Origin of the sequence: Sphingomonas sp. 37zxx (genome assembly GCF_000786205.1) — a bacterium.
Classification (GTDB): Bacteria; Pseudomonadota; Alphaproteobacteria; order Sphingomonadales; family Sphingomonadaceae; genus Sphingomonas.
In genome coordinates this window covers 114,799-162,179 of the sequence record NZ_JROH01000003.1, presented here as the reverse complement: position 1 = coordinate 162,179, position 47,381 = coordinate 114,799, and the positions used below count along the sequence as shown (strand labels likewise).

Annotated in this window: 46 protein-coding genes and 1 tRNA gene (1 of these 47 running past the window's edge); 32 read left to right on the top strand and 15 right to left on the bottom strand. The window is 64.2% G+C overall.

Annotated features, from left to right (window positions below; genetic code table 11):
• The coding region (locus QU44_RS02075) for an efflux RND transporter permease subunit (RefSeq protein WP_156140873.1) at nt 1–2,886 on the top strand (2,886 nt) is incomplete at its 5' end.
• Between the two features lie 39 nt (nt 2,887–2,925).
• On the opposite strand, the gene bla is transcribed toward QU44_RS02075, so the two are convergent.
• The gene (gene bla, locus QU44_RS02070; protein WP_033919797.1) at nt 2,926–3,855 is read right to left on the bottom strand and encodes a subclass B3 metallo-beta-lactamase; all 930 of its coding nucleotides are present in this window, start codon (nt 3,853–3,855) and stop codon (nt 2,926–2,928) included.
• 94 nt (nt 3,856–3,949) lie between these two features.
• Between bla and QU44_RS02065 the strand changes: the two genes are divergently transcribed.
• Complete coding sequence (locus QU44_RS02065) at nt 3,950–4,831, top strand: LysR family transcriptional regulator (protein WP_033919750.1); 882 nt, start codon at nt 3,950–3,952, stop codon at nt 4,829–4,831.
• Nucleotides 4,832–4,976: 145 nt separating this feature from the next.
• Here QU44_RS02065 and QU44_RS18455 read toward each other — a convergent pair whose 3' ends face one another.
• Nucleotides 4,977–5,132, bottom strand: a complete 156-nt coding sequence (locus QU44_RS18455) for a hypothetical protein (RefSeq protein ID WP_197054223.1) — start codon at nt 5,130–5,132, stop codon at nt 4,977–4,979.
• Between the two features lie 3 nt (nt 5,133–5,135).
• On the bottom strand, nt 5,136–6,173 hold the full coding sequence (rsgA, locus tag QU44_RS02060; RefSeq protein WP_197054222.1) for a ribosome small subunit-dependent GTPase A: 1,038 nt from the start codon (nt 6,171–6,173) through the stop codon (nt 5,136–5,138).
• Nucleotides 6,174–6,577: 404 nt separating this feature from the next.
• Between rsgA and QU44_RS02055 the strand changes: the two genes are divergently transcribed.
• The 3 genes from QU44_RS02055 (at nt 6,578) to QU44_RS17660 (ending at nt 11,641) form a co-directional block, all read left to right on the top strand.
• On the top strand, nt 6,578–7,474 hold the full coding sequence (locus QU44_RS02055) for an ABC transporter ATP-binding protein (protein WP_033919749.1): 897 nt from the start codon (nt 6,578–6,580) through the stop codon (nt 7,472–7,474).
• Between the two features lie 17 nt (nt 7,475–7,491).
• Nucleotides 7,492–11,079: an ABC transporter permease/M1 family aminopeptidase gene (locus tag QU44_RS02050; protein ID WP_033919748.1), complete on the top strand. Its 3,588-nt coding sequence runs from the start codon at nt 7,492–7,494 to the stop codon at nt 11,077–11,079.
• Between the two features lie 385 nt (nt 11,080–11,464).
• Entirely contained in the window at nt 11,465–11,641 is a 177-nt protein-coding gene (locus tag QU44_RS17660) for a hypothetical protein (RefSeq protein ID WP_331377412.1), read from the top strand.
• Nucleotides 11,642–11,814: 173 nt separating this feature from the next.
• Here the strand turns inward: QU44_RS17660 and era are convergent, their stop codons facing one another.
• The 3 genes from era to lepB all read right to left on the bottom strand — a co-directional run bounded on the left by era (nt 11,815) and on the right by lepB (nt 14,519).
• The gene (gene era, locus QU44_RS02045) at nt 11,815–12,720 is read right to left on the bottom strand and encodes a GTPase Era (protein ID WP_033919747.1); all 906 of its coding nucleotides are present in this window, start codon (nt 12,718–12,720) and stop codon (nt 11,815–11,817) included.
• Nucleotides 12,721–13,035: 315 nt separating this feature from the next.
• A complete protein-coding gene (rnc, locus tag QU44_RS02040) occupies nt 13,036–13,743 on the bottom strand; it encodes a ribonuclease III (RefSeq protein WP_052134251.1) in 708 nt (235 codons plus the stop codon).
• Nucleotides 13,716–14,519, bottom strand: a complete 804-nt coding sequence (gene lepB / locus QU44_RS02035; protein WP_033919746.1) for a signal peptidase I — start codon at nt 14,517–14,519, stop codon at nt 13,716–13,718. Before lepB ends, rnc begins: the two co-directional genes overlap by 28 nt.
• Nucleotides 14,520–14,677: 158 nt before the next feature.
• On the opposite strand from lepB, the gene pgi reads away from it, so the two are divergent.
• Both pgi and gorA read left to right on the top strand, forming a co-directional pair.
• On the top strand, nt 14,678–16,171 hold the full coding sequence (gene pgi / locus QU44_RS02030; RefSeq protein WP_033919745.1) for a glucose-6-phosphate isomerase: 1,494 nt from the start codon (nt 14,678–14,680) through the stop codon (nt 16,169–16,171).
• Between the two features lie 124 nt (nt 16,172–16,295).
• Nucleotides 16,296–17,642 (top strand): glutathione-disulfide reductase, encoded by a 1,347-nt coding sequence (gene gorA, locus QU44_RS02025; RefSeq protein WP_033919744.1) that lies wholly within the window; start codon nt 16,296–16,298, stop codon nt 17,640–17,642.
• Nucleotides 17,643–17,647: 5 nt separating this feature from the next.
• Here gorA and QU44_RS17655 read toward each other — a convergent pair whose 3' ends face one another.
• Nucleotides 17,648–17,983 carry an endonuclease domain-containing protein gene (locus QU44_RS17655; protein ID WP_331377411.1) on the bottom strand — a complete coding sequence of 112 codons (336 nt, stop codon included), beginning with the start codon at nt 17,981–17,983 and terminating at the stop codon, nt 17,648–17,650.
• 158 nt (nt 17,984–18,141) lie between these two features.
• On the bottom strand, nt 18,142–19,404 hold the full coding sequence (locus QU44_RS02015; RefSeq protein WP_033919742.1) for a dicarboxylate/amino acid:cation symporter: 1,263 nt from the start codon (nt 19,402–19,404) through the stop codon (nt 18,142–18,144).
• 71 nt (nt 19,405–19,475) lie between these two features.
• Between QU44_RS02015 and glmM the strand changes: the two genes are divergently transcribed.
• On the top strand, nt 19,476–20,813 hold the full coding sequence (glmM, locus tag QU44_RS02010) for a phosphoglucosamine mutase (protein WP_033919741.1): 1,338 nt from the start codon (nt 19,476–19,478) through the stop codon (nt 20,811–20,813).
• Between the two features lie 52 nt (nt 20,814–20,865).
• On the opposite strand, the gene QU44_RS02005 is transcribed toward glmM, so the two are convergent.
• On the bottom strand, nt 20,866–21,291 hold the full coding sequence (locus tag QU44_RS02005; protein WP_033919740.1) for a fasciclin domain-containing protein: 426 nt from the start codon (nt 21,289–21,291) through the stop codon (nt 20,866–20,868).
• Between the two features lie 281 nt (nt 21,292–21,572).
• Here QU44_RS02005 and QU44_RS02000 point away from each other — a divergent pair, with 281 nt between their 5' ends.
• The 5 genes from QU44_RS02000 to folP all read left to right on the top strand — a co-directional run bounded on the left by QU44_RS02000 (nt 21,573) and on the right by folP (nt 26,407).
• Nucleotides 21,573–21,797 carry a DUF1272 domain-containing protein gene (locus tag QU44_RS02000; RefSeq protein WP_033919739.1) on the top strand — a complete coding sequence of 75 codons (225 nt, stop codon included), beginning with the start codon at nt 21,573–21,575 and terminating at the stop codon, nt 21,795–21,797.
• 284 nt (nt 21,798–22,081) lie between these two features.
• On the top strand, nt 22,082–23,290 hold the full coding sequence (gene thiD / locus QU44_RS01995) for a bifunctional hydroxymethylpyrimidine kinase/phosphomethylpyrimidine kinase (protein ID WP_033919738.1): 1,209 nt from the start codon (nt 22,082–22,084) through the stop codon (nt 23,288–23,290).
• A complete protein-coding gene (locus QU44_RS01990) occupies nt 23,283–23,894 on the top strand; it encodes a ribonuclease HII (RefSeq protein ID WP_033919737.1) in 612 nt (203 codons plus the stop codon). The genes thiD and QU44_RS01990 overlap by 8 nt, the downstream gene beginning before the upstream one ends.
• 219 nt (nt 23,895–24,113) lie before the next feature.
• Nucleotides 24,114–25,250: a site-specific DNA-methyltransferase gene (locus QU44_RS01985; protein ID WP_033919736.1), complete on the top strand. Its 1,137-nt coding sequence runs from the start codon at nt 24,114–24,116 to the stop codon at nt 25,248–25,250.
• Between the two features lie 41 nt (nt 25,251–25,291).
• On the top strand, nt 25,292–26,407 hold the full coding sequence (gene folP / locus QU44_RS01980) for a dihydropteroate synthase (RefSeq protein WP_033919735.1): 1,116 nt from the start codon (nt 25,292–25,294) through the stop codon (nt 26,405–26,407).
• A 153-nt stretch (nt 26,408–26,560) separates the two neighbouring features.
• Here folP and QU44_RS01975 read toward each other — a convergent pair whose 3' ends face one another.
• Nucleotides 26,561–27,988: a sigma-54-dependent transcriptional regulator gene (locus QU44_RS01975; RefSeq protein WP_033919734.1), complete on the bottom strand. Its 1,428-nt coding sequence runs from the start codon at nt 27,986–27,988 to the stop codon at nt 26,561–26,563.
• 143 nt (nt 27,989–28,131) lie between these two features.
• On the opposite strand from QU44_RS01975, the gene QU44_RS18095 reads away from it, so the two are divergent.
• The 8 genes from QU44_RS18095 (at nt 28,132) to QU44_RS01945 (ending at nt 33,111) form a co-directional block, all read left to right on the top strand.
• The gene (locus tag QU44_RS18095) at nt 28,132–28,272 is read left to right on the top strand and encodes an aa3-type cytochrome c oxidase subunit IV (RefSeq protein WP_131600648.1); all 141 of its coding nucleotides are present in this window, start codon (nt 28,132–28,134) and stop codon (nt 28,270–28,272) included.
• Nucleotides 28,273–28,274: 2 nt separating this feature from the next.
• Nucleotides 28,275–29,399 (top strand): NAD(P) transhydrogenase subunit alpha, encoded by a 1,125-nt coding sequence (locus QU44_RS01970; protein WP_033919733.1) that lies wholly within the window; start codon nt 28,275–28,277, stop codon nt 29,397–29,399.
• Complete coding sequence (locus QU44_RS01965; RefSeq protein WP_033919732.1) at nt 29,399–29,770, top strand: PH domain-containing protein; 372 nt, start codon at nt 29,399–29,401, stop codon at nt 29,768–29,770. The genes QU44_RS01970 and QU44_RS01965 overlap by 1 nt, the downstream gene beginning before the upstream one ends.
• Before the next feature lie 23 nt (nt 29,771–29,793).
• The gene (locus QU44_RS17650) at nt 29,794–30,012 is read left to right on the top strand and encodes a type II toxin-antitoxin system HicA family toxin (RefSeq protein ID WP_081987809.1); all 219 of its coding nucleotides are present in this window, start codon (nt 29,794–29,796) and stop codon (nt 30,010–30,012) included.
• Entirely contained in the window at nt 30,009–30,227 is a 219-nt protein-coding gene (locus QU44_RS01960) for a type II toxin-antitoxin system HicB family antitoxin (RefSeq protein WP_033919731.1), read from the top strand. The genes QU44_RS17650 and QU44_RS01960 overlap by 4 nt, the downstream gene beginning before the upstream one ends.
• A gap of 19 nt (nt 30,228–30,246) precedes the next feature.
• Nucleotides 30,247–30,540 (top strand): NAD(P) transhydrogenase subunit alpha, encoded by a 294-nt coding sequence (locus tag QU44_RS01955; RefSeq protein WP_033919730.1) that lies wholly within the window; start codon nt 30,247–30,249, stop codon nt 30,538–30,540.
• Between the two features lie 48 nt (nt 30,541–30,588).
• Complete coding sequence (locus QU44_RS01950) at nt 30,589–32,025, top strand: NAD(P)(+) transhydrogenase (Re/Si-specific) subunit beta (protein ID WP_033919729.1); 1,437 nt, start codon at nt 30,589–30,591, stop codon at nt 32,023–32,025.
• Nucleotides 32,026–32,154: 129 nt separating this feature from the next.
• On the top strand, nt 32,155–33,111 hold the full coding sequence (locus QU44_RS01945; RefSeq protein ID WP_033919728.1) for a hypothetical protein: 957 nt from the start codon (nt 32,155–32,157) through the stop codon (nt 33,109–33,111).
• Nucleotides 33,112–33,161: 50 nt separating this feature from the next.
• Here the strand turns inward: QU44_RS01945 and QU44_RS01940 are convergent.
• A tRNA-Val gene (locus tag QU44_RS01940) sits at nt 33,162–33,237 on the bottom strand.
• A 165-nt stretch (nt 33,238–33,402) separates the two neighbouring features.
• Between QU44_RS01940 and QU44_RS17340 the strand changes: the two genes are divergently transcribed.
• The 9 genes from QU44_RS17340 to QU44_RS01895 all read left to right on the top strand — a co-directional run bounded on the left by QU44_RS17340 (nt 33,403) and on the right by QU44_RS01895 (nt 41,425).
• Nucleotides 33,403–34,329, top strand: a complete 927-nt coding sequence (locus QU44_RS17340; RefSeq protein ID WP_052134246.1) for a hypothetical protein — start codon at nt 33,403–33,405, stop codon at nt 34,327–34,329.
• A complete protein-coding gene (locus tag QU44_RS01930) occupies nt 34,326–35,225 on the top strand; it encodes a sulfotransferase domain-containing protein (protein WP_033919727.1) in 900 nt (299 codons plus the stop codon). The genes QU44_RS17340 and QU44_RS01930 overlap by 4 nt, the downstream gene beginning before the upstream one ends.
• The gene (locus tag QU44_RS17335) at nt 35,222–35,719 is read left to right on the top strand and encodes a lasso peptide biosynthesis B2 protein (RefSeq protein WP_156140871.1); all 498 of its coding nucleotides are present in this window, start codon (nt 35,222–35,224) and stop codon (nt 35,717–35,719) included. Before QU44_RS01930 ends, QU44_RS17335 begins: the two co-directional genes overlap by 4 nt.
• 59 nt (nt 35,720–35,778) lie before the next feature.
• The gene (locus tag QU44_RS01920; protein WP_033919726.1) at nt 35,779–36,048 is read left to right on the top strand and encodes a PqqD family protein; all 270 of its coding nucleotides are present in this window, start codon (nt 35,779–35,781) and stop codon (nt 36,046–36,048) included.
• 15 nt (nt 36,049–36,063) lie between these two features.
• Nucleotides 36,064–37,974 carry an asparagine synthetase B family protein gene (locus QU44_RS01915; RefSeq protein ID WP_033919725.1) on the top strand — a complete coding sequence of 637 codons (1,911 nt, stop codon included), beginning with the start codon at nt 36,064–36,066 and terminating at the stop codon, nt 37,972–37,974.
• A gap of 1,185 nt (nt 37,975–39,159) precedes the next feature.
• Nucleotides 39,160–39,669 carry a phage tail protein gene (locus QU44_RS01910; RefSeq protein WP_033919724.1) on the top strand — a complete coding sequence of 170 codons (510 nt, stop codon included), beginning with the start codon at nt 39,160–39,162 and terminating at the stop codon, nt 39,667–39,669.
• Between the two features lie 30 nt (nt 39,670–39,699).
• Entirely contained in the window at nt 39,700–40,245 is a 546-nt protein-coding gene (locus tag QU44_RS01905; protein ID WP_033919723.1) for a phage tail protein, read from the top strand.
• 16 nt (nt 40,246–40,261) lie between these two features.
• Nucleotides 40,262–40,801, top strand: coding sequence for a phage tail protein (locus QU44_RS01900; RefSeq protein ID WP_033919722.1), 540 nt, complete (start codon nt 40,262–40,264; stop codon nt 40,799–40,801).
• Nucleotides 40,802–40,879: 78 nt separating this feature from the next.
• On the top strand, nt 40,880–41,425 hold the full coding sequence (locus tag QU44_RS01895) for a GNAT family N-acetyltransferase (protein ID WP_052134244.1): 546 nt from the start codon (nt 40,880–40,882) through the stop codon (nt 41,423–41,425).
• Here QU44_RS01895 and QU44_RS01890 read toward each other — a convergent pair.
• A complete protein-coding gene (locus QU44_RS01890) occupies nt 41,418–41,711 on the bottom strand; it encodes a DUF6916 family protein (RefSeq protein ID WP_033919721.1) in 294 nt (97 codons plus the stop codon). The two genes, QU44_RS01895 and QU44_RS01890, sit on opposite strands and share 8 nt — an antisense overlap.
• Nucleotides 41,712–41,803: 92 nt before the next feature.
• Here QU44_RS01890 and QU44_RS01885 point away from each other — a divergent pair, with 92 nt between their 5' ends.
• Nucleotides 41,804–42,991, top strand: a complete 1,188-nt coding sequence (locus QU44_RS01885; RefSeq protein ID WP_033919720.1) for a nucleotidyltransferase family protein — start codon at nt 41,804–41,806, stop codon at nt 42,989–42,991.
• A gap of 36 nt (nt 42,992–43,027) precedes the next feature.
• Here the strand turns inward: QU44_RS01885 and QU44_RS01880 are convergent, their stop codons facing one another.
• From QU44_RS01880 to asnB, 3 genes are read right to left on the bottom strand one after another with little or no spacing between them, the layout of a single operon-like run.
• Entirely contained in the window at nt 43,028–44,140 is a 1,113-nt protein-coding gene (locus QU44_RS01880; RefSeq protein ID WP_033919790.1) for a glycosyltransferase family 4 protein, read from the bottom strand.
• Between the two features lie 13 nt (nt 44,141–44,153).
• Nucleotides 44,154–45,227 (bottom strand): EpsG family protein, encoded by a 1,074-nt coding sequence (locus tag QU44_RS01875; RefSeq protein WP_033919719.1) that lies wholly within the window; start codon nt 45,225–45,227, stop codon nt 44,154–44,156.
• Entirely contained in the window at nt 45,221–47,185 is a 1,965-nt protein-coding gene (asnB, locus tag QU44_RS01870; protein ID WP_033919718.1) for an asparagine synthase (glutamine-hydrolyzing), read from the bottom strand. Before asnB ends, QU44_RS01875 begins: the two co-directional genes overlap by 7 nt.
• Before the next feature lie 83 nt (nt 47,186–47,268).
• Here asnB and QU44_RS17330 point away from each other — a divergent pair, with 83 nt between their 5' ends.
• A protein-coding gene (locus tag QU44_RS17330) for an FkbM family methyltransferase (protein ID WP_052134242.1) crosses the window boundary here: on the top strand, nt 47,269–47,381 show its 5' end (the start). 682 nt of this gene lie beyond the right edge of the window; the window shows 113 of its 795 coding nt (coding positions 1–113); it begins with the start codon at nt 47,269–47,271; the stop codon falls past the right edge of the window.

Here is a 47,381-nt window from a genome sequence, read left to right as displayed (position 1 = left end):
GTAGCAAATGTCAGAATCGGACCACTAGTGCAAAACCGGGTGGCGATCGCGATCCCGCAATTGCCCGCCGCCGTGCAGCAACAGGGCGTGGTCACGCGGCAGAAATCGACCGCGATCCTCCAGATGATCACGCTGACGTCGCGCGACGGACGCCATGGCAGCCTGGCGCTGGCCAATTACGCGACGGCGCGGTTGCGCGATCAGCTTGCCCGCTTGCCCGGCGTTGGCGACGTCACGGTGTTCGGCGCTGGCCCCTACAGCATGCGCGTCTGGCTCGATCCGGCGCTGATGCGCGCGCGCGGGCTGCAACCCAATGATGTGCTCGCGGCCATCGCCAAGCAAAGCCAGAAGGTGACGGCGGGCCAGCTCGGCTCGCCGCCCGCCGCCACTGGGCAGCCGCTACAGCTTACCGTCAATGTCGACGGCAGCTTCGAGCGACCCGAGGATTTCGGCGCGATCATCGTCAAGGCGGGCAACACCCATGGTGAGCCGCTCACCCGGCTGCGCGACGTTGCCCGGATCGAACTGGGCAGCATCGGCTATGGCCAGTTCTTCCGCTATGACGGCAGCCCTGCCGCCGGCATCGCGATCTATCAGTCGAGCGACGCCAACGCGCTTCAGACCGCAGCGGCGGTGCGCGACACGATGGCGCGGCTGTCGAAGCAATTTCCCGAAAGCCTGGGATACACCATCCCGCTCGACACCACCGAATTTGTCCGCGCCTCGATCAACGAGGTGTACAAAACGCTGGTCGAAGCGGGCGTGCTGGTGCTGCTGGTGATCCTGTTGTTCCTGCAGGATTGGCGCGCGACCTTGGTGCCGGCGACCACGGTGCCCGTGACGATCATCGGTGCCTTTGCGGCGATGGCTGCGCTGGGCTTTTCGATCAACCTGCTCACCTTGTTCGCGATCGTGCTGTCGATCGGCATCGTCGTCGATGATGCGATCGTCGTCGTCGAAGGCGTGACCCAGCGGCTGGAGGAAGGGATGGCCCCGCGCGAAGCCGCCGATCAGGCGATGCGCCAGTTGCTCGGCCCGATCCTGGGGATCACGCTGGTGCTGATGGCGGTGTTTCTGCCGGCGGCGTTTCTGCCCGGCGTTACCGGGGAGATGTATCGCCAGTTCGCGCTCGTCATCGCCGCCACCGCCTTTCTCAGCGCGGTCAACGCGCTGACGCTGAAGCCGACCCAAAGCGCGCAGTGGCTGCGCGCGCGGCACCACACACCTGAAAGCGAGGGGCTCCAAAACGATGGGCGCGGGCCGGTCGCGCGGTTTCGGCGGGGATTCAACCGGGGCTATGCCGCGATCGAGAATCGCTATGTCGCGTTGATCGAACGGATATTGCGCCGCAGCGGGCTGGCAGTGCTGGTCGCGCTGGCGCTGTTCGGGGTGGCGGTTTTCGGGCTGAGCCGGATTCCCACCGGGTTCATCCCCAATGAGGATCAGGGCTATCTGCTGGCGATCGCGCAGTTGCCCAGCGGGGCGACGCTCGAACGGACCGAACAGGCGATGAATCGACTGACCCGGATCGCGCAGGCAAATCCCGCCGTCGATCATGCCATCCTGATCGGCGGGGTGTCGGCGCTCGACAATAATGCGTCGCTCGCCAATGCCGGCATCCTCTATATCGTGCTCAAGCCATGGGATGTGCGGGCGAACATGCGATCGGCGGATCTGGCGTCGGTCTATGCCGATTTGCGCGAGCGTTTCCGCGCGGTGCAGCAGGCGAATACTCTGCTGACGGTGCCCCCGGCGATACCCGGCCTTGGCCTCTCGGGTGGTTTCCAGATGCAGGTCGAGCTGGTCGATGGCAGCCAGGATTTCGCGCGGCTGGCGCAGGTGACCAACGCCATGCTCGAAAAGGCTGCACAGCGCCCCGAGATCGGCCAGGCGTTCACGCCCTTCCGCGCCGATGCACCGCAGCTTGCCGTCCGGGTCGATCGTGCGCGCGCGGAGGCGCTGGGCGTGTCGCCGGGCGACGTGTTCGATGTGCTCGCTGGCTATCTGGGTTCTTCCTATGCCAACCAGTTCGCTCGGTTCGGCCAGACCTATACGGTGTTCGTCCAGGCCGATGTGCCGTTCCGGATGCGCCCGGACGACATCACCCGGCTGGCGGTGCGCAGCCGATCGGGCGCGATGGTGCCGCTATCGGCGCTGGTCAGCGTCGATCGCACCACCGGGCCGGCGCTGATCGGGTTGTACAACCTGTTCCCCACCGCATCGATCAACGGCGCGGCGGCACCGGGCTATAGTTCGGGTCAGGCGCTGGCGGCGCTCGACCAGATCGCCAGGGAAACGCTGCCCAGCGGCATGGACTATGCCTGGACCGGCCTGTCCTATCAGGAAAAGCTCGCGGGGTCGGCGGCGCTGCTGGTGTTCGCGCTGTCGATCCTGCTCGTCTATTTCATGCTGGCCGGGCAATATGAGAGCTGGTTGTTGCCGCTAGCGGTGCTGGGCGCGGTGCCGCTGGCGCTGCTCGGCACGGTGGGAGTGCTGGGCGCGGTCGGGCTGGCGAACAATATCTATGTCCAGATCGGGCTGGTGCTGCTGATCGCGCTCTCAGCCAAAAACGCGATCCTGATCGTCGAAGTCGCCCGAGAACGGCACGATCAAGGCGACACCCCCGAAGCCGCCGTGATCAAGGCATGCCGTGAACGTTTCCGCCCGATCGTGATGACATCGCTGGCGTTCCTGCTCGGAGTGGTGCCGCTGATCACCTCCAGCGGAGCCGGCGCGGCGGCGCGCAAGTCGATCGGCATTTCGGTCTTTGCGGGGATGCTCAGTTCGACCTGCCTCGCCTTGCTGTTTGTGCCGGCCTTGTATGTTGCCCTCACTGGGCTCGGTGCGCGCTGGAGCAATGCGGGGAAGGTTGTGCCCGACGCCTGAGCCTGCCCCCCCGCCCGCTGCCATTAACGCCCGCGCATCCTATTTCGCCGCGTCGTCGCGTTCGCTCGCAAGCCGTTTTGTCAGCAAGCGGCGGGACCGCTCGGCATAGGCGCGGCATGCGCCCGGCTTGTCGTTGTAGCGCCCATTGCCTGCATTGTCGGGATGCGCGGCGATCAGGATGTCGCATGGCAGCCGGTCAAGCCGCTGGTAGCTTGCCCTGAATCCCCTCAAAATCGGGGCGCTGGATGGCGCGGTATAGCGGTAATCATCGGCGGATACGGGGTTCAGGCTCGATGCAAAGACGACTGCCTTGCACGCATTCGCCTCACACGCTTGCCAGCTCCAGCTCATGCTTCCCATCGTGTGGCCGGGGGTGGCGTGCGCGGTGATCGCCGTGCGGCCGAGCCTGATCACCTCGCCATGCTTCACCACGCGAATCCTCGTCACGCGCGGCCAGTTGCCGCCATAGCTGAACTGCGGGTCGTCCTTTGTGTTCGCGCCTGCCCGCAAACCATCGGCGCCTCGATCGCTGGCGACCACGGTGGCACCAGTGTCGCGGGCTAGCGCCGCAAGGCCGCCGCCATGGTCGTAATGCGGCTCGGTGCTAAGAATTAATCTGATGTCTTTGGGGTCGAATCCCAGCGTGCGAACATTGGCCAATATTGCCGACGCCGCCTGGGGCAGCGCGCCATCGATCAGGATCAATCCCGCACCGGTATCGATCAGCGCAACGCTGAGGCCGCCGAACCCGACAAGATAGCTGGTGCCGAAGATTTTCTCCGGCGGCACAGGCACAAGCCATTTCCTGGCGTTTTCCAGAGCCATCGGCTTCGTCAGCGGATCGTCTGGGCTGGGCGGTGCCTGGCGGGCGGTGGCCGCCCCCCTTGGGGACTGCGCCTGCGCCACCGCACCGACGGGCGTGCCGCTGATGCCCGCAAGCCAGGCGGCACCGATGATGAATTCGATCATTTCATTTCCCTTCGCCCCCGAATTGCCGACCGATCGCGTCCACGACAAAGCATGATTTCTCGACAAAGCCATGAGAATAAATGAGGGTTTGGGCATGGACCGCGCCCAATTGCCGCTGAACGCCCTGCGTGCCTTCGAAGCAGCGGCGCGCCACCTGAATTTCACCCGTGCGGCGATCGAACTTTGCGTAAGCCAGGGCGCGGTCAGCCACCAGGTGGCGCAGCTTGAGCGCCGGCTCGACACGCGGCTGTTCCATCGCTTGCCGCGGGGGCTCGCGCTGACCGACGAGGGGCGTACATTGGTGCCGGTACTCGCCGAAATGTTCGATCGCGTCGCTGCGGCGCTCGACCAATATGGCGAGGGTCATGTTCGCGAACCGCTGAAGATTGGCGTCGTCGGCACGTTCGCCAGCGGCTGGCTGCTCCCACGCCTGGATGCGTTCGCTCGCGCCCATCCATCGATCGACTTGCGGATTTCGACCAACAATAATCGCGTCGATCTGGCCGCCGAAGCGCTTGATTTCGCGATCCGATTTGGCGACGGCGCGTGGCACGGCACTCATTCGGAACCATTATTGGCAGCACCGATGGCACCGGCATGCACCCCGGCAATCGCGGCGCAGCTCACCGCTCCGCTCGACCTGGTGCATCAACGGCTGTTGCGTTCGTACCGCCCGGATGAATGGTCGCGCTGGTTCGATGCCGCCGGCGTGCCCGGCCCGATCCTTCGTGGCCCGGTGTTCGACAGTTCCGCACTCATGGCATCTGCGGCGGCCGCCGGCCTGGGCGTTGCGCTTTTGCCGCCGGTGATGTTTGCGCGCGAGCTTGCGGCAGGATTGCTCGTCCAGCCCTTTTCGGTCGAGGTCGATGTCGGCCGCTATTGGCTGACCCGCCTGATCTCGCGGCCCGAATTCAACGCGATGCGGCGTTTTCGCGAATGGCTGATGGAGGAGATGGCGGGTTTCAACGCGGCGTGAGTGGTCGTTTCCCACGCACCCCATCGGCAAGATGGCGATATAATCTAAAGCATCCTGACGCGATGCTACCGCATTTCCATCGTCATTCCCGCCTTCGCGGGAATGACGATGATAAAAGGGATCGGCCAGCGTGAAATCCCCTGGCTTAGCCGGCGGGTTTTGCCCGGTGATCGGCCAGCAACATGTCGATCTCATCGATCCTGAGCCGTTCGGGCGTGCCCCTGGGCAGGCCCTTGAGGCGGCATTCGGCCCATAATCGCCGGCGCTCGGATTCGAGCGCCCGAAGGTCGAGGTCAGCCAATCATCATCTCCTTTTCCTGGCTTTTCCCAGGCGAGCGCGGCGAACCGCCGCAGCGCCGGTATTCACCGCATTTTCCTGGGTAAGCTTGCGCCAGCGTTCGACGCGAGCGGGATCGAGCGTCCCCGCCGCGATCGCAGGCTGGATGGCACATCCCGGCTCGTCGATATGGGTGCAGTTGGCGAACCGGCAGTCGAGCGTCACGGCGATCACATCGTCGAAGACGTCGATAACGCCCGAGGCCACTTCGGACATCTGGAGCTCGCGCATGCCGGGGGTGTCGACGAGCCAGCCGCCACCGCCCACGCCACTGGCCAATCGATGCATCTGGCGGACGGTGGTCGTGTGCCGACCTTTGCCGTCATCCTCGCGAACCGCTTGTGTCGCGATGGTGTTTGAACCCATCAGCGTGTTGATCAGGGTCGATTTGCCGACGCCCGACGATCCGACCAGCGCGACGGTCTTGCCCAGCCCGCAATAGCGAGCAAGGCCAGCGACGCTCGCGCGATCGCGCCCGTCGATCAGCGCCACCTGCAACCCCGACTGGAGCGCGCGTGCCGCATCGACGAAGCGTTCGGGCGTCGCTGCCTGGTCGGCCTTCGTCAGAATGACCACCGGATCGACGCCCACCTCGCGCGTGAGCACCAGATAGCGTTCGAGGCGGGCGACGCTGAAATCCTGATTGCAGGAGGTGACGATGAACAGCGTATCGATGTTGGCGGCGATGAGCTGGACCCGGCGCTCGTCCCCCGGGGCGGGCCGTTTGAACAGGCTCGCCCGGTTGAGAATGCGGACGGGGCTTTGGGTATTCCGGTCGATCAGCAGCCAGTCGCCGACGGTGGGCCGGTCATCCGCTTGTCCTTGATCGGGCAAGCTGGACGAGATCGAATCCGAAAACCCTTCGCCCAACACCGTCACCCTGCCGCGATGCACCGACATGACGCGAACGGGCTGGCAATGCTGGTGCTGCTCGGCGGAGACTTGCTCATGGAAGAAGGGCCGCCAGCCAAGTTCCATCAGCGTGGGATCGGACGTTTCCAGCATGGCTTCAGCCGATAGTCGATCCGTCTGATGGATCGGAATCGGGGGCTGCTTGTTCAGCGGCGCGCTTGTCCAGCTTGGCTTGCGCCTTCTTGGCGGACTCGGCTGCCTTGGTCTTTTCGCGCTCGCGGCGCTCAAAGTCGTAATTGGGTTTGCGTGGTATGTCGGTCGCTCCGGTATTCGAGGTTCAGCTTGAGCAACATGCTCGGCCAATGGCCCCTCATGCCCTGGCTACACTGATCCTGGCCTCGCGACTAGGCGCGCTTGTATTCCATCCGGGCCGAAGGGGGAGGCGTTGCGGCGAAAACGACCGGTATGCGCGAGATAGGATGCCCCCAAAGACCGTTTAATAGTGCTTTGCCACGGCAATACACCGTGTTAGCTTTGCTGCCTGACCGGGGGGTAAGATGCTCGAACTCAACAACATCAGCCATGTCTATGCCAATGGCACGCGCGCACTCGACGGCGTCAGCCTGTCGATCCCCAAGGGGATGTACGGGCTGCTAGGCCCCAATGGCGCCGGCAAATCGACGCTGATGCGCACGATCGCCACGCTCCAGACGCCCAGCGAGGGTGCGATCACCTTCGGCGACATCGACGTGATCGGCCAACCCGAACGGCTTCGCCGCACACTCGGCTATCTGCCGCAGGATTTCGGGGTGTACCCGCGCGTATCGGCCTATGACATGCTCGATCACATGGCGGTGCTCAAGGGCGTCGCCTCGGCCGCCGATCGCAAGGCGACGGTCGAGACATTGCTCAACCAGACCAATTTATGGTCGGTGCGCAAGAAGGCGATTGCGGGCTTTTCGGGCGGGATGCGGCAGCGCTTCGGGATCGCGCAGGCGCTGATCGGCAATCCCGAACTGATCATCGTCGATGAGCCGACCGCTGGGCTCGACCCCGAGGAGCGCAATCGCTTCCTCAACCTGCTTGCCGAGATCGGCGAGAATGTCGTCATCATCCTGTCGACGCACATCGTCGAGGACGTCGCCGATCTGTGCCCGCGCATGGCGATCCTGGCGGGCGGGCGGATCCAGCGCGAAGGCGCGCCGCACGATCTGATCGCGCAGACGCGCGGCAGCATCTGGGCCAAGACGATCGCGCGCGACCAGCTCGACGCCTATCGCGAGCGGCATGAGGTGATCTCGACCCGGCTGTTCGCAGGCCGGACGGTGATCCACGTCCTGGCATCTGGCGATCCGGGCGACGGGTTCACCAGCGTCGATGGCGGGCTGGAGGACGTCTACTTCTCGACGCTCGCGCACAGCCGCCGCACGCCCGCGCCCGCGCAAGCCGCCTGAGCGGGGGAGAGCAGCGCATGTTCGCCCGCATCGCCGCCTTCGAGCTTCGCTATCAACTCGGCAGCCCCGTCTTCTGGGTCGTCGCGATCCTGTTCTTCCTGCTCACCTTCGGCGCGACGACGATCGATCAGATCCAGATCGGGAGCGGCGGCAATGTCCACGTCAATTCGCCCTTTGCGATCGCGCAGACGCATCTGATCCTGTCGATCTTTTTCATGTTCGTGACCACCGCGTTCGTTGCCAACGTCATCGTGCGTGACGACGAAAGCGGCTTCGGGCCGATGGTGCGATCGACGCGGGTGGTGAAGTTCGACTATCTGATCGGTCGCTTCGCCGGCGCGCTCGGGGCTGCTGTTATCGCCTTTGCCGCGGTGCCGCTGGCGATCTGGCTCGGTTCGCTGATGCCTTGGCTCGATGCCGAAACGCTGGGGCCGAACCGACTGCGGGACTATGCCTTCGCCTATTTCGTGCTGGCGCTGCCCAATGTGGTGCTGACTGCGGCGATCTTCTTTGCGGTAGCGACGCTGACGCGGTCGATGGTGTACAGCTATCTGGGGGTGATCGTCTTCCTCGTCGGCTATTTCGTGCTGATCGGCGTCATCCAGTCGCGTCCCGAATGGCGCGACAGCGTCGCCTATTTCGAACCGTTCGGCATTGGCGCATTCGCAGTGACCGCGCGATATTGGACCGCGGCCGAATCCAATACGATGATTCCCCCGCTCGAGGGTGCATTGCTCGTCAATCGCTCGCTGGCGTTCGTCGTTGCAGCGCTCGCACTTCTGCTGGCCTATGCGCGGTTCAGCTTTGCCGAACGCGGCATGTCGAAGCGCCGGATGCGGCGTGCGGCCAAGCGCGAGGCGAAGCTCGCTGCGCTGCCGCCGGTAATGGTCGCCAAGCTGCCCGCGACGAACCCCGAGGCGGCACGCAGCACCCAGTTACTGAAGCGATGCCGGTTCGAGATCGGACAGGTGCTCAAGAGCCCTGCCTTTTTCGTGCTGCTGGCGATCGGTCTTGCCAATGCGGTCGGCGGCCTGCTGGGGGCGAACCAGGCCTATGGCACGCCCGGGCGACCGCTGACCTTCGCAATCCTCGAAGTGCTGTTCGGCAGTTTCGGCATTATCCCGATCGTCATCGCGATCTATTATGCGGGCGAAGTCGTGTGGCGCGACCGCGATCGGCGGATGCACGAGATCGTCGACGCGACCGCCTTGCCCAATTGGGCGTATATGGTGCCCAAGACGCTCGCGGTGGCGATCGTGTTGTTCGCGACGCTGGCGGTATCGGTTGTCGCCGCGATGCTGGTCCAGGTGATCCGCGGCGGTGCCAGCATCGAGCTTGGCCAATATCTCGGCTGGTATCTGGTCCCGCTGTCGGTCGACATGCTGCTGATCGCGGTGCTGGCGGTATTCCTGCAGGCGCTCAGCCCCAACAAATATGTCGGCTGGGCGCTGATGGTCGTCTATCTCGTCGCGACGATCACCTTGGCGAACATCGGCTTCGAACATCCGCTGTATCTGTACGGCAGCACCGGCACGCCGCAGCTTTCGGATATGAACGGCGATCAGGTCGGCGGGCCGGCGGGGTGGTGGCTGCGGCTATACTGGGGTGCTTTCGCGGTCATCCTGGCGGTGCTGGCGCATCTGCTGTGGCGGCGCGGCACCGAAACGCGGCTGAAGGCACGGCTGGCGCGACTGCCCGCCCGGCTCAAGGGGGCGCCCGGCGCGATCATCGCCGCCGCGCTGCTGGTCTTCGTTTCGACCGGCGGGTTCTTGTACTGGAACATGAACATCCTGAATGAATACCGCACCCGCGACGACAACAACGCGCAATTGGCGCGGTATGAAAAGCGCTACCTGCGCTACGAAACCGTGCGCCAGCCATCGGCGACGGCAATGCGGATCAAGGTCGATCTATACCCTGAGCGTCGGCGAATGGAGGCGCGCGGCCGTTTCTGGCTGATCAACGATACCGGCGCGCCGCTCGAGACACTGCATGTCCGTGCCGCCGATCCCTCGATGCGGATTACCGGGCTTCGCGTGCCCGGTGCGCGGCTGGCGATGGACGATTCGGTGCTGCAATATCGCATCTATCGTTTCGATACCCCGCTGGCACCAGGGGCACGCACCGTGCTCGATTTCACCACGATGCGCCAACAGCGCGGGCTTCGCGCCAATGGCGACGACACCCGGTTGGTCGCCAATGGCAGCTTCCTCAACAACAGCGAATTTGCGCCGCAGATCGGGATGCAGCGCTTCGGCTTGCTCACCGACCGCGCCGAGCGGCGCAAATACGGCCTGCCCGCCGAGCAGCGCATGGCCAAGCTCGAAGATATGTCGGCAACGCGGCGCAACTATATCGGCAATGCCAGCTGGGTAATGAGCGACATCACGCTGTCGACCAGCGCCGATCAGGTGCCGATCGCGCCCGGCCGCCGCGTGTCGGACACCACCGCCGATGGCCGCCGCACCGCGCGTTTCGTATCGACCGCGCCGATCCTTGCCTTTTTCTCGGTCCAATCGGCGGGCTATGCCGAGGCGACGGCGCGCGCGGGCGACGTCGCGCTCAGCGTGTATCACCACCCCGGCCATGCCTATAACGTCCCACGGATGCTGGCGGCGATGCAGCGGTCGCTCGGCTATTTCGAACGGGCGTTCGGCCCCTATCAATTCGACTATGCCCGGATCGTCGAGTTTCCGGGCTATGCCGCCTTCGCCCAGGCGTTTGCCGGCACCATTCCCTATTCGGAAAAGATCGGCTTCATCGCCGATACCCGCGATCCCAAGGCGATCGATTATGTAACCTATGTCACCGCGCACGAGCTGGCGCACCAATATTGGGCGCATCAGCTGATCAGCGCCGACATGCAGGGCGGCACGATGCTGGTCGAGACGCTGGCGCAATATGGCGCGCTGATGGTGATGAAGGATATGTATGGCGACGATCGCATCCGCCGTTTCCTGAAATACGAACTCGACAGTTATCTTCGCGCGCGTGGCAGCGAAGCGATCGAGGAACTGCCGCTCAACCGGGTCGAGAATCAGGGATATATCCATTACCGCAAGGGCGCGGTGGTGATGTATCTGCTGCAGGACCGGCTGGGCGAGGACCGCGTCAACGCGATGCTTGCGGCGCTGGTCGATCGCTATCGCTTCAAGGGTGCGCCCTATGCCCGATCGACCGATCTGGTTGAGGGATTTCGCGGCCTGGCGCGCAACGATGGCGAGCGGCAGCTGGTGTCCGACCTGCTCGAACGGATCACCATCTACGATCTGAAAACCACCGCGGCGACGGTCCGTCCGATCGCCGGCGGACGCTTCGAAACCACCCTGACCGTCACGGCGGGTAAGGCTTATGCCGATGGCAAGGGGATCGAGAAACAAGCACCGCTGAACGACCTGATCGAGATCGGTGTCTTCACCGCGCGCCCCGGCATCGGCGATTTCGCCAGGCCCAACGTGGTTTCGATCGAACGCCGCCCCATCCGCAGCGGGCAGCAGCAGATACGCATCGTGACCTCCCGCCGCCCGACTTTCGCTGGCGTCGATCCCTACAACAAATATGTCGATCGCAACGCCGACGACAATGTCGTGGCAATCGCCGATTGAGCAGCAAGGGAAGGGATGTCACTGCCGCTTGCAATTCGCCGGTCCTGCAAGGGGTGCGATGTTGGGATTTGCCCTCGTACGAGCCGAATGCGGGTGCATCGGATATGTGCATCAGTGCAGCGGCTGGATTTCGGCCTTGGCTGGCGTGATGCAAGACTTGTGCAGACCGTGTGGAAAGTCGTGAACAGCGAGGTGGGCTTTGACGATTTCCGATCCCGGGCGGTTCGGCGAGTCAAATTGCACGAGGTGGTCTTTAGGAGCCTTGAGTGGGTGAGAGGGCGCTGGTGGAGGTCCGGTATGGTCTGAATACGCAAAAAGGGTGCGTATTCACGCCCGTGCCGCCGCGATCAGACCCGGCACGCCGACCAGGTTGATGGCCCGTCGGATGGGCGCGACCGACCTGGCCGACCTGCTCTATGCCCAGCGCCAGGCCAACGACGCCCGCCGCGAGGAAATTCGCGCGCGAGTAGAGGCGCTACGCGCGATCCTGCGGCTGGAAATCGATTCGCACGTCGTCTGGATCGACGCCGACGATCATGCTCCTTTAGGACCAGGCCCCTAGTGGTCCGATTCTGACATTTGCTACCCCCTTCGGCTCAGTCAGGAGCAAATGTCAGAATCTCCAGGACCACTAGCAATTATTTGATTCTAGTGGATTTTATGATTTTGACATTCGCAGCGAGAGCGTGCCGCAGGCGGGATGCGAATGTCAAAATCAATCCACTAGTCCTCGCCTCAATCCACCCAGTCGAGCCCCATGTCGTTGTTCAGCGTCCGGTCGTCGTCCCAGCCGGGCTTGACCTTCACATGCAGATACAAATGCACCGGCACCCCCATCACCCGCGATAGTTCGGCGCGCGCGCGGGCGCCGATTTCCTTGATCCGCGATCCGCCCTTGCCCAGCACGATCGCGCGCTGGGTGTCGCGTTCGACCAGGATTTGCTGGTGGAGTTCGACCGATCCGTCGGGCCGCTCGATATATTGCTCGGTCTCGACCGCGCTGGCGTAGGGCAGTTCGGCGTGGAGCTGGAGGAATATCTGCTCGCGCGTGACTTCGGCGGCGAGCATCCGTTCGCTGGCGTCGCTCACCTGGTCGGCGGGGAAGTGCCACGGCCCCTGCGGCATCCGGCGGGTCAGCGCGGTCTTGAGTTCGGCAATCCCGTCGCCGGTGGTTGCCGAGACGAAGAAGGTTTCGTCGAAGGGCAGCAGCGCGTTCAGCCGCTCGGCATGCGTCAGCAGGCGCGGCTTGTCGGCCAGGTCGACCTTGTTGAGGATCAGCAGCTTGGGCTCCTTGCGCGACGCCAGCCGCTCGGCGATCACCGTCACCTTTTCGGGCAGCCCCGATTTGGCATCGACGACGAACGCGATCGCGTCGGCCCCTTCGGCACCTTCCCAGGCGGCGGTCACCATCGCGCGATCGAAGCGGCGCTTGGGATCGAAGATGCCGGGGGTGTCGACCAGCAGCAACTGCGTCTCGCCCTCGATCGCGATCCCCATCAGCCGGACGCGCGTGGTCTGCGCCTTTGGACTGACGATCGCGACCTTCTGGCCGACCAGCGCGTTGACCAACGTGGACTTGCCGGCATTGGGCGCGCCGACGACGGCGACCAGGCCGCAATGGGGGGAGGGGGTTTGTGTCATCGGGTTTCGTTTCGAAAGGAGAAGTACGGTCCTTCGACGAGCTCAGGACAAACGGATGTTGAGGGAGAGGATCGCCTACCCCTTATCCGTTCGTGCTGAGCTTGTCGAAGCACCGTTCTTTTTTCTGGCGAGCGTGACGATTTCGTCCCAGTCGCCCCGGATCAGCGCCATTTTTTTGGGCCGGCCCCAGCCCTTGATTTGGCGCTCTGCCACAAGTGCTTCGACAAGCTCAGCACGAACGGGGTGAGGGCTGGGGCGGTCCCGCTAAGATTTCGCTTGTCTTGTGCTGGTTGAAAGATCGTCCCTCCATTGCGCCTACCCCCCAAGCTTTGCCAGCAACCCCTCTGCCGCCGCAGTTTCGGCCTCTTGCTTCGAACTTCCCTCAGCCTCGGCCTCCGCCAATTTCCCCACCGTTACGCGCACCCGGAATCGTGGTGCGTGGTGTGGGCCTGAGCGTTCGACGATCGCATATTCGGGCGGGCGGCGGTTGTTGGCGGCGGCCCATTCCTGCAACGCCGATTTGGGATGGCGGGGGGCCTTTGCCTGCGCGTCGATGCGTCCGCCCCAGGCGCGGCGGACGAAGGCGCGCGCACCCTCGATCCCGGTATCGAGATACAGCGCGCCGATCAGCGCCTCCATCACGTCGCCTAGCACATTGTCGCTGTTCGCCGCGCCATCGTCGCGCGCTTGCTTGCCAAGCTTGAGATGCGGCACCACCCCGGCCTCACGCGCGATGTCGGCACAGATCGCGCCGGTCACCAGCGCATTCAGCCGCCGCGACAATTTGCCCTCGGGCTCGTCGGGAAAGCGTTCGAACAGCCATTCGGCCATGCACAGCCCCAGCACCCGATCGCCCAGGAATTCGAGCCGCTCGTAATTCAGCGCCGCCTGGCTGCCATGCGTCAGCGCGCGGGCATAGGGCGTGATGTCGGCAGGGGCGTGGCCCAGCGTTCTCGCGACCCAGTCGGCCAGCGTTTCGCCAGTCAATTCGGTGGTCAAAAAGCTTCCCCGATCCGCTCCCATCGCGTCGCGCCGGGCCAGGTCCAGGGCATCAGCCACGCCGCGCTGCCATCAGTCGACCAGAAATTAACCACCGCCTTGCCCTCAAGATTCACCATCGGCACGAAGCTGATCGAATCGGCGAAGCGGCTGTCGCGCGAATCGTCGCGATTATCGCCCATCATGAACAGGTGATCGGCGGGCACGGTATAGACTTCGGTATCGTCGGCAGGGCTGAACCCCAGATCGAGCACGTCATAGCTGACGCCGTTTGGCAGCGTCTCGCGATATTGCGGATAGCGGCATATTTGCGTGCCATCGGGCAGCGCGTCGCGGAAATATTCCTGGCAGGTGGAATTGGGGGTTACCGGCAGGACGAAATCGGCGATCCGCACCTTTGGCACCGCGGTGCCGTTCAGGAATAATTGCCCGCCGCGCATCTGCACCCGATCGCCGGGCAGACCGATCACCCGCTTGATCCAGTCTTCCTTGTTTTCGGGCGGTGCCTTGAACACCGCGACGTCGCCGCGCTCGGGCGTCGAGGCAAGGATGCGGCCCGGAATCAGCGGCACGCTCCACGGCAGCGAATGCCGCGAATAGCCGTAATTCCATTTGGTCACGAACAGATAGTCGCCGATCAGCGTGCGCGGCAGCATCGATCCCGAGGGGATGACGAAAGGCGAAAACAGAAAGCTGCGGATCACGAAGACGAACAGCGCGAGCTTCACCAGGAAGATCAGCGTTTCCTGCCATTCGGGGCGGGTCGGTTTGCCAGAGGCGGGGCGGGGGGACTTGGCCATGCCCTGCGATGTGCTGTGGTGTGTGAGGCAGGTCAAGCGGTAAGGCGGCGGCGGCGCGGACACGCACCCCGAACCGCAATCGCGACCGCGCAAGGTGTTCCGCTACGGCGCGCGATGTTCTACGACGCCGCCGACGATATCCCCCTGGAGACCGAAACATGGCAGCCACCGACTGGACCCCGATCGAATCCGCACCGCGCGCGACCCTAGCCGAGCTGTTCGCCGCCGATGCGGGCCGGCTTGATTCGTTGACTATCGACCTGGCCGGCATCCATTTCGATTTCGCCAAGACGCATCTGACGCCCGAGCTGGTCGCCGCCTTCACCACACTGGCCGACCAGGCGGGGCTTGCCGCCAAGCGCGATGCGCTGTTCGGCGGCGAGATCGTCAACGTCACCGAAGGCCGCGCGGTCGAGCATACCGCCGAGCGCGGCGAAGGGGCCGCCGCCAGCGTCGATCGCGCACGCAAGCAGCATGCGCGGATGCGCGCGCTGATCGACGCGATCGAAGGGGAAGCATTCGGCCCGGTCCAGCACGTCCTGCATATCGGCATCGGCGGATCGGCGCTCGGCCCCGATCTGCTGGTCGATGCGCTTGGCAATGACGGCGTGCATTATGACGTCGCGATCGTTTCCAACGTCGATGGCGTCGCGCTGGAAACCGCGCTGGAGCAATTCGATCCGCATGCGACGATCATCGCGGTCGCGTCGAAGACCTTCACCACCACTGAAACGCTGCTCAACGCCGAAAGCGCGCTGGCATGGATGGCCGAGGCGGGGGTCGATGATCCCTATGGCCGCGTGATCGCGCTCACCGCCGCGCCCGAAAAGGCGATGGAATGGGGTGTCGATGAAACCCGCATCCTGCCCTTTTCGGAAAGCGTCGGCGGTCGCTATTCGCTTTGGTCGTCGATCGGTTTCCCAGCCGCGATGGCGCTTGGTTATGAAGCGTTCGAGGAACTGCTCGAAGGTGCCGCCGAAATGGACCGCCATTTCCGCTTCACCGATCCGGCCAGGAACGCGCCGGTCCTGGCCGCTTTCGCCGACCTTTATTACACCCAGGTGCGCGGCTGTGCGACTCGCGCGGTGTTCGCCTATGACGAGCGGCTGCGGTTGCTGCCCGATTATCTCCAGCAGCTCGAAATGGAATCGAACGGCAAGGGCGTGACCGCGCAAGGCGTGCCGCTCGATCGCCCGAGCGCGCCGATCACCTGGGGCGGGGTCGGCACCGATGCCCAGCATGCGGTGTTCCAGTTGCTGCACCAGGGCACGCATCTGGTGCCGGTCGAATTCGTCGCGGTGACCGAGCCGGGCGACGGCCTGGCCGAAGCGCATCACCGCCAGTTGCTGCTCAACGCCTTCGCGCAAGGCGCGGCACTGATGCAGGGTCGCGCCAATGACGACGCGGCGCGCGCCTATGCGGGCGATCGTCCGTCGGCGACGTTGCTGCTCGAAACGCTCGACCCGCGCACGCTGGGCGCGCTGATCGCGTTCTACGAACATCGCACCTTCGTGAGTGCAGCGCTGCTCGACATCAACCCGTTCGACCAGTTCGGCGTCGAGCTGGGCAAGGAAATGGCCAAGGCCGCCGATGCCGGCGACATGGTGTTCGACGCATCGACCACCGCGCTCATCAAGCGCGCGCTTGGTTGATTGCGGGCGACCCGGCCCCATCTTCCGTTCGTGCTGAGCCTGTCGAAGCACCGTTCTTCTATGCGTGTCGCCGCCCGCCCATGCGGCGGCGGCACGCCAGCCCAAGCACTCCCGGAGATTGATTTTGGCCGATTATGACTATGACCTTTTTGTCATCGGTGCCGGTTCGGGCGGCACCCGCGCGTCGCGCGTCGCTGCCGCTTATGGCGCGCGCGTTGCGGTGGCAGAGGAGCATCGGGTCGGCGGCACCTGCGTCATCCGCGGTTGCGTTCCCAAGAAGCTGCTCGTCTATGGCGCGCATTTCGCCGAGGATCTGAAGGACGCCAGGCAATTCGGCTGGGACGTGCCCGACGAATGCGCGTTCAGCTGGTCACGCCTGCGCGACAATGTGTTTGCCGAGGTCGATCGGATCAACGGCGCCTATACCGCGACGCTCGAAAATCACGGCGTCGAGATCATCCATGAGCGGGCGACGATCGCCGGCCCGCATGAGGTGAAGCTGGCAAGCGGCAGGACGGTCACCGCCGAACGCATCCTGCTGGCGGTCGGCGCGCGCCCGCATGTGCCTAGCTGCCCCGGCCATGAACTGGGCATCACCTCGAACGACGCCTTCCATCTCGACGATGTGCCCAAGCGCGTGCTGATCGCGGGGGCGGGCTATATCGCCAATGAATTTGCGGGTATCTTCAACGAGTTCAAGGCGAAGGTGACGCTGATCAATCGCAGCGACGTGATCCTGCGCGGCTATGACGAATCGATCCGCGACCGCCTGCTGCAAATCTCGATGATGAAGGGGCTGGATTTCCGCTTCAACGCCGAGTTTCGCGGGATCGAGAAGCAGGCCGATGGATCGTTGCTGGTTTCGATGACCAATCACGAGCCGATCGAGGTCGATTGCGTGATGTTCGCCACCGGTCGTGTCCCCAACACCGAAGGTCTGGGGCTGGAGGAAGCCGGCGTCGAACTGAAGCACGGCGCTGTCGTCGTCGATGACGAAAACCGATCGACCTGCGACAGCATCTTCGCGGTCGGCGACGTGACCAACCGCGTCCAGCTCACCCCGGTCGCGATCCGCGAGGGCCAGGCATTTGCCGACACCTTCTATGGCAACAAGCCGACCAAGGTCGATTATGGCTGCATCCCCAGCGCCGTTTTCAGCCATCCGCCGATGGCGGCGGTGGGCATGACCGAAAGCCAAGCCAAGATGAAGCTCGGCTCGGTGAAGGTGTATCTGTCGGACTTCCGCGCGATGAAGAACGTGCTGGCGGGCCGCAACGAACGCGCGCTCTACAAGATGATCTGTGACAGCGACACCGGGCGGATCGTCGGCCTGCACATGATCGGCCCTGATTCGCCCGAGATTTTGCAGGCGGCGGCGATCGCGGTGAAGGCGGGGCTGACGAAAGACGATTTCGATTCGGTGGTGGCGCTGCACCCGACGATGGCAGAGGAATTGGTGCTGATGAAATAGGGGGGCTATTCCTCCCTCGTCGAAACGTTTCGACTCCCCTCCCTGGAAGGGAGGGGTTGGGGGTGGGTAGGCCCGCGATCGTCTATGACCGCTGCCAGGATCGCCTCGACCACCCCATCGGCATTCTCGCGAACGTCGGAATTCCAGAACCGAAGCACGCGCCAACCCAGCGCCGCCAAAAATGCTGTTCGCCTTTCATCACCTGCGGATTCGGCGTGCTGACTGCCATCGATCTCGACCGCAAGTTTTGCACTCCTGCACGCGAAATCGAGGATGTAGGGGCCGACCGGTAATTGGCGCGTGAAGCGGGGGCGATGTCCTCGCAGCCTGAGCCAGATCATGCGTTCTTGGTCAGTGGCATTTCGCCGCAGAGCGCGGGCACGTGCGGTTTGGGCGGGTGCGATTCGCGGCATGGCGCGAGGCTGGCGTTTCGCCTTGCTGAGAGCAACCCACCCCCAGCCCCTCCCTTGTCAGGGAGGGGCGGCGCTGGCGGCGAGCGTTATTCCTCCAGCAACACGTCCGCTTCGCTGCGTTCCACGCCGTCCTGGCCGCGCGCGACGACGCTGGTTACCGCGACGTCCATCGTCACATTGCCCAAAGTCCGCACGATGTCGGGCATCGTTTCGACCGCGACCAGCAGCGCCAGCGGCTCGATCGGCACCCCCATCGCCAGCGCGATCGGTGCGATCGAGGAGACGAAGCTGATCGTGCCGGGCAGGCTGACCGATCCAAGCGCGGTGATCGCCGCCGCCGCGACGCCGATCGCCACTTGCTGTGGTGCCAATTCGATCCCGAACACATGCGCGACATAGACCGCAACGGCGATGTTCATCGCCGGGCCGGTGAAGCGAAAGATCGCCACTGCCAGCGGCAGCACCACGCCCGCGGTCGCGACCGGCAGCCCCAGTGCTTCGGTGCCGCGCAGCATCGCGGGCAGCGAGGCGAGTGACGATTGCGTCGAAATCGCCACCGCCTGTGCCGGCGCAACCGCGCGAACGAAGCGCTTGAACGGCACCCGCCCCAGCAGCATCGCGGTGGGATAGGCGAGCATCCAGATCAGCACCCCGGTGCCAGCGACGATCGCGACATAATGCACCAGCGCGCCGAACGCCGCGGTGCCGGCGGTCGCGCCGACGACGAAGGCGAGCGCGAACACCCCGATCGGCGCAATCAGCAGCACCCAGCCGATCATCACCAGCATCGTATCGGCCACCGCCTGGAAAAAGCGGGTCAGCGTCTCACGCGGTTCGACGGGCAGGGTGGTCAGCGCAAAGGCGAACGTCAGGGTGAAGATGATCAGCGGCAGGAACTGGTCCTCCGCCGCTGCCGAAATCGGATTGGTCGGCACCATCGCGATCAGGAAATCGCTGAAGGGCGGCACATCGCCCACCGGGGCGGCGCTCGTAAAGCTTGCGCGCAGGGCAGCGCCGGCATCGGCGGGCAGCGGGAACAGATCGAGCAGCCCCAGCGCGAACAACGCGCCAAGCGTCGCCGAAATCCACAGCCACGACATGAAGATCACGATCGCCCGCGCCGCCAGCCGGCTGGCCTTTGCCGCCTTGGCGGTCGCCGCGACGCCGGTCACCAGCAGCGCCACCACCAGCGGGACGATCGTCATCCGCAGCGCATTGAGCCAGATCGTGCCGATCGGTTGCGCCACCGCGCTGCCGGTTTCGGCCCAATCGGGCTGCCATTGCGACAGCGCCACGCCCAGCGCCAGGCCCATCGCCAGCGCCATCAAGATTCGCATTGGTTGCGACATGCTCGCCCTTTGTTGTTCGGCGCGCTATCAGGCGTGCCGACCGATCGGGCAAGGTGGGGCAGGACACGGCAATGGCAAGAAAATATTTCGGCACCGACGGCATTCGCGGCGCAACCAACATGGCACCGATGACCGCGCAGATGGCGATGAAGGTCGGGATGGCAGCGGGTGCGCACTTCCAGCGCGGCGATCACCGTCACCGCGTGGTGATCGGCAAGGATACGCGGCTATCGGGTTATATGCTCGAAAACGCGATGGTCGCGGGATTTACGTCGGTCGGGATGGACGTCGTGCTGGTCGGGCCGATGCCGACGCCGGCGGTGGCGATGCTCACCCAGTCGATGCGCGCCGACATGGGGGTGATGATCTCGGCCAGCCACAACCCTTATGCCGATAACGGCATCAAATTGTTCGGCCCCGATGGCTTCAAATTGTCCGACGCCGACGAGGAAGCGATCGAGGTGCTGATCGACTGCGAGGTGCCGCTGGCAGCGTCGAGCGACATCGGCCGCGCGCGGCGCTATGACGATGCGCGCGGGCGCTACATCCATTTTGCCAAGGCGACCTTTCCCGATGATCTGCGGCTCGATGGCCTGAAAGTGGTCGTCGATTGCGCCAATGGTGCCGCCTATCAGGTCGCCCCTTCGGCGCTGTGGGAATTGGGGGCCGAGGTCGTGTCGATCGGCATCAATCCCAATGGCAAGAACATCAATGCCGGCGTCGGATCGACCGCGCCCGACACACTCCGCGAAACCGTGGTCGCCTCGGGCGCGCATATCGGTATCGCGCTCGACGGCGATGCCGACCGGCTGATCGTGGTCGATGAACATGGCCGGATCGTCGATGGCGACCAGTTGATGGCGACGATCGCCACCGGCTGGGCGCGGCGCGGGCGATTGAACGGTGGCGGGCTGGTGGCGACGGTGATGTCGAACCTGGGGCTGGAGCGGCATTTGAGCGAACAGGGCCTTGGCCTGATCCGTACCAAGGTGGGCGACCGCCATGTCCTCGAAGCGATGCGCGCGCGCGGCTATAATGTCGGCGGCGAGCAATCGGGGCATATCATCCTCACCGATTATGCCACCACCGGCGATGGGCTGGTCGCCTCGCTTCAGGTGCTGGCCGAATTGGTGCGCGCGGGGGCACCGGCGAGCGAAGTGCTCCACCGTTTCGAGCCGGTGCCGCAAATCTTGAAGAATGTCCGCTTCGCCGGCGGCAAGCCGCTGGAGGCAAGCAGCGTGATTGATTGCATTGCCGGGGCAGAGGCCGAACTCGCCGCCAATGGCCGGCTGGTCATTCGCCCGTCGGGCACCGAGCCGGTGATCCGGGTGATGGCCGAAGGCGACGACGCCCGCCAGGTCGAGGCGGTGGTCGACCGCATTTGTGACGCGGTGCGTGCGGCGGCGTAAGGGAAAAGCAACGCTGCCGGGTCGGCTTTGACCCGGCAGCGCGTGGACGGTGTCAGCCCTTTGGCAGCAACACCGAATCGATGACGTGGATCACGCCATTGGTGCAATCGATGTCGGCGGTCACGACCGTCGCATCATTGACCTTCACGCCGTCGGTGCCGTCGACGTTCAGCGTCTCGCCCTGCACGCTGGCGGGGGTTGCGGTCGCGCCGGCGAGATCGCCCGACATCACCTTGCCGCTGACGACATGATAGGTGAGGATTGCGGCCAGCTTGTCCTTGTTCTCTGGCTTCAGCAGTTCTTCGACCGTGCCCTCGGGCAATGCTGCGAACGCGGCATCGGTGGGGGCGAACACGGTGAAGGGACCGTCGCTCTTCAGCGTTTCGACCAGGCCGGCGGCCTGTACGGCTGCAACCAGCGTGGTGAAGGACCCGGCAGCTACCGCCGTATCGACGATGTCATGCGTTTGATCGCTCATGGGAGAATGCTTTCCTTGGAGGATGGCGCGACGACCTGATCGATCGCCGCCGTTGCACCCCTATCCCCAAGACGCCGTCAAGTGTCATACCGGATAAAGCATCAGTCAACGAACTGTAATATTTGGTGCGCTGACCTGCGAGGGGTTTCGGATCGGTTGTTTTATTTGGCTCCATGTGACCAAAGCCGGTATTATATTTGGCGATAGCGTTGCAGAGGCACGATCCCTCGTCTGCAAAAGCGTCACTGGCGTCCGCCGCAGTCAAGCGATATGGCTTAGCGATGCTCGAAATGCGCCCCGATTGCGAACGTTGCGGCACCGATTTGCCGCCTGCCGATCCCGGCGCGTTCATCTGTTCGTTCGAATGCACGTTTTGCGCGGCCTGTGCTGACGCGCTCGATGAACGCTGCCCCAATTGCGGCGGTGAACTGCTCGACCGCCCCACGCGCACCGGCAAGGCATTGGCGAGCAACCCGGCTTCGACAGAGCGCAAGTATAGCGCGTAAAATCCCCCTTCCGCTTGCGAGTGATGCAAGCGCAAAGGGTCGAGATTGCCCCCGGCAATCTCTAAACCGTGCGGGGCACGGTTTACCCTTGGCACTTGCATCACTGGGTTAGGGGAGGGCATGTTTCAGTCTATGTTGCTTGTTTCCAAACAGTCCCTCCCCCGACCCAGTGACGGGTCGGCCATGCCCCCGGCATGGCCTGAACAGCGCGGGGCGCTGTTCACCCGTCACTCGCGCGCGGGAGGGGGGAAGAAGATGTCGCCCCTCACCCCCGGTGATCCAGCATGAACCCACCACGCATCCTGATCGTCGCCGGTTCCGATTCGGGCGGCGGTGCCGGTATTCAGGCCGACATCAAGACCGCGACGATGCTCGGCTGCCACGCCATGACCGCGATCACCGCGATCACCGCGCAAAACACGCTGGGCGTCGATGCGGTGCATCCGATCCCCACCGACATGGTGATGGCGCAGGTCGATTGCGTGATTCGCGACATCGGCGTCGATGCGGTGAAGATCGGCATGATCGGATCGGCGCGCACCGCCGCCGCGCTGGCCGAGCGGCTGGCCGAAATGCCCGGCCTGCCGATCGTGTTCGATCCGGTGATGATCGCCACGTCGGGTGCGACGCTGGCCGATGATGCCACCATCGCCGCCTTCGAACGGCTGATGCGGATCGCCACCGTCACCACCCCCAATCTGCCCGAGCTAAAGGCGCTGTCGGGCATGTCGATCGTCGACAAGGCAGCGCAGCGCACCGCCGCGCGCTCATTGGTGCAGCGCCGTGGCAGCGCGCTGCTGGTCAAGGGCGGCCATGCCAAGGGGCGGCAGGTCACCGACCGGCTTTTCCAGCAATTCGCGATTGCCGCGCCGGGAGGCAGCGCGCCCGAAATCGAATGGACCGATCCGCGAATCGATGGCGATTCGACTCACGGCACCGGCTGCACGCTGTCGAGCGCGATCGCCTGCGAACTAGCCAAGGACTGGACATTGCCCGAGGCGATCGGCCGCGCGCGCCGCTTTGTTCGGATCGCGATGCAGGATGCCGCCGATCTGGGGCAGGGGCATGGCCCGATGGCGCAGCAGGCGGTTCGGCTCGACCTGAACCAGTCGCGCTGGTCGCCGATGCTCAACCACGTCACCGTGCCCGCCAAAGCTTTAAGCGAGAGCGAGCATTTCTATCGCCTGCTGGGGCTTCGCCAGATCGTCCGTTCGGAGGATCGCTACGCCCGCTTCGAAACCGAAGGCGGTGCGACGCTGAGCATCGAAGTCGAACAACCGCTGGCCGCGCCGGTGGTCTATCTCGAATGCGGCGACCTCGACGTGACGGTGCCGTATCTCAAGGCGCAGGGGCTGACCTTCACGCAGGAGCCGATCGAACAGAAATGGGGCTGGCGCGAGGCGCGGCTGGTCGATCCGGCGGGCAATGCCATCTGCCTGTATCAGGCGGGCGAAATGCGCCGCTTTCCCCCCTGGCGGATCGCCGATGCCTGATTATTCGCACGAGGCGCAGCATGTCGGCCCGGTCGTCGGCGTCGACGAGGCTGGGCGGGGGCCGCTCGCCGGGCCGGTGGTCGCCGCCGCCGTCGTGCTCGACGCCGATTGCATCCCCGATGGGCTGAACGATTCAAAGGTGCTTACCGCCGCGCGCCGCGCCGATCTGTGCACGCGGCTGATCGACTGTGCGCGCGTCGGCGTGGGCATCGCCAGCGTCGAGGAGATCGACAGCCTTAACATCCTGTGGGCGACGATGCTGGCGATGACTCGCGCGGTCGAGGCGCTCGATCTGGTGCCCGGCATGGTGCTGGTCGACGGCAATCGCTGCCCCAATTGGCAGTTTACCAGCCGCGCGATCATTGGCGGCGACGCGCTGTGCCTGTCGATCGCCGCCGCCTCGATCGTCGCCAAGCATCGCCGCGACTGCATGATGCGCGATTATGATGCGGTCTACCCCGGCTATGGCTGGGCATCGAACAAGGGCTATGGCGCGAAAACGCATCAGGAGGCGTTGTTGCGGCTGGGTCCGACGCCGCTGCATCGGCGCAGCTTTGCCCCGGTGCGCCAGGCCGAACTGGCATTGACGCTGCGCCAGGGGTGAAGCGCGGCGACGGCGGCAAGTTTTTACCGCGCTGAGTCCTGCGCGCCACACCGCAACCGCTTGCGGGTGTCGCCGATACCCGGACTCAACATCTGGTTGCACAAGCGAAATATCATGGCGCTTTAACGATTTCTTCAACCCCGGCGTTAACCATTGTCCGCTTGACGGAGTCGCGCTTATCCGCAGGAATGGTGGCTCAAGGAAGTCGGGGGTTAGTCGATGCAGGTGCTGGAAAAGATCAAGCGCGGACCCGCGCCGGCGAAGCGCGCAGCCGTCGCGCCGGCGCCGCTGCCACTCGACAGCATCATCATGCGCGATTGCGTTGCGGCGATGAAGGCGCTGCCATCGGCCAGCATCGACTGCATCTTTGCCGATCCGCCCTATAATCTGCAATTGGGCGGCGATCTTGCGCGTCCCGATGGCAGCCATGTCGATGCCGTCACCGACGATTGGGACAAGTTCGACAGCTTCGCGGTGTATGACCGCTTCACCCGCGCCTGGCTGAAGGAAGCGCGCCGCATCCTGAAGCCCACCGGCACATTGTGGGTGATCGGCAGCTATCACAACATCTTCCGCGTCGGCACCGCGGTGCAGGATCTGGGCTTTTGGATCCTCAACGACATCGTGTGGCGCAAGGCCAATCCGATGCCCAATTTCAAGGGCACGCGCTTCACTAACGCGCATGAGACGCTGATCTGGGCGTCGATGGGTGAAAAGGCGCGCTACACCTTCAACTATCGCAGCATGAAGACGCTCAACGACGAGCTGCAAATGCGATCGGATTGGGAATTTCCGATCTGCGGCGGCCCTGAGCGGCTGAAGCAGGACGGGGTGAAGGTCCACCCGACGCAAAAGCCCGAGGCGCTGTTGTACCGCGTGCTGCTGGCGACGACCAAGCCGGGCGACGTGGTGCTCGATCCGTTCTTCGGCACCGGCACCACCGGCGCGGTCGCCAAGCGCCTGGGCCGCCGCTGGATCGGCATCGAGCGCGAGCCGAACTACATCGCCGCCGCGCAGGAGCGTATCGCTGCCGCATTGCCGCTCGATGAATCGCTGCTGGTGACGATGCAGGCTGGCAAGAGCGCACCCAAGGTGTCGTTCGGTACGCTGGTCGAAACCGGCTATATGCCCGCCGGCACCAAGCTTACCGACGCCAAGCGCCGCTGGTCGGTGACGGTGCGCGCCGATGGCTCGCTCCACGGTGCCGAGGGCGAAGGGTCGATCCATAAGCTGGGTGCGACGTTGCAGGGTGCGCCGTCGTGCAATGGCTGGACCTTCTGGCACCATGAGGCCGAGGGCAAGTTGCAGCCGATCGACACGATCCGGCAGAAGTATCTGCTGGCGACGCAGCCTTAAACCTTCTCCCGCTGGCGGGAGAAGGAGAGTAAGGACTGCCCATGGCTCTCCAAATCCCCGCCGCCGCGCGCCTCTATCTCCGGCCCACCCAGTTCGCCGACACCCCGATCGGGCGTGACGGCGAAGTCGCGCGGCTGGCGGGCGGGCTGCAATGGTTCGCCGCCTATGAACTGATTGCGGTCGAGGCCGGCAAGCGCATCGCGCAGGCGACGATCGCGGTCGCCGAGCTGCCTGCACTGCTCGCGACGTTGCCCGAACCGCAGGCCGCGCACCTTCAGGCGCTTGCCACCCGCATCTCGGCCCCGCGCGCACCGCTTACCCTGGGCGATCGTGTCATTCGGTTCGACCAGCCGATGGTGATGGGCATCCTCAACGTCACGCCCGACAGCTTCTCCGACGGCGGCGCGCATGTCGACGATCCTGCCGCTGCGGCGGGGGCGGGGGTCGATATGGCGGCGATCGGCGCGGCGATTATCGACGTCGGCGGTGAATCGACCCGGCCCGGCGCGGCGGCGGTGTGGGAAGGCGACGAGATCAAGCGCGTCGTCCCCGCGATCGGACGGCTGGCCGCCAGCGGCACGCCGGTGTCGATCGACACCCGCAAGGCCGGCGTGATGGAAGCTGCGCTGGCGGCGGGCGCGCATATCGTCAACGACGTCGCCGCGCTCGCCTGGGACGACCGCGCGGTCGAGGTGGTCGCTCGCGCGGGCTGCCCGGTTGTGCTGATGCATTCGCCCGATCCCGCCAAGGGGCCGCATGGCGGCGAGGGATATGGCGACCCGCTGATCGAGGTTTATGACTGGCTGGAAGCGCGGATCGACGCGGTGGTCGCGGGCGGCGTCGATCGGGCCAAGATCATCGTCGATCCGGGCATCGGTTTCGGCAAGGCGCTGTCGCACAATCTCGCGCTGCTCAACGGCCTGTCGCTGCTGCACGGGTTGGGCTGCCCGCTACTGCTGGGGGCAAGCCGCAAGCGGATCGTCGGCGCGCTGGCGAACGAAGCACCGGTCGATCAGCGGCTGGGCGGATCGTTGGCGCTGGCGCTCAAAGGGGCGGAGCAGGGCGCGCAGATCCTCCGCGTCCATGACGTGTTCGAAACGGTGCAGGCGGTGCGGGTTTGGCGCGGGATGCGCGATGCTGCCCTGGTGGGGCGATAGGCTCTCGAAACCCTCCCCGGCACGGAGGCGAGGATGCTCTCCCCTCCCTGGAAGGGAGGGGCTGGGGGTGGGTTGGTTCGTTGGGAAACGATGCGCCTGCCAAGCGGCCCACCCACCCCCAACCCCTCCCTTTCAGTGAGGGGAGAAGGAACATTACGCCGCGCTTTGGTCGATCCCCAGTTCGCCAAGCTTGCGGTACAGCGTCGATCGCCCGATCCCCAGCCTCCGCGCGACTTCGGTCATGCGACCGCGATAATGGCCGATCGCCAGCCGGATCACATCGGCCTCGATATCCTCGAGCGCGCGCAAATTGCCGTCGGGGCGGAACAGCGTGACGCCGCCCGATTGCTCGAAGCCGTTGCTCGCCTTTGAGGGTTCGGATCGCATCGCGCTCATCTGCGCGATCTGTGGGAAATCGGCGCGGGTGAGTGCGTCGCCGTCACACAGCACCGCCGCGCGGAACAAGGCGTTCTGCAACTGGCGGACATTGCCCGGCCATTCATAGGTGCCAAGCAACGCGATCGCATCGTCGGTGATGCCAAGCGGCCGCAGCCCCGGCTGCTCGCCGATCCGCGCGAGCATGTGGCGCGCCAGCGGCGGCACGTCGCCCGGCCGGTCGCGCAAGGGGGGAATCGTCACCTGCACCACGTTCAGCCGGTAGTATAGGTCTTCGCGAAACCGCCCCGCCTCGACCTCGTCGGCCAATGTCTTGTTGGTCGCAGCGATGATGCGGACATCGACTTCGCTGGCGTGGCGCGCGCCCAGCGCCTGGACCTCGCCCGATTGCAGCACGCGCAGCAATTTCACTTGCGCCTCGAGCGGCATTTCGCCGACTTCGTCGAGGAAGATGGTGCCGCCATCGGCCTCCTGGAAACGCCCGATCTTGCGTTCGAACGCGCCGGTGAACGCGCCGCGTTCATGGCCGAACAGCTCGCTTTCGACCAGATTGGCGGGAATCGCGCCGCAATTGACGCGGACGATCGGCTTGCGGCCGCGCGGCGAGGCGTTGTGGATTGCTTCGGCCACCACTTCCTTGCCGACCCCGCTTTCGCCCTCGATCAGCACCGGCACGCGCGCGCGGGCGGCCTTGGCGGCGATCGCCAGCGCGGCGCGGAATTGCGGTGCCGATCCGACGATCTCGTCGAACGCCAGCGGCATCGATAGTTTTTCGGTCAGCGGGCGCAATTCACCCGCGCTCTTGCCACCCACCGCAATGTCGAGCGCGGCGAGCAGCCGTTCGGGCGCGAGCGGCTTGACCAGGAAATCGGTCGCCCCCGCGCGCATGGCGTCGACCGCGTTGGCGACCGATCCGTTGGCGGTCAGCATCAGGATCGGCAGCGCGGGGCGGTTGCGCCGCAGCTCGGCGATCAGCCCGGTGGCGTCGCAATCGGGTGCCCAGGCGTCGAGCACGATCGCATCGAGCAACATGCCGTCCTGCGTCCCCAGCGTCGCCAACGCCATTTCGAAATCATTCGCGAACACCGTTCGCCATCCCCGCCGCGACGCGATCGCCGCGACCAGCCGGCGTTGTGCCGGTTCGTCGTCGATCAGCATCAGCAGTCGCTGTCCGTTGCGCGTCATGGTTACAGACTGTCCCCGCTGTCCCTGTCTCGGACACCGGCGATACCGGGCAAGCGTGAAAAAGCACTTAAGCTTAAGAGGTGCAGGCAAGGGCTTGAGGGCGCGCGCGCCGCCGGTTACAGGTGACGCCAACGTAAGTTTGCATGGAGATGATGCGCGTGGCCGAAATGGGCGAAACACCGGTACGTACCGACACCTTCAACGGCTTTATCCGCATGGTAAAGGTCGGCACGGTGATTACCGCGATCGTGACGATCGCAGTCGTCGTGATGATCGCGACCTGATCGTGAAGATCGCCGTCCTTCGGGAGCGCGCCGCCGGCGAAAGGCGGGTTGCCGCCACACCCGAGACGGTGAAGAAGTTTATCGGTCTGGGTGCCAGCGTCGCGATCGAAGCGGGCGCTGGTGCGACCTGTTCGATCACCGACGATGCCTATGCGGCCGCCGGTGCCAGTGTGGGCGATGCGGCGGGTGTGCTTGCCGGTGCCGATATCGTGCTGGGGGTGCAGGGGCCGGACACAAGCTTGCTGGCGGGCGTCGCGCCCGGCGCGTGGATCGTCGCCGGGCTGAACCCTTTTGGCGAGCGCGCACGGGTGGATGCTTATGCCGCGCTAGGCGTCGAGGCGCTGGCGATGGAGCTGATGCCGCGAATCACCCGCGCGCAATCGATGGACATCCTGTCGTCGCAGTCGAATCTGTCGGGCTATAAGGCGGTGCTCGACGCTGCCGGTGAATATGGCCGCGCCTTTCCGATGATGATGACCGCCGCCGGCACCGTCAGCGCGGCGCGGTTGTTCGTGATGGGTGTCGGCGTTGCCGGGCTTCAGGCGATCGCCACCGCGCGGCGGCTGGGCGCGCAAGTCTCGGCCACCGATGTCCGCGCCGCGACCAAGGAGCAGATCCAGTCGCTGGGGGCCAAGGCGATCTTCGTCGAAAATGTCGCGGGGATCGAGGGCGAAGGCACCGGCGGCTATGCCACCGAAATGTCAGACGAATATAAGGCCGCGCAGGCCGAATTGGTCTCGGCGCACATCGCCAAGCAGGACATCGTCATCACGACGGCGCTGATCCCCGGCCGCCCCGCGCCGCGGCTGATCTCTGACGCGCAGGTGGCCAGCATGAAGCCCGGCAGCGTGATCGTCGACCTGGCGGTCGAATCAGGCGGCAATGTCGAAGGCGCGGTTGCGGGCGAAGTGGTCGAGCGGCACGGCGTGAAGATCGTCGGCCATCGCAATGTCCCCAGTCGGCTGGCGGCGGACGCATCGGCGCTGTTCTCGCGCAACCTGTTCAACTTCCTGTCGGCCTTTTGGGACAAGGACACCGGTCGCCCGATGCTCGACGAGGAAATCGGCGATGCGATCCGGCTGACCAAAGGCGGGCAGGTGGTGCATTCCCGGTTGCTGGGGGCCTGATGGGCCTGTTCAGCGCGACCGAGACCAAGGTTGAGACCGTCGAGCGCGATTATGCGCCGGTGTTGATCGACGGCGAGCGCGTGCTGATCGCTTTCAAGACGGTGCGCGATTTGGTGTTCCTCACCAATTTGCGGCTTTGCACGGTGAATGTGCAAGGACTTACCGGGCGCAAGGTCGAGATTGAGAGCATTCCTTATCGCTCGATCGTGCGCTGGTCGATCGAACGGGCGGGCACGTTCGACATGGATGCCGATCTGGTGGTCTGGCTGTCGAGCACCGATTCGCCGCTTGAGGTGAAAGTCGCAGCCGGTGCCAATATCGTCGCGGTGCAGCAGGTGCTGGCACGGCATATTTTGGGGCCGGTTCGGTAGCCGGCGCCAAGCTTCTTGACCGGATGCGGAGCAATCCCAACGACTGGCGGATCGAAGACGTCGTCGCGGTTTGCAGGGCGCATGACATTGGTTGCACGCCGCCGCGCAACGGGTCACATTACAAGGTGAAGCACCCTAGCCGAGCCGAGATACTAACCATTCCAGCCCATCGCCCGATCAAGCCAATTTATATTCGAGCGCTGGTGCGCTTCGTCGACCAAGTGAACGGAGAACAGGCGTGAACCCGCATGCATATGAGGTCGATATTCGGCCACTGGCTCCCGAGGATGGCGGTGGCTTTGTCGCGATCGCGCCCGAACTGCCCGGCTGCCGCTCGGATGGTGAGACACCGCAAGAAGCGCTCGACAACGCCTATGACGCAATCGCCTGCTGGATCGAGGCAGCCAATGAAATGGGACGCGACGTGCCGGTGCCACAGCGCCGCGCCGCAGCCTGAACTCCGGGGAGCATAGAGCATGGACTTCATCAGCATCCTGTCGGTCTTCGTCATGGCCTGTTTCGTCGGCTATTATGTCGTCTGGTCGGTAACGCCCGCGCTGCACACGCCGTTGATGGCGGTGACCAACGCGATTTCGAGCGTCATCATCGTCGGCGCATTGGTGGCGGGGGCGGCGGCTGGGTCGCCGGTTGCCAAATGGCTGGGGCTGCTGGCGGTGGTGCTGGCCAGCGTCAACATCTTCGGCGGCTTTGCGGTCACCGAACGGATGCTGGCGATGTACAAGAAAAAAGAACGGCCAGCGGCCAAGTGAGCGCCCACCAGCGCACGAACGTGACCGGTTTTCGGGGGTATTTCGAACATGCATGAAGCCGCACCGGTCGATCCGACGATCGCCTTTGCCTATCTCGTCGCAGGCGTTTTGTTCATCCTGGCGCTGCGCGGGCTGTCCAGCCCCGAAACCAGCCGGCAGGGCAATCGCTTTGGCATGATCGGCATGGCGATCGCGGTGGTCACCACGCTGGTCACCCATTCGATCGCCAGCCTGCCCGAAATCCTAGGCGCCATCGCGCTGGGCGCGGTCATCGGCCTGGTCACCGCGCGCCGCATCGCCATGACTGACATGCCGCAGCTGGTGGCGGGGTTCCATTCGCTGGTCGGGCTTGCCGCGGTGCTGGTCGCGTGCGCCGCGTTCCTCAACCCGATCGCGTTCGGCATCGCCGACATGGTGATCCCGATGATCGGCGAGCCTTTTGCCGCGATCAGTCCGGTCAGCCGAGTTGAAATGGGGCTTGGCGTTGCGATCGGCGCGATCACCTTTTCAGGCTCGGTCATCGCCTTCCTGAAACTCAACGGCAATATGGGCGGCAAGCCGATCATGCTGCCCGGTCGCCATGTGCTCAACCTTGCGGTGCTGGCGGGCATTATCGGGCTGATCGGCTTGTTCACCGTCGATCAAAGCCCGTGGATTTTCTGGACGATCACGATCCTGGCGTTCGCGATCGGTTTCCTGCTGATCATCCCGATCGGCGGGGCCGATATGCCGGTCGTGGTGTCGATGCTCAACAGCTATTCGGGCTGGGCCGCCGCGGCGATGGGCTTTACGCTGGGCAACACCGCGATGATCATCACCGGCGCGCTGGTGGGATCGTCCGGCGCGATTCTGTCCTACATCATGTGCAAGGCGATGAACCGCAGCTTCATCAGCGTGATCGCTGGCGGCTTCGGTGCGACCGAAAGCACCGCCGGCGGCGGCGGTGCGACCGATCGCCCGTGGAAGCGGGGCAGCGCCGAGGACGCCGCCTTCCTGATGAAGCAGGCCGAACAGGTCATTATCGTCCCCGGCTATGGCATGGCGGTGGCACAGGCACAGCATGCGCTTCGCGAAATGGGGGACAAGCTGAAGCATGAAGGCGTGCGCGTGAAATACGCGATCCACCCGGTCGCGGGGCGGATGCCCGGCCATATGAACGTGCTGCTGGCCGAGGCGAACGTGCCCTATGACGACGTCTTCGAGCTTGAGGATATCAATGGGGAGTTCAGCCAGACCGACATCGCGTTTGTCATTGGTGCCAATGACGTGACCAACCCGGCGGCCAAGACCGACAAGACCTCGCCAATCTATGGCATGCCGATCCTCGATGTCGAAAAGGCCAAGACGGTGTTGTTCATCAAACGGTCGATGGGCGGCGTCGGCTATGCCGGCGTCGACAATGACGTCTTTTATCGCGACAATACGATGATGCTGCTTGCCGATGCCAAGAAGATGGTCGAGGATATTGTGAAGGCCCTTGATTAAGGTTGATCGGTTTCGGATCAAACTGTCGGTACATTGTGACAGACCGCACCGTTTCGAAGATGTCTTGTTGCGTGAAATCAACGGGTTCGATGCATGATTGCTCCGATTCGAAGATGATGGAGCTACCGAATGCCGCAGGTTGACGATCAATCCTATGCCGATCCTTTTGACAGCCGAGACCGGTTGATGCTGCTGGTGGCTGATGACGGTGCCGCGATTGCGGCGATCGGCCGCGCCGCCGCCGCTTCCAGCACGCGCGAGCTGGTGCATATCGCGTTTCGCGATGCCGCCGAATCGCTGTCGCGCCGGTCGCGCTTCGGTGCGATCCTGGTGGACACGACCGGCGTCGCCGATGACATCGCGCTCGAGACGCTGGCGCGGATCGATGCGGTAGCGCGCGAACGGGTGGTGCCGGTGATCGCCAGCTTTTGCGCCGACCAGATCGACGTTGTGGCATCGCAACTTACCTGGAGCGACACCCAATTGCTGTGCGACCCCAGCGACGCCGATCGCTATGGCGCGATCGCCCTGGCCGGGCCGATCGGCAGATCGACGCTTCGTGAAGCGCCGCGCGACGATGAGCGGCGGCGATTGCACCAGTTGAACGAAGAAGTCGGGCGAATCGCTGAAACCCTGGCGCGGCTGGCGCGCGGCGACGGCATGGCGACTCAGGCAGCGACGACGGTGCGCGACCGCGTGAACGGCTTTGCGGTGCAGCCGGGCATCCTTGCCGAGCCAGCGATTGAATCGAGCGAAATCCGCGCCGCGATTCGCACTCGCCGGCTGCGCGACCAGTTTTTCGACCGCGAATTATTCGCCGACCCCGCCTGGGACATGCTGCTCGACCTGTTCGCGGCACGGCTCGATCGAAGCCTGGTTTCGGTGTCGAGCCTGTGCATCGCCGCCGCGGTGCCGCCAACGACTGCGCTGCGCTGGATCGGCACGATGCGCGAGGCCGATCTGTTCGAGCGGCAGGACGATCCATTCGACCGCCGCCGCGCCTTTATCGGGCTGACCGCAAAAGCGGTGGCGGGGATGCAAGGCTATGTCGCGGCGGTGCGCCGTGCGGGGCTGGCCATCGCCTGATTGCCGGACACCCGATCGCCATGATCGCCCAGACGAGCTGTGCCGGATCATGGTGGGCGGTGACGGGCTCGAACCGCCGACCCTCTCGGTGTAAACGAGATGCTCTACCAACTGAGCTAACCGCCCTTACGGGATTCCGCCTCATACCGCGATTTGCGCGTAGGGCAAGCGTCGTCGGGCTTGAATATCGGCATCGGCGGGCGGCAATCGAACACCCTGAATCGCGTCAAGCCTTGCGATGCGCCTCGCGAACCGCCATCCCTGTCGCCACTAATATGTCCGGGGGGATTGATGTTCGCGTATCGCGTTTCGGGTCTTAGCGTGTCGAGCGACCTGGCATTGCCCGGCCTTATCCCCGGTGATCCAGATGATGCCGCCGATGTCACGATTCGCGCAGCGCATGTCCCTGCCGAGCTGCCTGACGGAGGCGCTGCCGGTCCCAATTGGCAGATGACCGCCGATTGCTTCCTGCTCGCGGTGCCGGGAATCGTCCGCATGGCGATCAGCGATGCGCGCGAGATTCGCTACGCACTCGACGGTGCCGACGTCCGCGATGCTGCGCCGTTCATCAGCGGCACCGGCTTTGGCATCCTGCTGCACCAGCGCGGGCAGATCGTCCTGCATGCCAGCGCGGTGCGGGTCGGCGATGGCGCGGTGCTGTTCTGCGGGCCATCGGGCGCGGGCAAATCGACGCTGGCGGCGGGGCTGGTCGGCGCGGGGCATGCGCTGGTCGCCGATGATTTCAGCGCGATCACTGTCGATCCCGATCGCGGTGCGATGGTCCATCCCGATGGGCGACAATTGAAACTATGGGACAATGCCATCGCCCGGCTGTCGCTGGAGGCGCAGCGCGTCGAGCCGGTCCGTGCCAAGCTGCGGAAATTCCATATAGAGCCGACTGCCGCGACCACCGCGCCGTTGCCCGTCCGTGCGGTCTATATCCTGCGCGAGGCACGTCCGCCGCAGCATCCGGGTATTTTCCAGCCCAATATCGTCGACGGCGCGTTGCTGGTTCGCAACAACGCCTATCGGCCCTCATTGGTCGAGCGGATGGGGCAGCATGATCTGTATTTTCGTGCAGCGGCGATGCTGGCGGGCAGCCAGCCCGGCGGGGTCTTCACCCTGACACGGCGGATGGATTTCGGCGATTTTGCCGACGGGATCGAGCGGCTGACGGCGCATTGGCGGACGATCGGCCTGGTCGAGTCGGTGGCGTGAAGCGAACCTTCTGGCTCGCTTCCTATCCGAAATCGGGGAACACCTGGTTTCGAATCCTGATCGCCAATCTGGGCAGAACCGACCCGGTCGACATCAACGCACTTTCGGCGCGCGGCAGTATCGCCAGCGGCAGGCAGCTGTTCGATTCGACGATGCTGTTTCCGTCTGGGCTGCTCACCTATGATGAATGCGATCGCATGCGACCGACCGTTCATCGTGCCGCCGCTGCCGCTATCGCGACCGAGGCGGGGCGCGATGCTGAAGTCGATGGCGCCGGCGGCGCGCATTTCGCCAAGACGCATGACGGCTGGACCGTTGGCGACGATGGCATTCCGTTGCTCGGGGGGGCAGCCGCTGCCGCCGGGGCCATCCTGATCGTTCGCGATCCGCGCGCGGTGGCGGCGTCGCTGGCGCATCATGAAGGCGGGACGATCGATGAAGCCATCGGCTTCATGGCTGATGCCGATTCGGTCTTTTCCGGGCGTGACGATCGCTTGCCGCGCCAGCTTCGCCAGCGCCTGCTGGGGTGGAGCCAGTTTCAACGGAGCTGGCTCGATCAACGGGACATCCCGGTCCACTGCGTCCGCTATGAGGATATGCACACCGATCCGGCGGGCTGCCTTGCCGCCGCGCTCGATTTTGCCGGAGTCGCGCATGATCGCGATGATGTCGCGCGCGCCGTCGGCTTCGCGCGCTTCGATGCCTTGACCGCGCAGGAGCGCGACAAGGGCTTTCGCGAGGCACCTCCTTCGCGGGTCGAGCGACGGTTCTTCCGGCGGGGGCGTGCCGATGGCTGGCGCGATGAACTGACCCTGGCACAGCAGCAGCAGATCGAATCGGACCATCAGGCGATGATGCGCCAGCTAGGCTATGCAGCCGGAGCGTCGATCGCGTGACGCCCCGGCGGCGGTTGACCGCGCGGCTGTGGACCGCGGCGGTGATGGGGCCGCGCAACCAGGCGCTGGCGATCGAAGCCGTGGCGGGCTTGGCGCTGGCGCGGCTGGCGCTGGCGCGCAAATCCTTTGCGGCGGTTGCGGCTGGCGTCGGCCAACTGGTGCCGCCCGATGACCCGCGCGCGCGCCTGCCGCCTCCGTCGCAGGCGGAGCGGAAGGTTATCCGCCGCGTGCGCTGGGCGGTCACCGCGGCTGCCCCGCATCTGCCGTTTCGTGCGAAATGCCTGCAACAGGCGCTTGCGGCGCGGCGCATGCTGTACCGGCGGGGGATCGACAGTGTCATGCATTTCGGCACGATGCGGCAGGGCGAGGCATTGGGAGAGGGGCATGTTTGGCTCGAGGTGGGCGGGGTTCCGGTGATCGGCTATCCGATCGAATCGGGGATGGTAGAGATTGGCTGTCTGGTCGCGGTCGATCCGGCCTTGGCGCATGGCTGATCGTGCGGCTTGAGCCGGGCGCGCCGGCGTCCTAGAGTGATCGCGGGCGGGGGATTGGCATGATCGTACACAAGCAAGAAGGCTGGTTGACCGCCCGGGTGGGCAGCGAAGTATTGATGATGAGTGTCGGGCGCGGGCGCTATCTGGGCCTGAGCGAAGTCGGTGCGCGCATCTGGGAATTGCTCGACGAGCATAGCGACAGCGCGGTGATCTGCGACCGGCTGGTGGCCGAATTCACCGTCACCCCTGAAACCTGCGCGGTCGAAATCGCGGCGTTCTTCGATCAGCTCGTTGCTGAAGGCGTCGTTCGATGTGAACGACCGGCCTGATCGGGTGGCCGGGCGGTGAGCGCGATTTGCGGCATCGTCCGCTTCGATTCGGCACTGGTCGATCCGGCCGCGCTGCATCGCATGACCGCAAGCATGGAGAATCGCGGGCCGGACGGGAGCGACACGCTGGCGCTCGATTCGATCGGCTTTGGCCATTGCCTGATGCACGTGAATGTCGAGGATCGGTTTGAAGCGCAGCCGCTGCACGATCGGGCAAGCGGCGTGGTGCTGGTCGCCGACATCCGCCTCGACAATCGTGAAGCGCTCGCGGCGACCCTCGGGCTGACGCTATCGTCGCTGCCGGACAGCGCGATCCTGCTCGCGGCCTATCGCCATTGGGGGGAGGATTGTGTCGATCACCTGATCGGCGATTATGCCTTTGTCCTGTGGGATCAGCGCCGCCGCGCCTTGTTGATGGTGCGCGATCCGATGGGGCAGCGCGGGCTGTTCTTTCACCTGGCCGATGATTGCATCGTGTTTGCCAGCGAGGTGAAGGCGTTGTGGTGCGTCGATGGCGTGCCGCGCCACCTGGACGAAGTTGCGGTCGGTCGCGGGCTGCTATTCCCGGTCGATCCGGCACCGTGGCGGACGCTGTTTGCCGGGATCGAGGCTATTCCCGGTGGCACCAGCATGACGATCGCCGCCGATGGCACGCGAACGGCGCGGACCTATTGGCGACCGCATGCCGATCCGCAGCATCTGGGCCGCGACGATGGCTATTACCTAGCCACCTATCGCGCGGTGGTGGAGGAGGCGATCGCCTGCCGGGTGCGCCGGCTGGTTGATCCACCCGGATTGCTGTTCAGCGGCGGGTTCGACAGTGGCACGATCGCGGCGGTGGCGGGGCCGATCGCGGCGGCGCGGGGGCAAAGGGTGGTTGCCGTGACCGCGCTGGCGTCTGAAGGGACCGGCGCGCATGTGCGCGATGCACGGTTGGCGGTCGAGGCCTTTGCCGATCGCGCCGATCTGGAAATCCTGCCGTATCGCCGGGGCGATGACAGCGTGTTCGACTCGCTGGAAACCCGGTTCGCCGCGACCCACGGCCCCGCCGGTGCCGATGTCCGCCACCGGCTGTTCGCGCTGGTCGCCACGCGCGGGGTTCGGCTGGTGATGGACGGGCATGGCGGCGATTATACCGTCAATTCGCGTGCGCCGTGGATGTTGGGCCGGTTCCTGCGCCGCGGCGATGTACGACGCTTTGTACGTGAATGGCGGGCGCGGCGGCGGGCGACCGGGCGCAGCGTGGCGCAGACATTGTGGTGGGATGTGTTGCCCGCATTGGCACCGCTGCGGCTGATCGCGCTGCAACAGACGTGGCGGCGGCGCCGCCGCTCGGTGTTCGACGACCGTGCCGTCGCACCCGCCTTCGCGCAAGCGCTGTTCGCGCGCGGGGCGATCGATCCGGCGCGGTTGCGGCGACCGATACCGGTCGATAATCGCTGGCGTGCACGCGCGCGGCATCTGCTCTGCGGCGTGATCGAATCGCCGCCGATGCCGGCGGTGCAGGCGGCGGCGCTGGGGCTCGACCTGACGCGCCCGTTTCACGATCGCCGCGTGGTCGAATTCGCGCTGGCGATCCCCGAACATCTCGATTTTCGCGACGGGCTGGAACGGCCGCTGGCGCGGGCAGCCTTTGCCGATCGATTGCCTGCGCGCCTGCTGGCGCGTGGTCCCGGCAACGACCCGCAAGAACCCGAGATGTTCGACATGGCGGCGTCAGCCGCGCCGGCGGCGATGGCCGAACTGGCGCAAATCGATCGCGGCGGCGGTGGCAAAGTATCGCGCTACATCGATTTCAAGCAACTGGCGCGCATGACCGATAACCTCGACCCGGCGCGGGCCGAGGATCACCGCCGTCTGCTGATTGCGCAGCAATCGATGCTGCTTGCACACTTTGTCGCGTGGTTCGATCGCGCCAACAGGTAACGCCGCCCGAGCGCCGATCAGCGTCGGATCGTAAATCCTGCGCCTATGATCCGTATTGATAGCCGAACGGACTTGTACCGTCGGTAAAGGTGTTCACGCTGGCCCCAGACTGGCGAATGTCGGACACGATGATGGCGGGTGTCGACCAAGGGCGACGCTGATCGCTTATGTGGTCGCTGTCCAAATTGCGGGCTTGGTCTGATGTCTTGTTGTCGTGATGCATCATCGTACCCCCAAATCTTCCTCGGCACATGGTATTATGATGAACGTTCGCACAAATCAAATCCGAGACGAGCGTCGTTAGCGCAAGCTGCTGGATTTCTAGTATCACGCTATATTCAATTCTGGCGGCGGTAGCGCGCGACGGACAATCTTGATCTTGCTTATCCGATCCGTCGCATCGTTCGATCGTAGCAATCAGTGATTCGCCGCTGGTTGATCCAAGCCGCAGGTGCGGCGTTTACGAGCCGATCTGATAGCCAAAGGTTGTCGTGAAGTCGGTGGCTATTGACACCCCGGCACCTGACTGGCCGATGTCCGATACGATTACCGTCGGCGGGGACCAGGTCCTACGACCGCCGACCGCCGACCGCCGACCGCCGTCGAGCCGCCAAGACCGGCACGATCGTAAACGGCAAGCTTTCCATCATTCTGAACCACTACCGTTCTTTCCGTCAGCTCTGGTGAACATGGCGAAATTGAAGCGTTTCCAAAAGCTTCGCCGCCCGCTCGTCACGATTCAAGTCCGAGGCATTGGTCACGATCCGTACGGATACCCCAAGAGCGTTCCATCAGTCGCAAAGGTGACGGATGCCCCTGAGTTGCGAATATCCGAAATGATCAAGGCCGGCGTAGACCAGGGGCGGCGACCATCTGCGCTAGCCGCTTCATTGAAAGCCGCCGCATTATCGTCTGAAGCTTTGACTTCGCCAAGCATCTCTGCGCCCCTTTATTTGGTATGGCCGTATACGTTCCGCGTGAACCCTTTGCACGAATCGTGTAAACACGCAATCGCCGAACAGGGCGGGAGAGCAAGGTAAAAGTTAAAAACGATTTATCCAGAATGGGTAAAGTAATAACGGTCAACGCGATATTGATGTTGAAAATACTCAGGCATTTCATAAGCTGGAGAGATATAGGCGCGGAGCCAATGGGCTCAGGTGGCGAATGAGAGGGTAGGCCGAAATGTCCGATCCATTTCTAGGCGAGATAAAGCTGTTCGCTTTTGGACGAATACCCCGCGGCTATCTGGCCTGTCGAGGCCAGCTACTGCCAGTCGCCCAATATCAGGCATTGTTCACGCTGATTGGTACTACCTATGGCGGAGACGGGCGTAGCACATTCAAGCTGCCTGATTTGCAGTCTCGTGCGCCGATCGGTCTTGGATCGTCGCTGCCATGGGGTTTGGTGGGCGGTGTGGAGCAAGTGACGCTGTTGCCGCAGCATCTGCCGGCACATGCCCATGCGATGACCGCTGTCGACACTCAGGGCAATCGACGCGCGCCACAAGGCAATCACTTTGCGTCCGATTCCTCGGTGGTCGTCGACTTTTTCGGCCCTGCCCAGGCATTGGTGCCGATCGACGGTGCCACATTGGAGCCTGCGGGCGGAGGGTTGCCGCATAGCAACATCCAACCGTCATTGGCGGTCAACTTCTGTATCGCGATCCAGGGCCTTTATCCAACGCGCCCCTGATTGCCCCTGCGATGAGGGAAGGTTTTTGGCATGAGTGATCAGTTTCTCGGTGAAATCCGGCTGTTTGCCGGTGTGCTTCCGCCAGTGGGCTGGGTTTTTTGCGACGGAGCGCTGCTGGCAATCTCCGAATATGATACCCTGTTCGCGCTGCTGGGGTCGGTCTATGGTGGCGATGGATCGACGACCTTTGCCGTGCCCGATCTGAGAGGGCGTGTGCCGATCTGTCTGGGCCAGGGTTTGGGACTTAGCAGCTACTCTATCGGCCAGAAGCTGGGCACCGAAACGGTGACGCTGATCACAGCGACGATACCCGCCCATAAACATGCGGTGATGGCATCCACTGCAGCAGCATCGCTTCCAGGCCCGACCAATGCAGTTCCGGCGATGCCTTCGGGGGGTACGGGCAAGCCTTCGCTCTATGTGTCACGTGAGGGAACAAGTGCCGTTGTGCCGGTGCTGATGGATTCAAGCGTGATCAGCGTGGCAGGTGGTAACCAGCCGCATCCCAGTATGATGCCTTATCTGGCGATTTCCTATATCATGGCCTCGCAAGGCATTTTCCCTAGTCAAAACTAGTATTGGAGATACCAGGATGGCCGATCCCTATATAGGTGAAATAAAACTGGTAGCTTTCAACTTTGCTCCCCGCGGGTATCTGGTGTGTGATGGCCAATTATTGCCTATCAGGCAATTCACTACGCTATTTTCCGTTTTAAGTAATCGGTTTGGCGGCGATGGCCGAGTGGATTTCGCATTGCCCAACTTGCAGGAGCGGGTGCCGATCGGACAAGGGAGTGGGCCTGGCCTGACCCGACGCTCGCTCGGCGAAACTGCGGGCGATCCGGTGGTCTCGCTGTCGCAAATGCACATGCCGGTGCATTCGCACGCTCTGAACGGGGCGACCCTCAATCCCGCCAACCCCAGTCAGAATGTGGCCGGGCCGGCGGGGGACACGATGTTCGGTGTTTCCGCGCCGGGATTTGCCTATAGTGATGTTTCGGTACCGCCGGTTGCGATGTCGCCGATGGTCATTGCATCGGCAGGCCAGAACCAGCCGCATGAAAATCGCCAGCCTTTCCTCGCGCTCCAGTTCGTGATTGCCATTGAGGGTATCTACCCCGCGCATGACTAGCCGTTGCGCTGAGTGGTCGATATTCGGCTCGCCCGTTTTTTCCGACGACCTCGACGCGGGGTGCATGGGTTTACAGCAATGAACGCCGAAGTTCCGCCTGTGATGCCGCCGCAGCTGTCGGCGCAGGGGTATCGGCTGCGCGGCGAGCGTGAAACAGATCTGCCGTTTCTGCTGAAGCTATATGCGTCCACCCGCGCCGAAGAGCTGGCGACGGTGACCGGCTGGACCGAACCGCAAAAGGCGGTGTTCGTCGCACAGCAATTCAATGCACAGCGGCTGCATTTCCAAACCCGCATAGCTGGTTGCGGCTTTTGGATCATCGAGTGTCGAGGTGCCCAGATCGGTCGATTATATCTTCAGGACGCGCCCGATCACCTGCATATCGTCGATGTCGCCCTGATGCCGGACAAGCGCGGCGCGGGCGTAGGATCGGCGATTCTGGCGGCGCTGCTGGCGCAGGCGGATGCGGCCGCTAAGCCGGTCAGCCTGAACGTCGAACAGACCAATATTGCGCAACGTCTGTATCACCGGCTTGGCTTCGTGATCACCGAAACCAACGGGATTCGCTACCGTATGGAGCGGGCGGCGCGCGGGTTCGTGCCGATCAGCCTTGGCGTTAATTAAAAATCGCTTCGTACAGAATGCCGCCGTCGTTGCGCCCCACGGGGACCAGGAAAATGTCATGGGTTCCCGCCACCGCATGCGTCAATCGATACTGCCCCTGTTCGAGCATGGGGGTGTGGTTCGATCGGAACAGCAAGGCAAAGGGGGCTCGGGTCGCCACGCCGTGATTGCGCAACGGCTCGGCCTCGATCAGCGTCAGCACCGGCGCGGTCGGCTCGGGCCCGGCGATGAAATCCTGCTCCAGATACGGCGCGAACTGATCAAGCTCCAACCATGCTTTGGTCATATTTCCCCCATGTCAGCGTCGCGCTTTAGGCGTAATGTTCGACGAACATGACCGGCAAATCAAGCATAGCGGACCCAAAGGAGGACAGGGCAATGGCGATGCCCCGGGATATGCCCGGGTCTGCGATGCTCGCCGCCGAAACCGCTGAATTCGCCTTGGTCCGGGCCTGTATCGCCTCGCCGATCGGGATGCAGGGCGACATTATTCGCCGCTTGGCCGAAACCGCCGATCCGGGTCGATTGGTGGCGATTGCAGGTCGGCATGGCGTGACTGGCCTGGTGGCCGAGGCGCTGTCGATTGCCGGTGCCGCGGTGCCGCCCCGGCTTGCCCTGATTGCGCGCAAGCGGGGTTTTGCGGCCTTGCGACAGGCCGATACCGCGCTGGCATTGCAGGCGGCGTTGCGCCAGGCAGGCGTGGCGGTGCTGACGCTCAAGGGCACGGCGCTGGCGCAGTTGCTATATGGCAGGATCGGTATCCGCGAATCGGTCGATATCGATCTGGTCGTTGCGCCGGCCTGTGTGGTGCAAAGCTGGCAGGTGCTGGCGATGATGGGATTTGACCAGGTCACGCCGCGATGCCGGCGGGATGGCAGCATCCCGCCGCTATATCTTTGGGCGGCCAAGGACAGCATCCATCGCCACCGCGACACCGGCATGCTGGTCGAGCTGCATTGGCGGTTGTCGGACGACCTTGCCTGCGACGCACTGCCCCCGCCGGCGGCGTGGCAGGCGGTGGCGATCGATCGGGGCCGCGCGCTGATGACGCTGCGCGACGAGGATCTGTTCGTCTATCTCTGCACGCATGGTGCCGCGCATGGCTGGGCGCGACTGAAATGGCTCGCCGATATTGCAGCGATGACGGCGGCAACGGCTGATGGCGGCGCGCGCTATTGGCAGGTGGCGCAGGCAGCCGGCAGCGAGCGGGCGGCGGCATCGGCGTTGTTGCTGGCGAACCGGCTATTGGGCGCGCCGCTGCCCGCAGGTTTCGCCTATCGCAGCCGGCGGGTCGCGCTGCTGAACCGGATGGCGATCCGCATAATGACTGCCGGTGGCGGCATGCGTGAATTGTCGATGACCCCCTATCGCGGCTGGGTCGAATTCACCGCGAAATCACTGATTGCGCCGCACCGTAGAAACATCCTGGCCATCGCGCGACGGGTGCTGTTGTCGGGCGACGATATCGGCATGCTGGCGCTGCCGCGGGGACTGGCGTTCCTCTACCCCATATTGCGGGTGCCGATGCTGATGGCGCGCCGGATCCGTCGCGCCGGCCAGCGCTGATCGGCCCGATGCGCGAAATCTTGAACTGACCCATGCCTATAGCGCTCGATCAATCGCTTGCTGATACCGCTCTACCACTTTTGCGTCGGAAAATGCCGTCGATGCCAAATCGCGCGCAGCACCGCCCATCCCCTCTCGCATCGACGGCCCTAAAGCGATCATCGATAAAAGTTTCGCCGCCAGATCATCCGCATCGCGCGGGTTGCAGATCAGCCCTGTCGTTCCATCCTGCACGACGTCGGCGCATCCTGGGGCGTTGGTGGTGATTGCGGGCGTCGCCATCGCGGCTGCTTCCAGCAGGACGCGGGAGGTGCCTTCGCGATAGGATGGCAGAACGACGCAATCGGCGGCGGCGATGAAGGGGCGGACGTCGTCAGTCGCCCCGTGATAGGTGATCAGCCCTTCGGCGACCCAGGCTTCGACTGTCGACCGGGCGATCGCGGTTCGGTTATCGACATCGAGAAAGCCCAGGACGTCGAACGCCACGTCGGGATAGATGCGCCTTACCGCTCGCGCGGCTGCGACATATTCATGCACGCCCTTGTCGGCGATCAACCGCGCGATCAGCAGGAAACGAAATGGGCTAGACCGGGGTGGATCGAACAATGCGGGGTCGAAATGGGTGATGTCGATCCCCGATCCCGGCAACAATGCGGCCTGGCCCGGGCGAGCCATGCCGCGCTCGACGAACAGGTCGCGGTCGTGTCGATTCTGAAAGAATATCGTCGACGAGCGACGCAACCCCAATCGATAGAGAGAGCGCACTAACCGGGTCAGCCAGTTGGTGCGGATGAAGGCGGTCCCAAGCCCCGAGATGTTGTTGATCGCAGCCACGCCGGTCAATCCGGCCGCCAACCCACCATAGATGTTTGGCTTGATCGTCCAGCCCAGAAAGACGTCGGGCCGTTCGCGCCGCATCAACCGGCAATAGCGTGCGAAGAGGATGGCGTCGGCAACCGGCGACATGCCGCGATTGGCCATTGGCAAGGCGATCGTCCGGACGCCCATCGCCGCGACCTGTGGCAGCCAACCATCGTCTCCCACCGCCGCGATCACTTCATGCCCGTCGGCAATAAGCGCGCGAACCAGCGCCGCGCGAAAATTAACGATATTCCATGCGGCGTTTACCGAAAGCAGAATCTTGGCCATCGTCAGCGCCGCGTCAACATTGCAGGCATATCGCATCCTCAAACAGGTAGGAGCGGTAGGGAATCCAATATTCGACGTTGACCGCGTAATTCAGCCAGACAAAGAAAGCTGCCGCGTACAGGGCCAATATTGCAGCGGTCAGCAAACGCTCGCCGCGCTGATCGTTGGCAAAGGCGGCCGGCACCCTAGCGTATACGAAACATTGCAGCGGCAATAGATACAGGCCGAGGCGATCGACGACGGTGGAGGAGCGGAACACGAACAGCAACCCGAGCGCCGCAATCGCCGCGGCGGCCAGCGCCAGCCAAACGCCACGCTCTGCTCCCTCCAGTCGAAACCGATCGCGGAACACCAATAACAACAGGCCCGGCAGCGCCGTCATGAACAACCGTATCGCCGCGCCCGAGGATGACATGCCGGCTTCGATATAGTTGGTGAGGAAGGTTTCGGCGCGCGCCGCGATGATCGCATAGCTGAGCGCCGCCAGCATCACCAGCGCCAGGCCGCCGCGCAGGACGATGTTACGATTGGTGACCAGCACCCCCAGCGGCAGCAGGATCAATGCCGTCGAATGAAACAGCGATCCGACCAGCACCCAGGCCGAATAGCGGATGACTTGCCCGTGGCGAAGCGATGCCAGCCCCAGCATCAGGAACGAAATCGCCATGCCCTGGCGGATATAGCCCATGCCCATGACCACCACGAGATAGGGAACCGCCACCGCCATGCAGAGCCAGGGACGTGGCTGCACCAGGCAGAATCGGGTCAGCGCCAGCGCCATCAATATGCCGCTGACCAGCGTGATCAGCAGGATGCCGAGGTCGGTTCGCGCGGCAAACACGGTTAGTGCAGTAAATGCAGGGTCGCTGAAAAGCTGAAATTGGGTCGGATCCCAAAAGGCCTGCTCGACCATGCGCGCATAATTTCCCCAATCGCCGCCGGTTTCCCAGCGAAAACCGATGATCAGGGAAAGCCCCAGCAGCGCGATCACCCAGGTCGGGGCAAATCGTTGCCGGTCGCGGTCATCGGCTTGTTCGACCAGTGCCAGGACGGCGGGAAAGGCGAACATGATCCAGTAGATCAGCATCGCTCTGTCCAATGCCGGTCCCACGCCCGGTACATCAGCACGCCCCATAGCGACGCCGTCCAATCATGCGACCCGGCAAGATGCGCTTGCCAGCGTCGCCGGATCGGCTGGGGATCGAGCCAGGGATCGTGTCGGAGTTGCTGCTCCGACAGCAATTCCTCTGCCCAGTCGCGCAGCGGGCCGCGCAGCCATGCGCCGATCGGGATCGCAAACCCCGCTTTCGGGCGATCGATCAGCGCGCGCGGGACTTGGCGATAGAGGATCTGGCGCAGCAGCCATTTCCCGTCTCCGTCGCGTTTCTTGAACGCAAGCGGGGTGCGCCATGCCTGTTCCACCACGCGATGGTCGAGGAACGGAACGCGGGTTTCGAGCCCGGCGGCCATGCTGGCGCGGTCGACCTTGGTCAGAATATCATCGGGCAGATAGCCGGCCATGTCCCAATGCATCATGCGCTCTTCGGGCGTCCGGGCAATTTCGGGCAGCGTGAGCGCCGGTTGGTCGTGCGCTTCGGCCTTGAGGGGCAGGCCCGATCGCCATTCTTCGCTGGAGGCGCGGTAGATCGCCTGCGTGTCGAGCCGCGACCCCAGCATCCGCGCGACCTTGTGCAGCTTTTCGCCCAGCATCGGGATGTCGGGCAAGCCCGGCAGGCGGGTCATTGCATCCCATCGCCCCGGCGGAACCTGCATCATCGCGCGCCCGATCGCGGCGCGAAGCGGCTGGGGCAGCAGGGCAATTCGATCCCAGACACGGCGCGACACCAGATAGCGGTTATATCCGCAGAACAGTTCATCGCCGCCATCCCCCGACAGCGCCACCTTCACCGTTTGCCGGGTCATTCGGCTGAGCAAGGCGGTGGGAAGCTGTGACGAGTCGGCAAAGGGTTCGTCATAGATTGCCGGCATGGCCGGGATCAGGTTTCGGACGTCTTCGGCGCCGACCAGCCATTCATGATGCTGCGTGCCCAGATGGCGTGCCACCGCGCGCGCAAACGGTGCTTCGTCAAAGCCTGATTCGGCAAAACCGATGGTGAAGGTGCTGACCGGCATCGGCGTTGCCTCGCGCATTAGCGCGACGATGGCCGATGAATCCACGCCCCCCGACAGGAACGCACCGACCGGAACATCGGCGACCATCTGATCGGCGATCGCGGTTCTCAGTCGGGTTTCAAGCTCGGCCACCGCGCTTGACTCGGTCATGGCCGCATCCGATCCAGCCGCGACGATGGCATCGAGCGACCAGTATCGGGCACAACGAACGCCGGTGGTTGCTGCCCCTGCGGCGCTTGGCGGTATCGTGGGCGGACCCGCAAGCGCGCCTGCGTCGAGGGTCACGATCACCCCCGGCTCGACCTTGTACACGTCCTGCAGGATCGACCAGGGCGCGGGCACGCTGTTATACCGAAGGTACAGGGCCAGCGCGCGGGGATCGGTGCGCGCGGTAAAGCCCGACGCGGCGCGCAGCGCCGACAGCTCTGACCCGAACAGGATCGCACCGTTCGACCAGCCATAATATAACGGCTTCTCGCCGATCCGGTCGCGCGCCAGCGCCAGCGTGGCGCTCTTGCGGTCCCATAATGCCAGCGCGAACATCCCGACCGCGCGAGTCAGCGCCGACGCCAATCCCCATCGCGCGATGGCGTGGAGCAGGGTTTCGGTGTCCGACTGGCCCGCCCAGGCGATATCGGTTTCGGCCTCTATCGCGCGGCGTAGCGCCAGATGATTGTAGATCTCGCCATTGAAGCTAAGAATGAACCGGCCGCAGCGGGACTCCATTGGCTGGTGCCCTGCCTGCGACAGATCAATGATGGATAGCCGACGATGCGACAAGGCAATTCCCGCAGGTTCGTCTTGCCAGAACCCGTGATCGTCGGGGCCGCGATGGGCGATCGCGTCGGCCATTCGCATTGCATCGCGCAGGCGGGCGCGATCGCGCGTCCATATGCCTGCTATGCCGCACATCGGTTACTTCCCCCGCCCAGTCCCAGCCGGAGAAAGCCGCGTGCGGCGGCAAATGTCCAGCCTTCCTTGATATGTCAGCAGCGATGACTGGCCTTGGTCGGATCAAGGCATCGGTGCGCGACAGGTTGCCGGCACGATCGCGTGTTGCGGCGAAATATTGGCATGCAAAGCTGCACCGCACGCTGGAGCCCGAAAT

What these genes read in the sequence shown, in the direction of transcription:
- QU44_RS02015 (WP_033919742.1), bottom strand. Translation starts at nt 19,404, where the DNA reads ATGTCGCAACCAATGCGAATCTTGATGGCGCTGGCGATGGGCCTGGCG.
- QU44_RS17655 (WP_331377411.1), bottom strand. Translation starts at nt 17,983, where the DNA reads ATGATCTGGCTCAGGCTGCGAGGACATCGCCCCCGCTTCACGCGCCAA.
- QU44_RS01885 (WP_033919720.1), top strand. Translation starts at nt 41,804, where the DNA reads ATGGCGATGCCCCGGGATATGCCCGGGTCTGCGATGCTCGCCGCCGAA.
- QU44_RS01975 (WP_033919734.1), bottom strand. Translation starts at nt 27,988, where the DNA reads ATGACGCGCAACGGACAGCGACTGCTGATGCTGATCGACGACGAACCG.
- QU44_RS01945 (WP_033919728.1), top strand. Translation starts at nt 32,155, where the DNA reads ATGCCGCAGGTTGACGATCAATCCTATGCCGATCCTTTTGACAGCCGA.
- QU44_RS01985 (WP_033919736.1), top strand. Translation starts at nt 24,114, where the DNA reads ATGCAGGTGCTGGAAAAGATCAAGCGCGGACCCGCGCCGGCGAAGCGC.
- QU44_RS01920 (WP_033919726.1), top strand. Translation starts at nt 35,779, where the DNA reads ATGATCGTACACAAGCAAGAAGGCTGGTTGACCGCCCGGGTGGGCAGC.
- QU44_RS02065 (WP_033919750.1), top strand. Translation starts at nt 3,950, where the DNA reads ATGGACCGCGCCCAATTGCCGCTGAACGCCCTGCGTGCCTTCGAAGCA.
- folP (WP_033919735.1), top strand. Translation starts at nt 25,292, where the DNA reads ATGGCTCTCCAAATCCCCGCCGCCGCGCGCCTCTATCTCCGGCCCACC.
- QU44_RS01880 (WP_033919790.1), bottom strand. Translation starts at nt 44,140, where the DNA reads ATGGCCAAGATTCTGCTTTCGGTAAACGCCGCATGGAATATCGTTAAT.
- QU44_RS01950 (WP_033919729.1), top strand. Translation starts at nt 30,589, where the DNA reads ATGCATGAAGCCGCACCGGTCGATCCGACGATCGCCTTTGCCTATCTC.
- QU44_RS18095 (WP_131600648.1), top strand. Translation starts at nt 28,132, where the DNA reads ATGGAGATGATGCGCGTGGCCGAAATGGGCGAAACACCGGTACGTACC.
- QU44_RS01900 (WP_033919722.1), top strand. Translation starts at nt 40,262, where the DNA reads ATGGCCGATCCCTATATAGGTGAAATAAAACTGGTAGCTTTCAACTTT.
- QU44_RS01955 (WP_033919730.1), top strand. Translation starts at nt 30,247, where the DNA reads ATGGACTTCATCAGCATCCTGTCGGTCTTCGTCATGGCCTGTTTCGTC.
- rnc (WP_052134251.1), bottom strand. Translation starts at nt 13,743, where the DNA reads ATGGGAGCGGATCGGGGAAGCTTTTTGACCACCGAATTGACTGGCGAA.
- QU44_RS01875 (WP_033919719.1), bottom strand. Translation starts at nt 45,227, where the DNA reads ATGCTGATCTACTGGATCATGTTCGCCTTTCCCGCCGTCCTGGCACTG.
- QU44_RS17660 (WP_331377412.1), top strand. Translation starts at nt 11,465, where the DNA reads ATGGGCGCGACCGACCTGGCCGACCTGCTCTATGCCCAGCGCCAGGCC.
- QU44_RS02055 (WP_033919749.1), top strand. Translation starts at nt 6,578, where the DNA reads ATGCTCGAACTCAACAACATCAGCCATGTCTATGCCAATGGCACGCGC.
- lepB (WP_033919746.1), bottom strand. Translation starts at nt 14,519, where the DNA reads ATGGCCAAGTCCCCCCGCCCCGCCTCTGGCAAACCGACCCGCCCCGAA.
- era (WP_033919747.1), bottom strand. Translation starts at nt 12,720, where the DNA reads ATGACACAAACCCCCTCCCCCCATTGCGGCCTGGTCGCCGTCGTCGGC.
- QU44_RS02000 (WP_033919739.1), top strand. Translation starts at nt 21,573, where the DNA reads ATGCTCGAAATGCGCCCCGATTGCGAACGTTGCGGCACCGATTTGCCG.
- thiD (WP_033919738.1), top strand. Translation starts at nt 22,082, where the DNA reads ATGAACCCACCACGCATCCTGATCGTCGCCGGTTCCGATTCGGGCGGC.
- glmM (WP_033919741.1), top strand. Translation starts at nt 19,476, where the DNA reads ATGGCAAGAAAATATTTCGGCACCGACGGCATTCGCGGCGCAACCAAC.
- QU44_RS01910 (WP_033919724.1), top strand. Translation starts at nt 39,160, where the DNA reads ATGTCCGATCCATTTCTAGGCGAGATAAAGCTGTTCGCTTTTGGACGA.
- pgi (WP_033919745.1), top strand. Translation starts at nt 14,678, where the DNA reads ATGGCAGCCACCGACTGGACCCCGATCGAATCCGCACCGCGCGCGACC.
- QU44_RS17650 (WP_081987809.1), top strand. Translation starts at nt 29,794, where the DNA reads ATGCGGAGCAATCCCAACGACTGGCGGATCGAAGACGTCGTCGCGGTT.
- QU44_RS01990 (WP_033919737.1), top strand. Translation starts at nt 23,283, where the DNA reads ATGCCTGATTATTCGCACGAGGCGCAGCATGTCGGCCCGGTCGTCGGC.
- QU44_RS01895 (WP_052134244.1), top strand. Translation starts at nt 40,880, where the DNA reads ATGAACGCCGAAGTTCCGCCTGTGATGCCGCCGCAGCTGTCGGCGCAG.
- QU44_RS01890 (WP_033919721.1), bottom strand. Translation starts at nt 41,711, where the DNA reads ATGACCAAAGCATGGTTGGAGCTTGATCAGTTCGCGCCGTATCTGGAG.
- rsgA (WP_197054222.1), bottom strand. Translation starts at nt 6,173, where the DNA reads ATGCTGGAAACGTCCGATCCCACGCTGATGGAACTTGGCTGGCGGCCC.
- asnB (WP_033919718.1), bottom strand. Translation starts at nt 47,185, where the DNA reads ATGTGCGGCATAGCAGGCATATGGACGCGCGATCGCGCCCGCCTGCGC.
- QU44_RS17340 (WP_052134246.1), top strand. Translation starts at nt 33,403, where the DNA reads ATGTTCGCGTATCGCGTTTCGGGTCTTAGCGTGTCGAGCGACCTGGCA.
- QU44_RS02005 (WP_033919740.1), bottom strand. Translation starts at nt 21,291, where the DNA reads ATGAGCGATCAAACGCATGACATCGTCGATACGGCGGTAGCTGCCGGG.
- QU44_RS01965 (WP_033919732.1), top strand. Translation starts at nt 29,399, where the DNA reads ATGGGCCTGTTCAGCGCGACCGAGACCAAGGTTGAGACCGTCGAGCGC.
- QU44_RS01905 (WP_033919723.1), top strand. Translation starts at nt 39,700, where the DNA reads ATGAGTGATCAGTTTCTCGGTGAAATCCGGCTGTTTGCCGGTGTGCTT.
- bla (WP_033919797.1), bottom strand. Translation starts at nt 3,855, where the DNA reads ATGATCGAATTCATCATCGGTGCCGCCTGGCTTGCGGGCATCAGCGGC.
- QU44_RS02050 (WP_033919748.1), top strand. Translation starts at nt 7,492, where the DNA reads ATGTTCGCCCGCATCGCCGCCTTCGAGCTTCGCTATCAACTCGGCAGC.